This is a genomic window from Propionibacterium acidifaciens DSM 21887, from assembly GCF_000426605.1.
Lineage (GTDB): Bacteria > Actinomycetota > Actinomycetes > Propionibacteriales > Propionibacteriaceae > Propionibacterium > Propionibacterium acidifaciens.
The window spans coordinates 1-57,671 of the sequence record NZ_AUFR01000009.1 but is presented as its reverse complement, the minus strand read 5'-3'; the positions used below and the strand labels follow the sequence as shown (position 1 = coordinate 57,671).

34 protein-coding genes (1 of these 34 running past the window's edge) are annotated in these 57,671 nt (G+C 67.1%); 27 read left to right on the top strand and 7 right to left on the bottom strand.

The genetic code is table 11. From position 1 onward, the window contains the following. The 5 genes from glnA to K336_RS14450 form a co-directional block, all read right to left on the bottom strand. A protein-coding gene (gene glnA / locus K336_RS0104680; RefSeq protein ID WP_021796716.1) for a type I glutamate--ammonia ligase crosses the window boundary here: on the bottom strand, window positions 1-1,264 show its 5' portion. It extends 158 nt beyond the left edge of the window; only the first 1,264 of its 1,422 coding nucleotides appear in the window; it begins with the start codon at window positions 1,262-1,264; its stop codon lies beyond the left edge, outside the window. 198 nt (window positions 1,265-1,462) lie between these two features. Beyond that, on the bottom strand, window positions 1,463-2,878 hold the full coding sequence (locus K336_RS0104675; protein ID WP_043150300.1) for an ABC transporter substrate-binding protein: 1,416 nt from the start codon (window positions 2,876-2,878) through the stop codon (window positions 1,463-1,465). A gap of 9 nt (window positions 2,879-2,887) precedes the next feature. After that, the gene (locus K336_RS0104670) at window positions 2,888-3,832 is read right to left on the bottom strand and encodes a carbohydrate ABC transporter permease (protein WP_021796714.1); all 945 of its coding nucleotides are present in this window, start codon (window positions 3,830-3,832) and stop codon (window positions 2,888-2,890) included. 12 nt (window positions 3,833-3,844) lie between these two features. Then, window positions 3,845-4,750, bottom strand: a complete 906-nt coding sequence (locus K336_RS0104665) for a carbohydrate ABC transporter permease (protein ID WP_021796711.1) — start codon at window positions 4,748-4,750, stop codon at window positions 3,845-3,847. After that, on the bottom strand, window positions 4,747-6,963 hold the full coding sequence (locus K336_RS14450) for an alpha-galactosidase (RefSeq protein ID WP_051245408.1): 2,217 nt from the start codon (window positions 6,961-6,963) through the stop codon (window positions 4,747-4,749). Before K336_RS14450 ends, K336_RS0104665 begins: the two co-directional genes overlap by 4 nt. Window positions 6,964-7,360: 397 nt before the next feature. Here K336_RS14450 and K336_RS0104655 point away from each other — a divergent pair, with 397 nt between their 5' ends. The 19 genes from K336_RS0104655 to K336_RS14420 all read left to right on the top strand — a co-directional run bounded on the left by K336_RS0104655 (window position 7,361) and on the right by K336_RS14420 (window position 36,519). Further along, entirely contained in the window at window positions 7,361-7,993 is a 633-nt protein-coding gene (locus tag K336_RS0104655; RefSeq protein WP_081660586.1) for a DUF1819 family protein, read from the top strand. Next, window positions 7,990-8,598 carry a DUF1788 domain-containing protein gene (locus tag K336_RS0104650; protein WP_028706417.1) on the top strand — a complete coding sequence of 203 codons (609 nt, stop codon included), beginning with the start codon at window positions 7,990-7,992 and terminating at the stop codon, window positions 8,596-8,598. The genes K336_RS0104655 and K336_RS0104650 overlap by 4 nt, the downstream gene beginning before the upstream one ends. Next, entirely contained in the window at window positions 8,595-12,110 is a 3,516-nt protein-coding gene (brxC, locus tag K336_RS0104645) for a BREX system P-loop protein BrxC (protein WP_028706416.1), read from the top strand. The genes K336_RS0104650 and brxC overlap by 4 nt, the downstream gene beginning before the upstream one ends. Next, a complete protein-coding gene (gene pglX, locus K336_RS0104640; protein ID WP_211223444.1) occupies window positions 12,107-15,688 on the top strand; it encodes a BREX-1 system adenine-specific DNA-methyltransferase PglX in 3,582 nt (1,193 codons plus the stop codon). Before brxC ends, pglX begins: the two co-directional genes overlap by 4 nt. Continuing rightward, window positions 15,685-17,037, top strand: coding sequence for an SIR2 family protein (locus K336_RS17505; RefSeq protein WP_081660585.1), 1,353 nt, complete (start codon window positions 15,685-15,687; stop codon window positions 17,035-17,037). Before pglX ends, K336_RS17505 begins: the two co-directional genes overlap by 4 nt. Further along, window positions 17,034-19,217, top strand: a complete 2,184-nt coding sequence (locus K336_RS14445; RefSeq protein WP_043150298.1) for an ATP-binding protein — start codon at window positions 17,034-17,036, stop codon at window positions 19,215-19,217. The genes K336_RS17505 and K336_RS14445 overlap by 4 nt, the downstream gene beginning before the upstream one ends. A 118-nt stretch (window positions 19,218-19,335) precedes the next feature. Further along, window positions 19,336-19,746 (top strand): hypothetical protein, encoded by a 411-nt coding sequence (locus K336_RS16820; RefSeq protein WP_051245407.1) that lies wholly within the window; start codon window positions 19,336-19,338, stop codon window positions 19,744-19,746. A gap of 18 nt (window positions 19,747-19,764) precedes the next feature. Beyond that, window positions 19,765-20,103, top strand: a complete 339-nt coding sequence (locus tag K336_RS0104620; protein ID WP_028706414.1) for a Fic family protein — start codon at window positions 19,765-19,767, stop codon at window positions 20,101-20,103. Further along, window positions 20,100-22,610, top strand: a complete 2,511-nt coding sequence (pglZ, locus tag K336_RS0104615; RefSeq protein ID WP_028706413.1) for a BREX-1 system phosphatase PglZ type A — start codon at window positions 20,100-20,102, stop codon at window positions 22,608-22,610. The genes K336_RS0104620 and pglZ overlap by 4 nt, the downstream gene beginning before the upstream one ends. A gap of 15 nt (window positions 22,611-22,625) precedes the next feature. Then, window positions 22,626-24,854 (top strand): BREX system Lon protease-like protein BrxL, encoded by a 2,229-nt coding sequence (gene brxL / locus K336_RS0104610; RefSeq protein WP_028706412.1) that lies wholly within the window; start codon window positions 22,626-22,628, stop codon window positions 24,852-24,854. 543 nt (window positions 24,855-25,397) lie between these two features. Continuing rightward, window positions 25,398-27,200, top strand: a complete 1,803-nt coding sequence (locus K336_RS19675) for a DEAD/DEAH box helicase (RefSeq protein WP_162142557.1) — start codon at window positions 25,398-25,400, stop codon at window positions 27,198-27,200. After that, window positions 27,082-28,452: a sigma-70 family RNA polymerase sigma factor gene (locus K336_RS17500; RefSeq protein ID WP_233418722.1), complete on the top strand. Its 1,371-nt coding sequence runs from the start codon at window positions 27,082-27,084 to the stop codon at window positions 28,450-28,452. The genes K336_RS19675 and K336_RS17500 overlap by 119 nt, the downstream gene beginning before the upstream one ends. A gap of 152 nt (window positions 28,453-28,604) precedes the next feature. Continuing rightward, complete coding sequence (locus K336_RS14425; RefSeq protein WP_211223443.1) at window positions 28,605-30,458, top strand: ABC transporter ATP-binding protein; 1,854 nt, start codon at window positions 28,605-28,607, stop codon at window positions 30,456-30,458. Then, complete coding sequence (locus K336_RS0104590) at window positions 30,455-32,185, top strand: ABC transporter ATP-binding protein (protein WP_028706411.1); 1,731 nt, start codon at window positions 30,455-30,457, stop codon at window positions 32,183-32,185. The genes K336_RS14425 and K336_RS0104590 overlap by 4 nt, the downstream gene beginning before the upstream one ends. Before the next feature lie 195 nt (window positions 32,186-32,380). Then, a complete protein-coding gene (locus K336_RS0104585; protein WP_028706410.1) occupies window positions 32,381-32,611 on the top strand; it encodes a hypothetical protein in 231 nt (76 codons plus the stop codon). 169 nt (window positions 32,612-32,780) lie between these two features. Further along, on the top strand, window positions 32,781-33,776 hold the full coding sequence (locus K336_RS0104580; protein WP_021797261.1) for an ABC transporter ATP-binding protein: 996 nt from the start codon (window positions 32,781-32,783) through the stop codon (window positions 33,774-33,776). 3 nt (window positions 33,777-33,779) lie between these two features. Next, window positions 33,780-34,568, top strand: coding sequence for an ABC transporter permease (locus K336_RS0104575; RefSeq protein ID WP_043150296.1), 789 nt, complete (start codon window positions 33,780-33,782; stop codon window positions 34,566-34,568). Then, window positions 34,565-35,356 carry an ABC transporter permease gene (locus K336_RS0104570; RefSeq protein WP_028706408.1) on the top strand — a complete coding sequence of 264 codons (792 nt, stop codon included), beginning with the start codon at window positions 34,565-34,567 and terminating at the stop codon, window positions 35,354-35,356. Before K336_RS0104575 ends, K336_RS0104570 begins: the two co-directional genes overlap by 4 nt. Beyond that, window positions 35,356-36,519, top strand: coding sequence for an isochorismate synthase (locus tag K336_RS14420; protein ID WP_051245404.1), 1,164 nt, complete (start codon window positions 35,356-35,358; stop codon window positions 36,517-36,519). Before K336_RS0104570 ends, K336_RS14420 begins: the two co-directional genes overlap by 1 nt. A 1,128-nt stretch (window positions 36,520-37,647) precedes the next feature. Here K336_RS14420 and K336_RS0104560 read toward each other — a convergent pair. Continuing rightward, the gene (locus tag K336_RS0104560) at window positions 37,648-37,932 is read right to left on the bottom strand and encodes a hypothetical protein (RefSeq protein ID WP_155944985.1); all 285 of its coding nucleotides are present in this window, start codon (window positions 37,930-37,932) and stop codon (window positions 37,648-37,650) included. 246 nt (window positions 37,933-38,178) lie between these two features. Between K336_RS0104560 and K336_RS0104555 the strand changes: the two genes are divergently transcribed. The 8 genes from K336_RS0104555 (at window position 38,179) to K336_RS0104520 (ending at window position 57,368) form a co-directional block, all read left to right on the top strand. Beyond that, entirely contained in the window at window positions 38,179-39,360 is a 1,182-nt protein-coding gene (locus K336_RS0104555; protein ID WP_211223442.1) for an NAD-dependent epimerase/dehydratase family protein, read from the top strand. 94 nt (window positions 39,361-39,454) lie between these two features. Then, window positions 39,455-40,537, top strand: a complete 1,083-nt coding sequence (locus K336_RS0104550; protein WP_028706405.1) for a Gfo/Idh/MocA family oxidoreductase — start codon at window positions 39,455-39,457, stop codon at window positions 40,535-40,537. 52 nt (window positions 40,538-40,589) lie between these two features. Further along, window positions 40,590-46,145, top strand: a complete 5,556-nt coding sequence (locus K336_RS0104545) for a non-ribosomal peptide synthetase (protein ID WP_028706404.1) — start codon at window positions 40,590-40,592, stop codon at window positions 46,143-46,145. Between the two features lie 5 nt (window positions 46,146-46,150). Then, window positions 46,151-46,759, top strand: a complete 609-nt coding sequence (locus tag K336_RS0104540) for a VOC family protein (protein ID WP_021797253.1) — start codon at window positions 46,151-46,153, stop codon at window positions 46,757-46,759. Beyond that, window positions 46,756-48,396 (top strand): AMP-binding protein, encoded by a 1,641-nt coding sequence (locus K336_RS0104535; protein ID WP_211223441.1) that lies wholly within the window; start codon window positions 46,756-46,758, stop codon window positions 48,394-48,396. Before K336_RS0104540 ends, K336_RS0104535 begins: the two co-directional genes overlap by 4 nt. Window positions 48,397-48,408: 12 nt before the next feature. Further along, entirely contained in the window at window positions 48,409-56,184 is a 7,776-nt protein-coding gene (locus K336_RS0104530) for a non-ribosomal peptide synthetase (protein WP_028706402.1), read from the top strand. Next, window positions 56,184-56,999, top strand: coding sequence for a thioesterase II family protein (locus K336_RS14415; RefSeq protein ID WP_051245403.1), 816 nt, complete (start codon window positions 56,184-56,186; stop codon window positions 56,997-56,999). Before K336_RS0104530 ends, K336_RS14415 begins: the two co-directional genes overlap by 1 nt. Window positions 57,000-57,083: 84 nt before the next feature. Beyond that, window positions 57,084-57,368: an MptD family putative ECF transporter S component gene (locus K336_RS0104520; protein WP_028706401.1), complete on the top strand. Its 285-nt coding sequence runs from the start codon at window positions 57,084-57,086 to the stop codon at window positions 57,366-57,368. Here the strand turns inward: K336_RS0104520 and K336_RS0104515 are convergent. Further along, window positions 57,352-57,606: a transposase family protein gene (locus tag K336_RS0104515; RefSeq protein ID WP_051245695.1), complete on the bottom strand. Its 255-nt coding sequence runs from the start codon at window positions 57,604-57,606 to the stop codon at window positions 57,352-57,354. The genes K336_RS0104520 and K336_RS0104515 overlap by 17 nt on opposite strands. Window positions 57,607-57,671 lie beyond the last annotated feature (65 nt).

Genomic DNA, 57,671 nt, shown 5'->3' with positions numbered 1-57,671 from the left:
CCTCGGACAGCGAACCGGGCACCTGGTCGACCTCGTCGTACTCCTCGGGGGGCAGCTCGTAGAGGTCCTTGTCGATCGGGGCCGGCGGCTCGATCCGGTTCTGGATGCCGTCGATGCCGGCCATGAGCTGGGCCGCGAAGGCGAGGTACGGGTTGGAGCTCGGGTCGGGGCAGCGGAACTCGATGCGCTTGGCCTTCGGGTTCGGGCCGGTGATCGGGATGCGGATGCAGGCCGAGCGGTTGCCGTTCGAGTAGACCAGGTTGACCGGCGCCTCGAAGCCCGGCACGAGACGGTGGTAGCTGTTGACGGTCGGGTTGGTGAAGGCCAGCAGGCTGGGGGCGTGCCTGAGCAGGCCGCCGATGTAGTGGCGGGCCATGTCGGACAGCTGCGCGTAGCCGTTCTCGTCGAAGAACAGCGGCTCGCCCCTGTTCCAGATGGACTGGTGGCAGTGCATGCCCGAGCCGTTGTCGCCGAAGACCGGCTTGGGCATGAAGGTGGCGGTCTTGCCGTGCAGGTAGGCGGTGTTCTTCACGATGTACTTGAACTTCATCGTGTTGTCGGCGCTGGTGAGCAGCTCGTCGAAGCGCCAGTTGATCTCGGCCTGGCCGGCGGAGCCGACCTCGTGGTGGGCGCGCTCGATGTCGAGGCCGGCGGCCAGGCAGCGCTTCACCATCTCGTCGCGCAGGTCCCCGTAGTGGTCGGTGGGGGCGACGGGGAAGTAGCCTCCCTTGACCCGCACCTTGTAGCCCTGGTTGCCGCGGTCCTCGGTGCGGCCGGTGTTCCAGGCCGCCGCCTCGGCGTCGACCGAGTAGAAGGACCTGTGGCCGTTGGTCTCGTAGCGCACGTCGTCGAAGACGTAGAACTCCGCCTCGGGGGCGAAGTAGGCGGTGTCGCCGATGCCGGTGGTGCCGAGGTAGGCCTGGGCCTTGCGGGCGATGTTGCGGGGGTCCCGGCTGTAGGGCTCCTTCGTGATCGGGTTGTGCACGAAGAAGTCGATGATGAGGGTCTTGTGCTCGCGGAAGGGGTCGAGCCAGGCGCTGGACGGGTCGGGCATGAGCGCCATGTCGGACTCGTTGATCGTGGCGAAGCCCTCGACGGAGGAGCCGTCGAAGGCGAGGCCCTCGGTGAAGACCTCGGGGCCGAAGCCGCTGGACGGGACGACGAAGTGCTGCATGACACCTGGCAGATCGCAGAAGCGCACGTCGATGAACTCGACGTGCTCGTCCTCGATGAACTTCAGCAGGTCATCGGCGCCTTTGAACATGTTTTCCCCCCGGGAGAGTCGAGCGGGGCCCGGTGCCCTGCTCGTACGGTGACGGGCATCACGCTACTAGGTGCGGGGCCCCCGGTGTTGCACGCGGGTTTCAGCGAGGTTACGGGGCCGGACCGCGCGGCAGGGATCGGACCGCGCCCGGCGGGCCCGCCGGATGTTCATCGCGGCCCGCGCCCGGCCGGCCCGTCCTCAGGATCCCCCTCTGCCGTGCGAGGAGGTCTCGAACAGCAGGTTGATCTGCTCGTTGGCCTCGTCGAGGGAGGACGCGGGGAGGCGCTCCGACCAGACGGCCTCCATCGCCGGGCTCATGATGGCCAGGATGTCGGCGCCGAAGTAGGACAGCGGGAAGTAGAAGCCGGTGCCGTTCTCGACGTGCTGGGTGAAGGAATCCACGGGCAGGCCCGTCCGCTCGAAGACCTCGATGGCCTTCTCGGTCGACGAGGCGATCGCCGGGAAGACGACGCCGTACGAGGCGACGATGTCCTGCGCCTCGGCCGTGCCGAGGAAGGCCACCCACTGGCAGGCCTCGGCGATCCTCGGCGACTGCTTGACGACCGAGTCGCCGACGCCGTTGAGCATCGACGCGTTGCGCCCCGACGGGCCCACCGGGGTGGCGGCGATGCCGACGTCGATGTCCAGCTTCGCGAAGGTGTTGAACATCCAGGCGCCGTGGACGACCATGGCCACGGCGCCCGAGCCGAGCTGGATGTCCTGCCCCGTCACGTCGGAGAAGGTGCCGTAACTGTTCAGACAGCCCTTGTCCACCAGCCCGAAGTACCAGTCGATGGTCCGCTGGAACCGGTCGGCGTCGTCGTACCGGTAACGGGTGCCCCAGGTCGGCCTGTCCATGTACGACCAGTCGCCCACCGAGCCGGTGAAGGGGCTCCAGGACGTCTGCCCGTCGCCGTCCCCGGCGTCCTTGGTGCCGAGGCCGTAGACGGCGACGTGGTCCTTGTCGAAGCCCTCCTCGTCGCCGCGCACCCCGTTGCGGTCGACGGTGAGGTGGGCGATCATCGCCTCGAAGCTGCCGCCGTCGTCGGGGTTCCAGTCCCAGTGCGCGACGTCCTCCTCGGTGTAGCCGGCATCGGCGAGCATGCTCCGGTTGTAGAAGACCGCCTCGGTGTCCCAGTCCTTGGGGCAGCCGTACTGGTGGCCGTCCTCGCCCTTCCACAGGTCGATGAGGCCCGCCTGGAAGGACGACTCGTCGACGCCCGCCCAGGCCTCCTGCTCGTCCAGGGGCACGAGCACGTCGAGGTCGACGAACTGGGCGAACTTCGAGACGTGGTCGATGAAGGCGTCCGGCCCGGTGCCGGCGATGAAGGCGGCGGTCAGCTTGGTCCAGTAGTCGTCCCAGCCGGTCTGGGTGATGTTGACCGTGATGCCGGTCTTCTCCTTGAAGCGTTCGGCGCAGGCCTCGTAGGCGGGCTTCTGGAGCGAGTCCCACAGCCAGTACTCGACCGTGCTGCCGCCCTGTGAGCCGGTGCCGTCGGAGGAGCAGGCGCCCAGACCCAGGGCGGCGGTGCCCGCCGCGAGGGAGGCGAGCGCGGTGCGGCGCGTGATCATGGGCGAGGAGGGCCTGCCGGTGCGGGGGATTCTCTCGTTCATCGTGGTGCCTCACTTGATCCCGGTGAAACCGATGGAGTTGACGATGCGCTTGGCCGAGGCCATGAAGAGCAGGAGCATCGGCAGGGCCGCCACGAGGGTGGCGGCCATGAGACCGGCCCAGTCGGTGCCGCTGGAGGGCGCCTGGGACTTGAAGACCGCGACGGCCACCGTGAGCACCCGTGAGGAGTCCGAGTAGGAGACCAGCAGGGGCCAGAAGTAGTCGTTCCACGCCGTGATGTAGGTGAGGATCGCGAGCGTCGTGATCGGGGCCTTGGCCATCGGCAGGACGAGTTGGAAGAACACGCGGATCTTCGAGGCGCCGTCCAGGAGGGCGGCCTCCTCCAGCTCGTACGGGATGTTCATGAAGAACTGCCGCAGGAAGAACACCGCGAAGGGCGTCATGAACATCGTCGGCAGGGCCATGCCCAGCAGGCTGTCGATGAGGTGGAGCTGCCTGATCAGCACGAAGTTCGGCAGCAGCGTGAAGATCGACGGCACCATGAGGGCCGCGAGGAAGACGCCGAAGACGACGTCCCGGCCCCGCCAGCGCAGTCGGGCGAAGGAGTAGGCGGCCATCGAGGAGAAGAAGACCTGGCCCGCCGTCACGAGTGTCGCGACGACGAAGGAGTTGCGCAGGTAGATCCAGAAGTTCATCGAGGCGCCGGAACCGCCGTCGGCGATCGCCTCCTCGGTGGACTGCATGCCGAAGACGCGCTCGAAGCCGCGCAGATTGGCATCGACCGGCAGGATCGAGGTCGGGCCGCTGGTCAGCCCGGCGTTCGAGGACAGCGCGGTGCGCAGCACCCAGTAGAAGGGCAGGATCGTGATGATCATGATGAGGATCATCACGATCCAGGCGAGGGCGTGCCCGACGGAACGGCGCCCGCCGGCCGGCTCGGCGGCCGGTGCGGTGGCGGCCTCAGAGGCCGGGCCGGTGGTGGAGATGGTGCTCATGGTCGTTCCTCCTCAGGCCAGGTCCGTCTCGCCGGCGCGCGTCATCCGGTACTGGAGGATCGTGATGGCGGCCAGCACGATGAGCAGTCCGACGGCCATCGCCGAGGCGTAGCCGAACTGGAAGCGCCCGAAGGCCATGTCGTAGATGTAGTACTGGAGCACGCGGGTGGCGTTGACCGGGCCGCCCTGGGTCGTCACGGAGACCGTGTCGAAGACCTGGAAGGAGCCGATCATCGTCATGATGAGGACGAGCGCGAGGATGGGGCGCAGCAGCGGCATCGTGATCCGCCAGAACATCGTCCACTCGCTGGCGCCGTCCACCTTGCCGGCCTCGTAGACCGAGTTCGGGATGGACTGCAGGCCGGCGAAGATGAGCAGGGCCGTGTAGCCCATGTGGCGCCACACGTTGATGAGCGCGATGGTCGGGATCGCGAGCGCCGAGGAGAAGAAGTTGACGCTCTCGCCGGTGATGGCCTCGATGATCTGGTTGGAGATGCCGAGGGTGTTGTCGAGGATCCACAGCCAGAGCATGGCCACGACGACGTTCGAGACGAGGTAGGGCGTGAGGACGACCGAGCGGACGAGGGTCGACTGGGTGAGGCGCTGCATGAGCACGGCGATGAGCAGCGCGAGGAGCGTCTGGAGGCCGATGTTGATGACGACGTACTCGAGCGTGACCTTGACCGCGTTCCAGAAGATCGAGTCGCCGAGCATGCGCTCGTAGTTCGCGAGACCGGTGAACTGCTCGGGCGTGAGCAGGTTGTACTCGGTGAGGGACAACCAGATGCCGCGGACCAGCGGCCACAGGTAGAAGGCGACGAGCCCGATGCCGGCGGGGATGATGAAGGCGATGCCGAGCACGCGGTCGTCCTTCGTCCTCCTGCCGGGTCTCGGAACCGCCCCGGTGAGGGCGCTCATGAGGATCCTCCGTTCGCCGTGGAGTGTGCTCGGATCGCCGGCGCGCGGTCCGGGCCGAGGGCGGTCGCGCGCACGAGCAGAAGGTGGTCCGGGTGGATGGAGGGCAGGGACAGGCCCGTCGCCGACAGATAGGCGCCGGGCAGGACGACGCCCTCGGGGCGGGTCCAGGGGGCCCCATAGCGCAGCTCCTCGCCGAGCGGCGTCTCGAGCCGCACGTGATAGGTGCGCGCCGGGTCGAGGCCCGGCAGCGGGCGGGGCGCGGCGGGCCACGAGAGCGGCTGGCCGAGGGCCGCGATCTCGTAGAGGGCGTCGGAGCCGTCGGCCGCGACGACGCCCTGGATGCGCAGGGGCTCGTCCTCGTCGAGGTCGGCGTGGACGAGGACGCCGGAGTGCAGCAGGGGGCGGAGCCGCTTGTGCAGGGCGATGAAGGAGGCGAGGGCGCGCCGCTCGGGCTCGGGGGCCGACAGCAGGTCGAACTCCACGCCCATGTGGCCCCACAGGGCCGTGCCGGCCCGGAAGGAGATGTCCAGTTCGCGGCGGGTCGTGTGGTCCCGGCGGTTCCCCACGTGGGTGCCGACGAGCTCGGGCGGCAGCAGCAGCATCGTGCCGCGGTTGATGTCGTGGCGGTCGTGGGCGTCGTTGCAGTCGCTGGCCCACACGCGCTGGACCCGCTCCGTGACGCCGAGGTCGATGCGCCCGCCCCCACCGGCGCACGACTCGATCTCCAGCCCGGGGAAGCGCCCGTGCAGGGCGTCCAGGAGCCGGTAGTAGGCGAGGGTCTGGTCGTGGACGGCGGGGGCGCCGCAGCGGGTGCCGGCCGCCTGGTGCCCGGCGGTGAGCAGGGGCGAGTTGTGGTCCCACTTGATGTAGGCGATGCCCAGTCGCTCGACGAGCCCGCTCATCGTGTCGCGGAGGTGGTCCCAGGCGCCGGGGGCGGTGAGGTCGAGGACCCGCTGGTTGCGGTGCTCGGGGGCGCCGCCCGCGCCGTCGGAGAGGATCCAGTCGGGGTGGGCCCGGGCGAGGTCGGAGTCGGCGTTGACCATCTCGGGCTCGAACCACAGGCCGAACTCCATGCCGAGGCCCCGCACGTGCTCGGCCAGCGGCTCCAGCCCCTGCGGCCAGGCGTCGGGGGAGACCCACCAGTCGCCCAGGCCGGAGCGGTCGTCGCGGCGGGAACCGAACCAGCCGTCGTCGACGACGAAGCGCTCGACCCCGAGGGCGGCGGCCTCGTCGGCCAGGGCCGTGAGGGTGCCCAGGTCGTGGTCGAAGTAGACGGCCTCCCAGGTGTTGAGCAGCACGGGGCGGGGCCGGGCGGGGTGCGAGGGCAGGGAGCGCAGCCAGGCGTGGGCGCGGCCGGCGAGCTCGTCCAGGCCCTCCCCCCAGGAGAAGACCGCCCAGGGGCACGTGTAGGACTCGCCCGGGTCGAGCACGACCTCGCCCGGGTGGAGCAGCTCGCCCGCCCCGAGCAGGCGCAGGCCCTGGGAGGTGTTGAGGGCGACCGAGCGGGTGTTCCCGGACCAGGCCGGGTGCACGCCGTGGACGGTGCCGGAGCGCCAGCCGAAACCGGTGCGTCCGGCGGCCAGCCAGGTGGCGGCGTCGTGGCCCGGGCGGCCCTCCCAGCTCTCGCGCAGTCTGGTGCCGGCGGTGAAGGGCGTGCGCACGAGACGACGCTCCCGGCCGTGGTGCCCGGCCATGTCGAGCAGCTCGGACGCATCGGCGGGGACCGGCAGGACGGGGGTGACCTCGCCCACGACGAGGGGTGAGCCCTGGGGGCCCCGCCCGTCGGTCGCCCGGTTCGTGACGGTGACGCGGACGCGGACGAGCCCGCAGGCCTCGAGGCGCAGTTCGGTGGCCACGCCGATGGCATGGACGGGGTCGGCGCCGACCGAGCGCACGACGTCGGCGCCGGCCTCGGCGGCCACCGCATGGGCGATCCCGGTCACGTGGGCGGAGAAGGCCGAGCCGTCCTGGCGGTGGAGGAGCAGTGCGGGGCGCCCCGCCCAGCCCAGGTGGGGCAGCGGCAGGACGGGCAGGTCGTTGGTGATCCAGGTGCTGTTGTCGCCGGTCGACGTCGCCTGCGCCGTCGCGAGGTCGGTGAACGCCGCGCCGTCGAACGGCCCCAGGTCCGTGCCCCAGTGGCGGACGACGGGGAAGCGGTCCGTCGGCAGGTCCAGGACCAGCGAGGTGCCGGCTCGGCGCAGATGCACGGTCATGACAACGATGTCCTCGTCTCAGGACCCCTTGTGAGGGGTGCGGAGCGCGGTGCCCGGCGGCGGGAGCCGCGTGGGCACCATGATAACCGGTGGGCCGATGGTGGGTGCGCGTCTCACCACGTGGCGGTTCACCCCGCCGGTTCACTGTGCGGAGCCGGTGGAATGACGAGCGATCTCCGCACAGTGAACGGGCCGGGACGGCGTTCCGCTGCGCGCGGGCGTGGACTTTCGGGGCCGATGACCGACATCGGGAAGAAACGGCGCTCCGCTGCGCGCGGGCGTGGGGGGCGGCAACATGTCAGTGGGCCGCCGTACCCTGTTCGTGAAGTGAAGCGCGGGCCGGGCGAGCACTGACACGGCAGGGCGGCCGCCTGCGCCCACGACGCCCCGCACGAGCATGAAAGCGAGCAGAGTGCACGAGACGATTCCGCAGCCGTACCGCCTGTCCTTCCTCGTCGGCGGCCTGTTCGCCGAGGAGTCCAGGGTCGCCGCCCGGCTCCACGGGGAGCTGGGCGACTGGGCGGCTGCCCGCCGGGCCCTCGACGAGGGCAATCTGCTCCACGCCCGCACGCACGCCACGGCGGTGCGGCTCGCCCGGGAGCTCGTCCAGCGCATGGCGACCCTGAGCGACGAGGAGACGGCGCACGTGGCCACGGCGCCCGGGCCCGACCACAGGCACCTCATGTGGGTCGCGTTCTGCCGCCGGTACGCCTTCGTCGGCGAGTTCGCGCAGGAGGTGCTGCGCGACGGCTTCCTCCTCGGCGCTCCCGCGTTGGGGGCCGAGGACTTCGAACGCTTCTGGGCCGCGAAGGCGTTGTGGCACCACGAGCTCGATGCGGTCAAGCCGTCCACCCGGTCCAAGCTGCGCGTGAACCTGTTCCTTGCCATGCGCCAGGCGGAGCTCCTCGACGACGGCCGGATCCTGTCTCCGCTGCTGTCGTGCGAGGTCGCCTCCTTCCTCCGCGCCCGCACGCCGAGCGATCTCCGGTTCTTCCCGGTGGAGGACGCGCTGGTGGGGAGCCCGGCATGAGCGAGCGCAACCTGGCCGAGGAGGAGCAGCGTGTTCTGGCGGTGCTCTCGTCCCGGCGCTTCCAGCGGATGAAGGGCTTGGGCCGTGAGGTGCCCTTCTTCATCTGGGCCTATCCACCCGAGTGGGAGCTCGAGGTGGCGGCCGCCGCCGGCAGAATCCGGACCGCGCTGCAGACCGAGCAGGGCCTGACCGTCATCACCATCGACCTGTTCGAGCTCGCGATCGGCATGCTGGGGGAGCGCGGCGTCCTCGATCGGCTCGACGAGCTGGAATCCCGCCGTTGCAAGAGCGACTTCCAGCATGATCTCCAGCGGATGCTCGACCCCGAGAAGCACATCGCCCCGGCCATCAGGAAGCGTCTCGACGCCCAGCCGGACTACGACATCCTCTTCCTCACCGGCATCGGCAAGGTCTTCCCCGTCATCCGCACCCACACCGTGCTGAACAATCTTCAGACGGTGGCCTCGAGCCGGCCGATGCTGGTGCTCTTCCCCGGCGAGTACCGTCAGTCGGCCACCCTCGGCTCGGCCCTCGTGCTGTTCGGCAGACTCTCCGACGACCAGTACTACCGGGCCAAGAACATCCTGGAACAGGAGCCAGCATGAGCGACGTCACGATCGGCAGCATCTTCGCCAAGGACATCGCCCGTCCGATCGAGGGCGTCATCAAGGCCGACGACGCCGAGCATCTGGCGACCGAGATCGACGAGTACGTGCTCACCGGCGAGACCGCCGCCGCCCTGTCCGATCTGCTGGAGGCCTACACCGCCCCGGTCTACGGCGGCGGCAACGGCGTGTGGATCTCCGGTTTCTTCGGCTCCGGAAAATCGCACCTGCTCAAGATGCTCGCCCACCTGCTGGGCGATGTGCCGGGCCAGGATCATCCTCGTGGGTCGGTCGTCGACGCCTTCACCGCCAAGGCCGAGGGCGATTCCATGCTCGCCGCCTCGCTGGCGAGGGTGGCGCGCATTCCCGCCACCTGCCTGCTGTTCAACATCGACCAGAAGGCGCCGCTCATCGACAAGAACCAGACCGACGCCCTGCTGCAGGTCTTCGTCAAGGTGTTCAACGAGGCCCGCGGCTACTACTCTGGCGAGCCGTCGGTGGCCCGCTTCGAACGCGACCTCGACCGCCGCGGCCTGCTGGGGCGCTTCCGCGAGGCCTTCGCCGAGATCGCCTCGGTGCCCTGGGAGCAGGGCCGCGAGGAGGGCATCCTGCAGGAGCGCAATGTCACGCAGGCCTGGGCGAAGGTGACCGGGGAGCCGCCCACCGAGAACATCCTCGCCCGCTACGAGGAGCGGTTCACCCTGTCCATCGAGGACTTCGCCGACGAGGTCGCCCAGTGGCTGGCCGAGCGCCCCGCGGATCGTCGGCTGCTGTTCCTGGCCGACGAGGTGGGCCAGTTCATCGGCTCCGACACGAAACTCATGCTCAACCTCCAGACCATCGTCGAATCCCTCAACACGAAGTGCGGCGGCAGGGCGTGGGTGTGCGTCACCAGCCAGGAGGACATGGACGGGGTCATCGGCGACCGCACCACATGGCAGGCCAACGACTTCTCCAAGATCCAGGCCCGCTTCGCCACCCGCATGAAACTGACCAGCCGCGATGTCGAGGAGGTCATCGAGAAGCGCCTGCTCGGCAAGAACGCCGACGGCGAGGCCGAGCTCGACGCGCTGTACGACGCCCAGCGCGCGAACTTCCGCACCCTGTTCGACTTCGCGGACGGGGCCAAGACCTACCGCAACTATCAGGGCCGGGAGCACTTCACCGGCAGCTATCCCTTCGTGCCCTACCAGTTCCCGCTCTTCCAGGCGGCGCTGGTCGGCCTGTCGGGGCACAACGTGTTCGAGGGCCGCCACGCCTCGGTCGGCGAGCGCTCCATGCTGGGCGTCATCCAGGACGTGGCGAAGGAGCTCGCGGACGAGCCCGTCGGCGCCGTGGCGCCCTTCGACCTCATGTTCTCGGGCATCGGTCAGACCGTGAAGGCCGCCGCGATCCGCAACATCCTGGAGGCCGAGAAGCAGCTGCCCTCCGGCTCCGAGACCTCCACGATCGCGATCCGCCTGCTCAAGGCCCTGTTCCTCGTCAAATACGTCGACGGCTTCACCGCAACGGCCCGCAACCTCACCGTGCTGCTCTACGACCGCTTCGACCAGGACATCGCCGGGCTCACCAGCAGGATCACCGGGGCCCTCGACCTGCTGGAGGGGCGGAGTTATGTGCAGCGCGCCGGTACCGCGTACGAATACCTGACCGACGAGGAGCAGGAGATCGAGCAGGAGATCAAGAACACCGACATCGGCCCGGCGGAGGTCTCCAAGCTCCTGTCCACGATCATCAGTGACGACGTGGTGAAGTCCACGACCTTCCGCCACACGCCGACCGGACGCGACTTCAAGTACGAGCTGCGGCTTGACGACGTCCTCTACAGCCGCGCCCATCCGCTCGCCGTCCACTACGTCTCCCCGGCGCTGGGGCAGCCGCGCGAGGTCGTCATGGCGCAGTCCATGGGGCGCGACGAGGTACGGGTGCTGCTGCCCGACGACCCGCGGCTGTACGCCGACCTGCGCCTGCACGTGCAGACGGACAAATATGCGCGGCGCCGGCGCTCCTCGTCGCTGACCGAGACCCAGCGCCACATCCTCGACGCCAAGAGCCGACTCAACCAGGAACGCCGCCGAGAGCTGGTCGGACGGGTCAGGGAGGCCATCGAACGGGCCGAATTCATCATCAACGGAGCCCAGATCAATGTGCGGGCGGTCGGCCCGAAGGACCGCATCGACGAGGCCATGGCCCAGCTCGTCGACCGCACCTACACCCAGCTCTCGCTCCTGGACGGGATCAACTACGCCGAGCCGGACATCACCCGGTTCGCCGAGGAGGATCCCGCCATGATCGACCGCGGCGAGGACAGGCTCCAGCCGGCGGCCGACGAGGTGGTGGCCTTCATCACCGCCCAGCACCGGCTCAATGCCACCGTCACCGTCAGGGGAATCGTGGAGAGCTTCGAGGACAAGCCCTACGGCTGGCCGCTGGCGGCGATCCTGTGCGCCGTCACCAGGCTGTGCACCACATCGCAGGTCGCGCTCTCCCTGGACGGGCGCAGGCTCAAGCGCACCGAGCTTCCCGAGGCCCTGTGCAACGGTCACAAGCACGCAGGCATCGTCGTGACCCGGCAGCGCCGGTTCGACCCGGCCGCGGTGCAGCGCGTTCGCGCCTTCGCCCAGGAGTTCTTCTCCCGGGGCGAGCTGCCGGCCGATCCCTCGGAGCTGGCATCCCAAGTCAAGAGTGCCCTTGCCGAGGAGCGCCGCGATCTGCGGACGACGCACGACGCCTACGCCGGCACGTACCCGTTCATGAGGCTGCTCGACGAGCCCCTCGCTCTGCTCGACCGGACCCTCGAGAAGCCCACCGAGTGGTACCTCGAGGAACTACCCGCCCATGCGGACGATCTGCTGGACGCCAAGGAGAACGCCATCGACCCGGTGCGCCACTTCCTGGCCAGCCCCCAGAAGGGCATCTACGACGACGCGATGCGGCTGGTGGGCGCCAACCGCGACAATCTCGCCTATCTCCATGACGGGCAGGCCGAGAGGGTCCAGGCCCTGCTGGACGATCCGCGGATCCTGCGCGGGCAGGGCATCAACCGGCTCAAGGAGACCGCAGCGGCGCTGCGGAGGGGTCTCGGCCGGGTGCTCGACGACGAGCGCGAGAAGGCCGCCGCCGTGGTCAACGCACGGGTGGCGGCCATCCGCGGCAGCGCCGCCTGGGCCGAGACCACCGACGAGGCCCGCGCCGGGGTCGAAGATGCGGGCAGCAGCGTCCAGGTCAGGATCGCCGATGCCGCCTCGGTGCCGCTCATCCGCCAGATCGCGAACGACTTCGACGAGGACGGCTACACCGAACTGCTCTCACTCGTCGAGACGGCCCGCCCGCACCGGGAGCAGGGCTCTGACGAGCCGGCCGCCCCGCCCCGGCCCATCGTCCCGATCCGTCGCCTGCCGAGGCCCCGGGCCAGGCTGCTGCGCACCACCGCCGACGCCGACGCCTACCTCGAGGAGCTGCGCGCCATCCTGCACGAGGCCATCGACTCCGGGAAGCAGGTCTCGCTGTGATCGACACGAAGAAACTCGAAGCCTTCGCGGCCTCGGCCCGCAGCGGGCTCATCGCAGAGGTCGAGGCCCGGCTCATGGCCGCGCTCGCCCCGGCCTCGACCGCACGGGTCGAGGCCCCCGGTGCGGTCGGAGAACTCGAGGACGCCATCGCCCGCCACGGCGGGGGCCGGGAGGGGCGACGGCGCATCGTCGAGGAGCAGGCCTACGCATGGTTCAACCGGATCGTCGCCCTGCGCTTCATGGACGCCAACCGGTGCACGCCCACGCCCGTCGTCTCGCCCGAGGCGGGCCGAGCGAGCGGCCAACCGGCAGTGCTGGCGGCGGCCAAACGCGGCGAGTTCGACCCCGATGTCTTCACCCGCCCGGCGCAGGTGGAACGCATCACCGGCCTGCTCGACGGAACCCTGACCAGCCACGACGCGCAGGGCGAGGCCTACGGGCTGATCCTGGCCGCCCACTGCGCCTTCTGGCACCGGGCCATGCCCTTCATGTTCGCCGCCGACGGCAGCTTCACGAGCCTGCTCATGCCCGGCAACCTGCTGGCCGACGGCTCGGTGCGGGCCACGGCGGTCGAGACCCTCACGGTCGAGGACTGCCAGGACGTCGAGGTGATCGGCTGGCTCTACCAGTTCTACATCTCCGAACGCAAGAACGAGGTCTTCGCCGGCTTCAAGAGGAACAAGAAGGCCGGCCCCGACGAGATCCCCGCCGCGACCCAGCTCTTCACCCCGGACTGGATCGTCCGCTATCTGGTGCAGAACTCTGTTGGCCGTCTGTGGCTGCTCAACCACCCCGAGTCGGCCCTGGGCGGTCGGATGGAGTACTACATCGAGCCGACCGGCGAGGAGGACTTCCTGCGGATCGAGCGGCCCGAGGAGCTGACGGTGATGGACCCGGCCTGCGGTTCGGGGCACATGCTCACCTACGCCTTCGACCTGCTCTACGAGATCTACGAGGAGGAGGGCTACGCGCCCTCCGAGATCCCCGAGCTGATCCTCACCCACAATCTGCGCGGCACCGAGATCGACGGCCGCGCCGGGGCGCTCGCGGCGTTCGCGCTCATGATGAAGGCCCGGGCCCGGCAGCGCCGCTTCCTGCGCACGCACGTCCAGCCCCGGATCCGTGTCATCGAGTCGGCCGAGTTCACCCCGGACGAGCTGGACCGCCTCGTCAGCGCCGGCGGCGACCGCCGGGCCGAGGAGGACTTCTGGCAGTGCTTCCGCCATGCTGACATGCTGGGCTCACTGATCAGCCCCGACTCCGAGACACTGGCAGTTGCCAAGGCGCAGGCGGAAGATCTCGACTCTGACACTCTGGTCGGTGCGAACCTGAGAGAACGCGCCGAACAGGTGCTGTGCCAGGCCGAGTACCTCGCCCGCGAGTACGCCGTCGTGGTGACCAATCCGCCGTACATGGGCAGCAAGAACATGGATGCGGTCCTGTCGGACTGGGGGAAGACGCACCACCCGGCGGCCAAGGCCGATCTCTTCGCCGCCTTCATCGAACGGTGCCTCGCGCTGGCCGAGGGCGGCCACGGGCTGGTCGCGATGATCACGATGCAGGGCTGGATGTTCCTCGGATCCTTCGAGGAGCTGCGACGCCGCATCCTGAGCTCGGCCCCGCCGGTGACGATGGCGCACCTGGGGGAGAGGGCCTTCGACTCCATCGGGGGCGAGGTGGTCTCCACCACTGCCTTCATCCTCGAGCAGGGGCGCTCTCCTGAGAGACAGTCCTGCTACCTCAGGCTGGTCGAGGGGAGTTCCGAAGCGGAGAAAGAGGAACTGCTCGCAGAGGCGGTGAGGGGGAGCGCTCCCCGCTTCATCTTGACAGCCCGGGAACTCGCCAGTGTCCCAGGCGCTCGCATCGCCTACTGGCTCTCGCCCGCCATGCTGAGGGTCTTCGCCGAGGGCAGCCCATTGGGCGAGATCGCCGCCCCGAGGGTTGGTCTCCAGACTGGAGACAACTTGCGTTTCCTGCGCCACTGGTTCGAGGTCTCCCGGGACAAGTCGTGCTTCACCGCCGCATCCCGCGAGGAGGCCGCCGCCAGCGGTGCGAAGTGGTTCCCCCACCTCAAGGGCGGCGCCTTCCGCAAGTGGTGGGGCAACCAGGAGTACGTGGTGAACTGGGAGCATGACGGCGCCGAGATTCAAGAGTTCCGTGACGCGGGAGGGAAGCAGAAGTCTCGCCCGCAGAACATCGACTCCTACTTCAAGCCGGCGATCTCGTGGTCTCGAGTGTCGAGCGGTGAGCCTTCTTTCCGTTTTACGAGTGAAGGATTCATTCCGAACGATGTGGCGCCAGTCATTTTAGGCTCGGATCTTGAGAGGCTTGCGCTGTTGAATTCGACTGCTACTCAGAGGATTCTCGAGTCGCTTGCGGCAACCATGCACTTCGAAGTCGGTCAACTTGCGGAACTTCCCATCATTGACTTCGGCGTGCCCGATGATAATTCCAAAAGTGCGTCAATTGCTGATGGTCTTATTGAGTTGTCTCGTGGGGACTGGAATTCATATGAGCTCTCTTGGGGCTTCGTCGGTTCGCCGCTGATGGAGTGCACTCAGCCCAATGAATCTCTCGAGGGTGCTCTTGAGTGTTGGTGGAATGACTCGACTCGTGCTGGCCGTGAGGCCCAAGAGCTGGAGGAAGAGAACAACCGTTACTGGACCTGCGTCTACGGCTTGGAGGATGAGGTGCCGACCGAGGTTCCGCTCAACCGCGTCTCCCTGACCTCGAACCCCTGGTTCCGTTATGCCCCCGCCAAAGGCGAAGAACGTAGCGAGGCTGAATACCGCGAGCTGTTCGCGGCCGATGCGGTCCGCGATCTCATCTCCTACGCCGTGGGCTGCATGTTCGGCCGCTACAGCCTCGATGAACCCGGGCTCATCCTGGCCAGTCAGGGCGAGACGATCCAAGACTACGTGGCACGGGTACCAGAGCCCACCTTCGCGCCGGACGACGACAACGTCATCCCCGTGACACAGGACGACTGGTTCGAGGATGACATCGTCGCCCGCTTCCGAACCTTCCTCAAGGCCTCCTTCGGGGAGGCGAATCTCGAGGAGAACGTCCGATGCATCGAATCCGTTCTCGGGAAACCCCTGCGACGGTACTTCCTGAGGGACTTCTACAAGGACCACTGCAAGCGCTACTCGAACCGCCCGATCTACTGGATGTTCTCCTCGCGCCCCGATGGCAAGGGCGTCTTCAACGCGCTGATCTACCTGCACCGCTACACCCCGGCGACACTGAACACCGTGCTCAACGAGTACCTTCGCGAATTCCAGACCAAGCTCCGTGCAGAGATCGACCAACTGGAACGATCCGATAGGAGTGCGAACCTCAAGAGGGCCGACAAGTACCGCAAGGACCTGCTCGAATGCGAGGACTACGAGCGCGACATCCTCTACCCGCTGGCCACCCGGAACCTCGATCTTGACCTGGACGACGGCGTCCTGGTCAACTACCTCCGCTTCGGCAAAGCCCTCGTCAGAATCAAGGCCATCGAGGAGAAACGTCACGACGTCGAGACGTGGACATGGCCCGTCAACCCGCTCCAGCCCGAGGAGAGCAAGAAATGACTGCTGAGAACATTCTCAAGGTTCGTGAGGACTCCAAGCCGATCCGGTTCAAGCAGAATGGAGAAGATGGCTTTCGGGTGACCAGCGATAATCGGTCATCCTGGTTCGGTGAGAACCTTGGCGTTCCAGACCTTCGCAAGAGGATCGAACCATGGCTCTCCTCACTGTTCCAGTCCGAGCATCTGTCACTCCTCGCCGGGTCTGGCCTCACTCACGCTGTCCATCACCTTGCAGTAGGTAAGTCTGCAACGGGGATGAACACGCCGAAGTTCAAGACTTGTGGAGACAAGATCAGCAAAGCCGCAAAAGAATCTGCTGAGCGCATGTCGAGGAACGGGGAGAACCTCGAGGATGCGTTGCGCGTGGCCAATGAACTGCTACGAGGTCTTGAAATACTGGATCATGACCGAACCGATGATCTCCGCTCAGAGATCGACATGACCATCAATGAGTTCGCGCAAAGCATACTGACTAGCGAACGTGGGATAGCTACCGCGGTGAGCGAGAAGAGGGAACAGGCATTCAATGTTCTCGTGTCCTTCCTGATGAGCTTTGCCGGCAGAGGCGGACCTCGTGAGCGTCTTCACATCTTCACCACGAACTACGATCGCCTGATTGAGGCCGGAGCTGAACTCGCCGGCATGCATCTGCTGGACCGTTTCGTCGGAACGCTGGCACCCGTGTTCCGGTCATCACGACTGAATCTTGACATGCACTACAATCCTCCCGGCATCAAAGGAGAACCACGATTCCTCGAAGGCGTTGCTCATTTCACCAAGCTGCATGGATCGGTGGACTGGGTGACGACAGGGGAAGACATCAGACGGGTTGGTCTGCCGTTCGGAGCAGAATCACTGGAACCATATCTCGAAGCTCCCGGGCTGAACGGCGCCTCGGCCTTCCAGCTCATGATCTATCCGAACTCGAGCAAGGACAGGGAGACCGCCGGGTACCCCTACGTGGAAATGTTCCGCGATCTCGCAGGAGCTCTGTGCCGTCCAAACAGCACCCTTGTCACTTACGGGTACAGTTTCGGCGACGACCACATCAACAGAGTCCTCCGGGACATGCTCACCATCCCATCGACGCATGTGGTCATCATCTCGCATGATGATGCATCGAACAGAATCATCAAATTCTATGAAAATATTGGTCGAAGCGCGCAGATGAGCCTACTGGTTGGCCCGGATCTGGCTGACCTCGCGAAGCTTACACAGAATTATCTTCCCAAACCTGCGATAGACCGCACCACCTTCCGGATGGCAGAGCTCCTCCGCCAGAGATTCGGGACCGAAGAGCCTTCTGCGGAGAAAGGCCGGGAGGGGGCCGGGCCGGGTGATGAGTCATGAGTGCAACACCGATTGCTTATGCTGGTGCCCTGCGCATCGGAACGGTTGACTTCGTCTCCTCGGATGAGATCAGAGTCTCGTTGGACATCGAAGCGCCAGAGGACATCGCTCTCAACACGGGCATCCCCAGACCCTTCCCCCGTCTCAACGGTTACGTCTTGGTCGGCACGAGTGATGGCTACATGGTGGGCCAGATCCAATGGATCACGGTTCAGCCCTCCCAGTTCCCCAAACGCAGGGGAATGCAGGATTTCGGTCTCGTTGATCTCCCGTACCCGGTGCGCAAACTGAGTCTCAACCCGCTGGGTACACTGCAACGAGGCTTATTCGCAGCGTCTGCAGACGACGTTGTGCCTGGGGATGGCGATCGTGATCCAACCCCGATGAATAGGCCTCAACAAGCCAGTGAACCAGAAAATGAAAATTCCTATAGCTTCACCCGAGGGATGAGCACCTACCCTGCAGTCGGTGATGAGGTCCTGCTTCCCACTCAACGTCAGCTGCGAGCGATCGTTGAGTCCGGGGTGAATCGACGGGTGCGTATCGGCACCAGCCCTCTCGCTGCGAACGCTGAGGTCAGAATCGACCCGGATCGTCTGTTCGGTCGTCATCTCGCCGTCTTGGGGAACACGGGAAGCGGAAAATCCTGTTCGGTCGCCGGTCTCATCCGCTGGTCTCTTGAGGCGGCTCAACGCGAGTGCGGGGATGAGAGGAATCCGAATGCGAGGTTCATCATCCTCGACCCCAACGGAGAGTACTCGCATGCGTTCGATGACATACAAGGGGTGCGTCGATTCGCCGTTGAGACTGGGGAAGGAGCCGATCAACTCCGTGTGCCGCTCTGGCTCTGGAACAGTGCGGAATGGAGCGCATTCGCCCAGGCGACAGCGAAGACCCAACGTCCCACCTTGGTGCAAGCGCTGAGGACGGTCAAGGATGGATCTGTTGATGAAAACACTTCTTCTCGGCAGGAGATGAGAAGATACCTGCGGACGATCGTGAGTCTGATCCAAATGGCCAAAAATGCTGGAACGCCGTGGTCGGGTTTCCCCAAGGCAAAAGGCTTCTTTGAGATGATTGAGAAGTGGAAAGAAGGTCTCACCGTCCAGAGCTCTTTCTCGGAGTGGGAAGTCAAAATGATCGAATCACTTTCCAACAATATGAACACCTTGTTAACTTCTCGTCAGCCTGCTCACCCTAATTGTAACCTGAGTAAGGAAGAGGTTGATATTCTTCTTTGCACTGCGAAGATGGCTTACGAAGCATTCGGTGGTAGCGATTCCGATGCTCTCCCGATTGATGCTGATCTTCCCTTGCCCTTCACGGGTGACCAATTGCTGCGCAGCGTGGAGGCCAATGCCGAGCTCATGGGTGTTTCAGACTATGTCGAGACGATGCTCATACGAATCAAGGCCCTGCTCTCGGATGCCCGGATGAAGCAGATCGCGGGCTCTGGCGGAAATATTTCAGAGGAGTCCCTTTCAGACTGGCTCGCGTCATACATCGGGGACGATGGAAGTGCAGCTGTCCCTGTTTCCATCATCGATCTTTCCCTCGTCCCCGCAGAAATAGTGCACTTGGTGACAGCCGTCATCGCCCGAGTGACGCTCGAAGCGCTCCAGCGCTACAGGAGACTCAACGGTGGGAAGACCCTGCCGACGGTTCTTGTGATGGAAGAGGCGCACACCTTCGTCAGGCGTTATCGTGATGACCCCGACAATCAATCCGTTGCCGCAGTCTGCTGCAAGGTCTTCGAGAAGATCGCCCGAGAGGGCAGAAAATTCGGTTTGGGGATGGTTCTCTCGTCCCAGCGGCCAAGCGAGCTCTCTCCAACGGTGCTGTCCCAGTGTAACTCTTTCCTGCTCCATCGAATCAGCAATGACAAGGATCAAGAACTGGTGAGTAGGCTGCTTCCTGACAGTCTGAGTGGCTTGCTGCACGATCTCCCCTCCCTGCCCTCTCGGCAGGCCGTACTGCTCGGATGGGCCTCCGAACTGCCAGTGCTGGTCGAAATCGATGAAATTCCGGAGGAGTACCGTCCGAAATCTGACGATCCTGATTATTGGGGTGTCTGGTCAGGGGAGAAGAGGCGAGACGTTGACTGGAAGAGCGTTGCGGATGACTGGCAGCAGGACATCGCCGGATTGACGTCCGATAATAATGACCAAGCCGATCTGTAAGGCGATGGGGAGGCAAGAGAGGCTGAGGGCAATCGATGAGCAGGAAAGACGTTCCAGCAGTCAAGCGGAATGAGAGCCACTGGTGTGCCGGTCCGGATGAGCACGAGCATGAGGGGGAATGGTGAACGGCGGGGAGATCATCCTCTACCAGGCCGATGACGGCAGTCACGTCCAGCTTCGGGCCTCGGGTGGCACGGTGTGGCTCACCCAGGCGGAGATGGCCGGGCTCTACGGCACATCGGTGCCGAACATTGCCCAGATCGTCAGGCGAGTCCTCGCGGACGGCGAGGTCGCGGCGGAGACTGTTAACTCAGAGTTAATGGTTCGTGTAGAGGGCGCTCATACCGTGCGCAGAACGCTCCTCGCCGAGGACCGCTACGAGCACTACGACCGGACGCGACGGGCGCTCGACGCCCAAGAAGCGGACGAGGCGGACCTACGGAGCTTGCGGGAGCTCGAGCACAGGGCCGGCCCGACGAAGGATGATGGAGGTGGCGGGCATGAGCGCCCTGCCCGCCACCGCTCGTGAGGATGAGGAGGTGCAGCCGTGGACGGACTGCTGATCCTCGACCCGGACGGCCGGGTCGCCGATGTCGAGGGCAAGACCCTCGAGTTCAAGCGTGATCTGTCCTCGCCCGAGCGGCCCCTGCGCACGATCGTCGCCTTCGTCAATTCCGCCGCCGGGCCCTGTTCCCGCGCCGACCTGTTGACGACGATCGGTCTTAGTGATGCCTATGGGAACTACCGTCGGCACCTGCTGCCGCTCGTCGAACAGGGCTATCTGGCCAGGACCATCCCGGACAAACCGAACAGCCGCTTCCAGCGCTACCGACTCACCGATGCGGGGCGTGCCCACCTCGATGCCGTGGCGGGAGACGCCGAATGAGCGCCCTGTCCATCATCCAGCGCCAGCTCGGCGAACGCTTCGAGGCCCCGGGGGAGGCCGGCCGGATCGTCATCTGGAACGACCCGGACGGCGACTACGACAACGGCTGCATCGAGGATCTTGATCTGCCGGGCGTGACCGTGCTCCGCGTGGACGGCAACGAATTCGCGATCAAGCGGCGCGTACTGGCCGCCGAGCCGACGCGCAAATTCCTCATCCACCGCCCCTCGCCCGTTCCGGACGATCCCGTGGCGAACTGGCTGCTCGACCTCGAGCTGGCATACGGAACCTTCACCGCCGACCCCGCCTCGCTCGTCGTCCAGGAACTCGGCGGCGGTCCGGCACTGCGCGAGATCGCCGAGCAGTACCCGGCCTTCTTCAGGCAGGAATCACGCGTCGCCGCCCTCAAGGCCCGGTTGGAGGACGGTGACGACGCCACCGACATCGCTGCCAAGATGGTCGCCACCGTCATCGGCTGCCAAGGGAACTCCTTGGATGTCATCTGGCGCAATCTGCTGACGGAGAACGCCTCGGGCGAGTCGACATGGATCGACGAGATCACCGGGCTCGGCCTGGCCGGTTTCCACTGGGCCGGCACCCGTGACATCTACGGCTACGGCGCCGAGACGCCATCCGTCGACGACTTCGTCCGGTGGCTCTTCGCGCGGGCCTGGGAGAAGTTCGCCTCGCCCACGCCCGGCGAGTACCGCAACATCGGCCGGGACTTCAGCATGTGGAGCAACGACGTCCGCTTCGCGGACACCCACCGGGCCCTGGCCCGCCGGGCCGCCGACGAACTCGCCATCGAAGACCGCGTCGCTGAACTGAACCTGCCCGCCCTCGCCGAGCGCTTCACCTTCGAGGAAGTGGACCAGCGGATCATCGCGCTCCTGGCCACGGGCGTCGAACAGCGAACCATGACGGACCAGGACGTGCGCAGAACGGTGGGGCGGCGCGCCACGGGCATCTGGTACCAGCAGTACGAGCAGGACTATCAAGCCATCGCCGCAGCCTCCACGCTGTCGACCCGCATCGAGGCGCTGCCCCCCTCGATCGGCTCGCCCGCAGAGGGATTCCGCCGTTACGTCGAGGAATGGTTCGCCATCGACCAGTCCTACCGCCAGTTCATCGTGCACGCGGGCAGGGCCGTCCTCGACGAGCCACTGGGATCCCTCAGGCAGAGGGTCGAGGCGCTGTACACCGGCTCCTACCTGGGGCCCCTCGGGAACGCCTGGCAGGAGCAGGTCGACACCATGGACCGCTGGACGGTCGATGAGGCGCCCGCGGCCACCTCGTTCTACAACAAGCGGGTCCGTCCGGTTCTGCACCGGGGCAACAAGATCGTCGTCATCGTCTCCGACGCCCTGCGCTACGACGTGGCCGAGGAACTCGCCCGCCGCATCCGCGAGGAGGACCGCTTCAGCGCGGAACTGACCGCGATGCTGGGCGCACTGCCCTCGTACACCCAACTGGGCATGGCAGCGCTCCTGCCGCACAAGACCCTGGCTCTCGCAGAGGGGAGCAAGGGGCTCGTCGAGGTCGACGGCGGCCCCTCCGACGGGACGAAGAACCGCGCCCGCATCCTTCAGGCCGTGGGCGGCACCGCCGTCCAGGCCTCCGACTTCACCCGCCTGCGGCCCGGTGAGGCCCGCGAGCTCGTCAAGGCGCACCGGGTGCTGTACCTCTACCACAACCAGATCGACGCAACGGGGGACGACCCGACCACCGAATCGAGGGTGTTCCAGGCCTGCGAGGACACCATCGAGGAGCTGATCAGGCTGGTGAAGAAACTCGCCAACGCGAACGTCAACAACGTCCTCATCACCGCCGACCATGGTTTCCTCCACCAGGACACGCCCCTGGACGAATCGCAGTACCTCACCGAGAAGCCGCACGCCGATGCCCTGCTGTACGCGAATCATCGTTTCGTGCTGGGCCGCGGTCTCAAGCGCAGCCCGGCCTTCACCACCTTCACCCCCGCTCAGCTCGGACTGGCGGGCCGGGTCGAGGCCCAGGTGCCCAAGTCGATCCACCGGCTGCGCATGGCCGGCTCGGGGGCGCGCTACGTGCACGGCGGGGCAGCATTGCAGGAGATCGTCGTGCCGGTGCTCGCCATCAACAAGCGCCGCACCTCGGACACCCGGCAGGTCGCCGTCAGGATCATGGCTCAGACCGATCGCATCACCACCGGGCAGATCACGGTGGTGCTCCACCAGGAGGAGCCGGTCAGCGAGAAGGTGAAGGGGCGCACCCTCATCGCCGGTCTCTACGCCGATGACGTCCTCATCTCGAACGAGGTGCGGGTTTCCTGCTCGCAGACCTCGCCCGAGGAGCGGGACCGCCTCTTCCCGGTCACCTTGATGCTCAGCAAGGAGGCCGACGACGCCAACGGCCGGACGGTCGAGCTGCGCCTGTCCGAGCAGGTCGGCGCATCGGAACGACGGCCATACCCGGACAAGGCCAGATTCACTCTGGTGCGCACCTTCACCAGCGACTTCGACTTCTGAGCTCAGGGGGCATGCATGAACGACGAGATGGACGACACGGCGGGGCAGGGCTACCGGGCGCCGGACGCGGCGGGCCCGGCTCCCCGCCCCGGTGGCATGACGCCGCTCGACCGTAGGATCAATGAGGCCTTCCCCGGCGTGGTCGTGAGGAAGGACCTCGTCAAGGCGGTCAAGGGCAACGCCATCGTCCCCACCTACGTGCTGGAGTACCTGCTCGGCCAGTACGCCGCCACCGACGACGAGGCGAGCATCCGCTCCGGCATCGAGCAGGTGCGCAACGTGCTGCGCGACCACTACGTGCACCGCGGCGAGAACCGCCTGGTGCAGTCGCGCATCAGGGAGAAGGGGCGGCACCGGGTCATCGACAAGGTGTCCGTCGCGCTCAACGAGCGGGACGACGTCTACGAGGCGGAGTTCTCCAATCTCGGCATCTCCCGGGTGGAGATCAGCTCCGAGGTGGTGCGCAAGCACCCCAAGCTGCTCACCGGCGGGGTGTGGTGCATCTGCGACATCGTGTACGCCCACTCCGGCGATCCGAAGGAGGCGCCGTGGCGGCTGCACTCCCTCAAACCCATCCAGCTGTCCAACCTCGACCTCGACGGCTACCAGGCGACTCGCGCCAGATTCACCACTGACGAGTGGATCGACCTGCTCGTCCAGTCCATCGGATTCAACCCAGAGCTGCTCGGAGCCCGAGCAAAACTGCTGCACCTGGTGCGGCTCATCCCCTTCGTGGAGCGCAACTACAATCTCATCGAGCTCGGCCCCAAGGGCACCGGGAAGTCCCACATCTACTCGGAGTTCTCACCCCACGGCATGCTGATCTCCGGCGGGGAGGTCACCGCGGCCAAGCTGTTCGTCAACAACTCCACCGGGAGGATCGGCCTGGTCGGCTACTGGGACACCGTGGCCTTCGACGAGTTCGCCGGACGCAAGAAGCGGGCCGACCGGGGGCTCGTGGACATCATGAAGAACTACATGGCCAACAAGTCCTTCTCCCGCGGCGTGGAGACGCTCGGCGCCGAGGCCTCCATGGTCTTCATCGGCAACACCACCCACACGGTGCCCTACATGCTGAAGAACTCGGACCTGTTCGACGAGCTGCCCGAGCAGTACCACGACCCGGCCTTCCTCGACCGCATCCACGCCTACATTCCCGGCTGGGAGTTCGAGCAGATCCGCGGCGAGATGTTCGCCACCGGCTACGGGTTCGTCGTCGACTACCTCGCCGAGGTGCTCAAGTCGATGCGCGACCTCGACTACTCCGACCGCTACCGAGAGCATTTCCAGCTCTCCGCCGACATCTCCACCCGCGACCGCGACGGCATCCACAAGACCTTCTCCGGCCTCATGAAACTGGTCCACCCGACGGGGCGGGCGAGCTGCGACGAGATCGAGGCGCTGCTGCGCGCCGCCATCGAGGGGCGCAAACGCGTCAAGGACCAGCTCGTGCGCATCGACACGACGATGACCCCGGTGCGTTTCGGCTACCGGGGCGCCGACGGGGAGTGGTCCTCCGTCCCGGTGCTCGAGGAGAACGAGTACCCCGAGCTGTACCGCCGTGGCACGCCGAGTGCGGACGTCGCGGACGAGGGGGAGGCTGAGGCCTCGGGCCGAGGGCGAAACGGAGTCGGCGCGTCGGCCGGCAACGAGGAGGGAGCCCGCAGCGGCGCCGCCGGGGATGCTGCCGGCTCGACAGCGGACGGGGCCGTGCCTGCGCCCACGGACTCGTCACCGGCGGTGTCGGAACTGGAGGAGCAGCATCTTTCCTTCCGCGACGGTCAGCGCGGATTCAGCTTCGATCGCTTCTTCGGCCCCTACCTGCGGGGTGCCACGAAGGTCACCGTCGCTGACCCGTTCATCCGGCAGCCCCATCAGGCGAGGAACCTCATGGAGCTCATCGAGACCATCGCCAAGGTCACCGATGACGCCACTGAGACCGAGGTCCATCTGGTCACCAAGGTCGACGAGAACCCCGAGCACGCCAGGAAGCAGCTCGCCAACCTGGAGATGATCCGCACCAGCTCCGCCGTCGCCGGCATCGGCTTCGACTACGAGTTCAGCGACACCATCCACGACCGTTCGATCAGCGCCGACACGGGCTGGCTCATCGTCCTGGGCCGCGGTCTCGACGTCTTCCAGCCCTTCGACACGGACTGGCTCGATCTGCGCCTGCGCCAGCAGCGCTACCGGCAGGTCAAGGAGTTCACCGTCACGTACATGCGACGGGACCAGTCGCGGTGACGCCGTTCCCCGGCGACTCATCCAGAGGCTTATTCACAAGAGTTGTTCGCAGGAGTGCTTCCCCCTGTCAGACCTCCGTCCTGTCGTGCTGTGAATAAGCTTCCCAGAACGTCACCCCCTGTGCCCCTCTGGCCGGGGGCTCCGCTCGACATGCTCCGTTTTGCACGCCTCGGATTCGGGGATCCTCACCGGCGCACTGGATCTTGACGGGGGCGCTTCATGCCGGCCCCCACGGGCGGGGCTCCCTTCGTGCACGAGTTCGGCCATCTCCGGGTCGAGATGCCGGCCCCTCACGGGCGGGACTCCCGTCGCACCAGCCGCTCCGCCGGCTGATCGCCTGGCCCTACGTACCGACCGCGGGCGAGATTCCCTCCCCGCCAGCCACTCCGCAGGGCGCGGGCTCCCGCGTGCCCTGCCGCCGGCGCCCCGTCCTGGTCGCCGGGTTCTGGCCCGTCCGGCGATCGTGTCGGTGGGCACCTCTACACTGTTGCGCGGAACATCACTGGACGGTGGGGCGGGGGCATGAGCGCTGAGGACGGTCGCGTGAGCGATCTCGTGGTGCCGAGTGCCGGCGTGCCGCGGACCACCGACCTGGTTCTTGTGCGCCCCGCTCCGGAGGCCTGCCCCGGCTCGGGAACTCCTGACGCCGACGCCCGCGTCCCCCTCCGCGCCTGGCAGGCCGAGGCGCTCGCCGCATGGCGCGACGCAGACCGCACGGGCGTCGTCGAGGCGGTGACGGGAGCGGGCAAGACCCGCGTCGGCATCGCCGCGGTGAGCGAGGCGGCCACCGCGGGGATGCGGGCGGTGGTGCTCGTGCCGACCAGGACGCTCGTCGCCCAGTGGGCGGATTCGTTGCACGAACTGCTGCCCGGCATGGCGGTGAGCGCCGACCTGAGGGCATCGCAGCCCTGGCGGGTCATGGTGACCACGGTCCAGGCGGCCCACCACCGTCCGGCCCTGCGGCAGGGGGAGAGCGGTCTGCTCGTCGCCGACGAGTGTCACCGCTACGGGGCCGAGTCGTTCTCACGGGCGCTGCGCCCCGAGTACGCGTGGCGGCTGGGCCTGACGGCGACGCTGGCCCGCGGAGACGCCGGTGACAGCATCCTGCGCGACTACTTCGGCCCTGTCCGCTTCGGGATGGGCTATCAGCGGGCCGCCGCCGACCAGCTCATCGCCCCCTTCAAGATCGCTTTCGCCGCCGTGCCCCTCGGCCGTGACGAACGGGAGACCTACGACGAGCTGGAGGAGACCCTGTTCAACGTCCGTAAGAAGCTGGTCCAACACCATGGCCTCGAGCCCGAACCGGTGGGCGAATTCCTGAAGCAGGTGAGCCGGCTGGCCGAGCAGGGGGAGTCCTCCGCGGGCCGTCGTCTCGCCCGCTGCTACCTGGCCAGGTTCGCCGACCGCCGCGCCCTGCTGTCGGGGACGCGCATGAAGGCGCTGGCGCTCGAGGGCCTCGCCCCCGCCGTGCGGGCCAGCGCGGGGGCCATCGTCTTCACGCAGACGAAGGAGGGCAGCCGCGAGGCCGCGGAAGTCCTGGGCTCCGCCGGCTGCCGGGCGGCCGCCATGCACTCGAGCATGGCCGACCAGGAGCGCGAGGAACGGCTCGAACTGCTCCGCGACGGCTCGGTCGATGCGGTCTCGGCGCCGCGCATCCTCGACGAGGGCGTCGACGTGCCGGACGCCGATCTCGGCGTCGTCATGGCCGCGACCAGGAGCCGCCGCCAGATGATCCAGCGCCTCGGCCGCGTCCTGAGGCGCAGGCGGGGCAAGATCGCCCGCTTCGTCGTGCTCTACGCGCAGGACACGGTCGAGGATCCCCTCGCCCGGAGGCCGGTGTCGAGCGGGCAGCAGGACTTCTACGCGGAGTGCACCCCCGCTGCGTGCGAGATGGGGGAGTTCGACCTCGGCACCGAGGATGGCCTGCCGCATCTGCTCGAGTTCCTCGCCGCCGATCCCCGGGCGGGCCGGGCGGTGCAGGAACGGATGATCCGGGCGGCGGGCCCTGACACGGGCCGGAACGCCTCGCAGCGCACCGGGGGCCGTGCAGCCGATGCCCGGGCACGGGCCCGGCCGCCCGCGGAGCACCGGCGCAGTGGCGAGCGATGCCGGGGGCCGGGACGGCTCCGCCTCCGACCGCACGCCCGTCGGCCTCCGGAGCAACGGCAGGGGCCGGAAGAGCGGCCGTCCGAGACGCCCCGGCGGGGGCGAGCCGTCGGCGGACGCGCTGCGCGACTACCGGGAGGCCATCAGGAGGTATCCGCTGCTCGACGCCGAGGACGAGCGCCGCCTCGGCGCCCTCATCGAGGCCGGCCTCTACGCCCAGCACCTCCTCGAGGCCGCTGATGAGCGCTTCGACGAGGAGGACCTGCGGCGCATCGCGGCGGAGGGCCGGGCCGCCCGCCACCAGTTCATCACCTCGAACCTGAGGCTCGTGGTGTCCATCGCCGCGCGCCACCGGAGCCGGGGCATGGAACCCATCGACCTCGTGCAGGAGGGCAACCTGGGCCTCATCCGGGCCGTCGAGAAGTTCGACCACCGGCGCGGGAACAAGTTCTCCACTTACGCAACCTGGTGGATCAGGCAGTCCGTCACGAGGGCCCTCGCCGACCGGGGCGCCCTCATCCGCGTGCCGGTGCACTTCGAGGAGAAGCGCCGGGCGGCCGACCGCATCCGCCGGGGCGAGGGTCTTGGCTGGGGCGGGTTCGTCCGCGCGCACCCCGACGGGCTGCCCGACAGGGCGATCAGCGCCGACGAACTGGGGCGCGCCGCCAGGCTCTCGCGCCCGGTGCTCGACGTGGACCTGCTGGACGAGGATGCCCGCATCATCGCTGTCCCCGGGGCCGGGCAGCCCCCGCCCGATCCCGAGGAGCTCGTCGAACGGTTCGACCCGGACCGGGAAACGACGGAGATCCTCGAATGCCTCGGCGCGGAGGATCCCCGGGCGATGAGGATTCTGCGTTACCGGTACGGCCTGGTGACCGGGGAGCCCGAGACCCTGGACGTCATCGGGACGCGCTTCGGCCTCACCCGCGAACGCATCCGCCAGATCGAGAAGAAGGCGCTCGAGCGGTGCCGTGGCATCGCCGCCGAGCTCGCCGCCGGGCCGCCGGCCTCACCGGAGACCGTGGCGACAAGGACGGCGCCGAGGGGAGGGGCGCGCACGGCGCCCAGGGCGCCCGCGGAGCCGGGGCCCGCGATGGCCGCCTCGAGGGCAGGCGCTCCGAGGGCAGTCGGACGCGCGGCGAGGACGGCCTCCCGAGCCGGTTCCGGGGCCCTCGGGCGGAGGGGGCCCTCGGTCGGCGCGATCCCGCCGGGGCCTTCCGGAACCGCGGGTCGGAAGACGACTGCGGGTGGCGCAGCGGGCGGGCCGGCGCGGAGCGTGCTCCGGCGCCGCGAAGCGGCTCCCGGGATCGAGGAGCCGGGACGGGAGCAGGCGCCGAGGCGCGCCCTGCCGGACTCCGTCGTGGCGTTGTACCGGCCGCGGCGGGCCCTGCCCGGCGACGTGCCGCCGGAATCCGGCCACCGTCCCAGACGGGTCCTCGACGAGGACTCGGAGCAGGAGCGCTACCGCCCCCGGCGGGGGCGCGACGCCTGAGGGACGCCAGAGACGCTGCGCTGCGGGCCCGGCCGTCGCGTTCTCGCATGAATTAGGCTAGCCTTTCCAAAATACGATCTTGCGGCTCGGCCATCGGCCGTCCGCCGCGGGGCCGTTCGTGATGGCCGGGGGCGGCCAGAGGGGAGGGCGCGATGAGCAGCGGTTCCGGACCGATGGACGAGCCGGTCGACGGCGGCCCCGAGCCGAAGACGTCGCGGGAGCCGGGTGCGGGGGCGGAACCCGGCCAGCAAGCCAGCGCGAGCGCCGTGCTGAGGCGCTTCACGAGGCCGGTGGCGCGCACCATCATCGTGGGCGCGGTGCTGACCGCCGTCTCCTCCGTGTGCACCTTCATCCCCTACCTCGTCATCACCCGCATCGCCCAGCAGGCGCTCACCGGGCGGATCGACTCGTCCCGCGAGCTCGCCGTCCCGCTCGCCGTCGCCGCCGTCGCCGCACTGGCGGGCCGGGCGCTCTTCGGCCTGGGAACGGGCATCTGCCACCACGCCGACGCGGACTTCCGCGTCAGGGTACGCGAGGAACTCATCCGGCACCTGTCCCGGGTGCCCCTCGGGTGGTTCCTCGACAACCCGTCCGGTGAGGTGAAACAGGCCGCCTCCGACGACGTGCTGTCCATGCACCAGGCGGTCGGGCACGCCCCGGCTGACATCACCGCGGTACTCCTGTCCCCACTGATCCCGCTGGTCTACCTGTTCACCGTCGACTGGCGGTTCGCGCTCGTCCTGCTGCTGTACGTCGTCGTGGGCCTGGGTGTCTCGCTCATCCTCATGAGCAAGGACCACGATCGCCTGAACCGCGAGTACAACAACGCCATCGTCGAGCTGTCCGCCGCGTCGGTCGAGATGATCGACGGCGTCGAGGTGGTGAAGACCTACGGCACCTCGGCCCGCGCCAACCGGCGCTTCTCGCAGGCCGTCGACCGGCTGTCCGCCATCGCCTACCTCTGGGCCATCAGAACAGCGGCGCCGTTCAGCACCGTCATGGCTCTCTTCTCGCCGGCCGTCATGCTCATCCTGCTTTCCGCCCTGACCATGTTGTTCGTCTCGCGGGACTGGCTGGGGCTCGTCGACTGCGTCCCCTTCCTCATCCTCGGCGTCGGCATTCCCAGCGCCCTGCTCCACATGGCAACCTCCCTCGGTTTCCTGCGTCTGGCCCTGCAGAGCAGCGGACACTTGGGCGCCGTCCTGGCCGCCGAGCCCCTGACCGAGCCCGACGAACCCGGCGAGTTCCCCGACGGCGAGCTGGGCGTGCAGATGGATGGGGTGAGCTTCGCCTACGGCACGGACTCGGCGCCGGTGCTCACCGACGTCGACATCACGCTGAGCCCGGGCACGGTGACGGCGCTGGTCGGGGACTCGGGCAGCGGCAAGACGACCCTCGCCCGCCTCATCCCGCGCTTCTGGGACCCGGCGTCGGGAGCGGTGAGGATCGGGGGCCTGGACCTCCGCGACGTGACGACCACGCAGGTGCTGTCGAGGACGGCCATGGTGCTGCAGGACAGCATGCTGCTGCGCCAGAGCATCCGCGACAACATCCGCCTTGCGCGCCCCGACGCGGACGACGACGAGGTCATCGCGGCGGCCAGGAGCGCCCAGATCCACGACCGCATCATGGAACTGCCCCACGGCTACGACACCGTCATCGGCTCCGACGACGGCGAGTTCTCCGGCGGCGAGGCCCAGCGCGTGGCCATCGCCCGCGCCATCATGCAGGACGCGCCGATCCTCATCCTCGACGAGGCCACCGCCCACGCCGACCCCGAGAACGAGGTGGCCATCCAGGACGCGCTCGCGCACCTGGCCCGGGGCCGCACGACCGTCGTCATCGCGCACCGGCTCAACACCATCACCCACGCCGACCAGATCCTCGTCGTGGAGCGCGGGCGCATCGTCGAACGCGGTACCCACGACGAGCTGCTGGCCAGGGACGGGCGATATACGGCGCTCTGGCGCAAACAGACGGTCAAGGAGGGGAGCGACGCGCGATGATCATCGACCAGATGGACCGGCTCGCCGCCGGCAGGACCGGCGTGCTGCCGCAGGCCGGGGCCTACGTCGTCACGGGCCTGCTGGAGGCCGCCATCTTCGCGCTGCTGCTGCCGCTGCTGCGCAGCCTCGTGGGCGGTGACCTCGGCCGGGCCCTCGTCCTGCTCGCCATCGGGGCGGTGGTGGCCGTCGCCTACGGCATCGTGCTGTACTGGGTGGACAACCGCGGCTATTTCATCGGCATCAAGCACGTGCTGCGGCCCATCCAGCACCGGCTGGGCGACCACATGGTTCAGCTGCCCCTCGGCTGGTTCACCAAGGAACGCAGCGGCCAGATGTCGACCCTGCTCACCCACGACCTGCAGATGATCATGAACATGCCCAGCAACTTCATGCGGCAGCTCATCTTCTCGATGCTGACCCCGGCGACGGTCGCCGTCCTGTTCTTCGTCGTGGACTGGCGGGTGGGGCTTTCGTTCCTCGTCCTCACACCCGCGTTGTACGCCAGCTCCCGCTGGATGGCCAGGGCCGCGGGCGACGGGCATCTCGAGGAGGAACGGGCCGGCGCGGAGCTCTCGTCCCGCATCCTGGAGTTCGCTCAGGCGCAGCCGGCCCTGCGTTCGGCGAACCGCAACGAGTCGGCCTGGGGCGCCCTGCAGGAGGCCATCACAGCAGACCGCAAAGCGACAGTGCGCACCCTGCGCATGACGAGCATGCCCATATGGCTGCACACCCTGCTCGTTCAGGCCATCTACGCGCTACTGCTCGTCGTCTCGGCGCTCGTCCTGGCTTCCGGGGGCATCGGCGTCGCCGACTTCATCTTCGTCGCCGTCCTGGGGCTGCGGGCCGTCGACTCGCTCAACGCGGTCGGCCAGCAGGGCATGAACCTGCGCGTCTCGCAGAACGCCCTCGACGCCGCACAGCGCGTCCTCGACGAGGAACCCCTTCCCCAGCCGAGGACACCCGCGGTGCCAGGAGGATCGGGCATCGAGTTCGCACATGTGAGTTTCTCGTACGACGGTCAGCGCCCCGTACTGGACGACGTGACATTCACTGTCCCCGAACGCACCCTCACCGCGCTGGTCGGCCCCAGCGGTTCCGGCAAGACGACACTCACCCGGCTCGTCGCGCGGTTCTGGGACGTCACCGATGGCAGCGTGCGCATCGGCGGAACCGACATCCGCGACATGAGCACCGAGGATCTCATGGCGCGCATCGCCCTGGTGTTCCAGGACGTCTACCTGTTCGACGGCACCATCGAGGACAACATCCGGCTCGGCGGCCCGGACGCCGACAACGAGCAGGTGCGCCGCGCCGCCCGCCTCGCCGGCCTGGACGAGGTCGCAGACCGGCTGGACGACGGCTGGGACACCCGGGTCGGCGAGGGCGGCAACCGCCTGTCCGGCGGTGAGCGGCAGCGGGTGTCCATCGCCCGCGCACTCCTCAAGGACGCACCCATTCTGCTGTTCGACGAGGCCACCGCCGCGCTCGACGCCGAGAACGAGGCGGCGATCGTCGCGGCCATGCACGAGCTGGCCCGCGACCGCACCGTCATGGTCATCGCGCACCGCATGTCCACCATCGCCGCAGCCGACCAGATCGCCGTCCTCGAGGACGGCCGCATCACCCAGCTCGGCACCCATGAGGAACTCGTCGGCCGGCCAGGGCGCTACGCCACGTTTTGGAACGAGCGGGTGAAGGCGCAGGGCTGGCGCATCACCAACGAGTGACCCCTGTCGCGTCGGCAGTCGTTCATCGTGCGCCCGGGGGAGAGCAGACTCCGTCAGGCCGTACGAAGAGCAGGCCACAGCACACCAGACCCCGAGGCCATCCCGCGACGCGGGGTCGTCGACGGGACGCCCCGGGGCCGTGCGCGGTCAGTCGGTGAAGGCGCCGGCTAAGCCACGATGTCGGCGCAGGAGTCGATGCTCCTGATGAGGGACGCCAGATTGCTCGCCGTGGTGACGCCCTCGAAGCAGCTGCCGACCGACGCGTTGAGGTCGCCTCGCGCGTTCGGCTCCAGGCCCTCCCGGCCGATCCGGTGCGGCGTCGTCCGCGTCCTCGACCTGCCATTGCTCCTGGAACTCCTCGGGTGCGATGCTGCCGACCGAGACGAGCACCTGGCCGACCCCGGGGTCGACAACTACTGCTGCTGATTGTCTCGGTCATCATGTGGCTCCTCCTGCCCTGTCGGGCGATGGAACCACCTACACCGTTTCGTGGACAGTCCTCAGTGACATCAATGGTTAGGTAAAGCTATGCTAACCACTGTCATGCTGACAGGCTGTATGGAACGGCGACGCGTACCCCATGGGAGGAATGCTCATGCTCGAGTCCCGGACGACCGGACGCGACGACGAGGTAGTGCTGTGCGTGAGCGAGCTCTGCAAAACCTTCGGACGGGGTGACAAAGCCACCGAGGTGCTCAAGGGGCTCTCCTTCGAGGTCCTGAGAGGCTCGGTAGTCTCCCTGCTCGGCGCCAACGGTGCCGGCAAGACGACGCTGGTGAACATCGCCTCGACCCTCATGCTGCCCAGTGCGGGCACAGTGCGGGTGTGCGGAGCCGATGTCGTCGATGAACCAGCCGCGGTGCGCCGCACGATCTCCCTCACAGGTCAGTTCGCGGCCGTCGACGGTGAACTGACCGGCCGCGAGAACCTCGTCTTTTTCGCCCGACTCCACGGTTTCGGCGCGTCCGCGGCCAGGGCCCGCGCCGATGAACTGTTGCGGACCTTTCGCCTGACCGATGCCTCCGGTAGGCGTGCGGCGAACTATTCAGGGGGCATGCGCCGTCGGCTCGACATCGCGGCCTCCCTCGTCGTCGAGCCCTCACTGCTCTTCCTCGATGAGCCAACCACCGGTCTGGACCCGTTGTCGCGGCGTGAATTGTGGAAGACCGTCGACGAGTTGCGCGACCGCGGGGTCTCGGTGCTGCTCACCACCCAGTACCTGGACGAGGCCGAACGGCTCTCCGACGGCATCGTGCTGTTGCGCGGGGGACGGGCCGTGGCCCAGGGCGCCCCAGGCGAACTGCGCCGCCGCTTCGGCGCCCCGATCTGCCGACTCGGTTTCGACGAGGCCGAGACGGCCGAACGGTGCGCCATCGAGTTGCTGCCGGGCGTGCTTTCGCGTCCGGCCGAGGATTTCCGGGCCGAGGCTCTCGAGGTCCTGTTCATCACGCACAACGGGGCCCGAGATCTGTCCCGGTGCGTGGCTGCACTGGCGGATGCGCAACTGGAGCCTGTCTCGGCCTCGCTCAACCCGCCCTCCTTGGACGAGGTTTTCCTCGGCACAGCCTTCGCCGACACGCAGGAGGACTGAGGGATGGCGCTCTCCAACTCCTCGTCTGCCCAGCTGCGGTCGAGTGCTCTCACCGCTGTACGCGGAGCCACTTGGCGCAACAATCTGCGCCTGATGCGCAATTCCGCCTCGTTGGTCTCGGCGCTGGTGATCCCCGGCATGTCGATGCTCGCTTTCTGGGTGGTCTTCGGTCACGCTGCTAGTGGCTCCGGTTTCGACTACGCCCTTTTCCTCATGGCGGCTGCCATGTTCCAAGCTGTCATGTTTACCGCCGGGGGATCGGCGATGGCCTTGGCCGTCGACGTCGAGTCGGGGCTTCTGGCCCGGGTTCGCGCGATGCCGGTCCACGTCCTGAGCGTGATCATGGGGCGCATGATCTGCGATCTGATCCGCTCGATCCTCTCCCTGTGTACCGTGATCGCCCTGGGGCTGCTGTGCGGGGCTGAACCAGCGAGTTGGTCCGGGCTGGCCTTGGCATTCCTCGTCGCCTTAGCGATGGGTGAGGTACTGGTGCTGGTCTTCTCCGGGCTAGCCCTGCGCTCGAGACAGCCGGTCCAGATGGCTGGACTCATCCAAGGCGTGGAACTTCCCCTGCTCATGGTCTCGACGGCCTTCATCCCGTTGAGCACGCTGCCTGATCGTCTGGAACCGCTCATCGCCCACATGCCCTTCTCCCCGATGATCGATACGAACCGGGCCTTGCTCAACGGTGAGACGCCCGGCGACTCGGGCTGGGAGGCGCTGGTATGGCTGACCGGCGGGCTCGTTCTCGGCGCCTGGTGGGTCTCGCGAACCTTCAGGAGGTCGGTATGAGTAGCGGCGAGCAGAACCACATTGGATGGGCGGGCGCGGTCGCTGTGCACGCCGGGCGTCTGCTGAGGCGCTGGCGCAGATCGCCCGTGACGATAGGCGCCGCGCTCGGTGTGCCCGTGGTCATGATCGTGATCATCAGGGTGATGTTCGCTGGCATGGTCGAGCAGTTCAGCGGCGCTGAGATGGACATGACCGGTGTGGCCGTCATGGTCGGCGTCTCCCAGGCGTTCACTGGGGGCCTGCTCGGTGCAGGGGCGATCGTCCAGGAGCGTCACGAGGGGCTGCCGCAGCGCCTCGCCAGCATGCCGGGACCGCGCAGTGCGGCGATCGTCGGGCGTATCCTCGCCGAGGCAGCGCGTGCCTTCGCTACAACACTGGCGGCCGTGGCCCTCGGTCTTGTCCTCGGCGCGGAGTTCGGTGGTGCGGTGCATCTGCTGGGCGTGCTCGTCGTCTTGGCGTTCGTCGCGGTCTCGGCCGGTGCTGTGGGCGTCATGCTCGGTCATCTCGTGGAGACCCCGCAAGGCGCCTTCAGCTTCGCGCCGCTGGTGATGGCCGCCATGTTCTTCAACACCGCCATGATGCCCCGCGAGATGTACGCGGCTGTGCTGCGCCCCCTCGTCGACGGTTCACCGATCACCGCTGTCATCGAACTCGTCGATGCGATCATCGGCGGGGGCCTTGAAGGCCAGCAGTTGCTCGTCTTCGTCCTCTGGTTCGGCGGTCTCGTGGCGCTCAGCCTCTTGGCGCTGCGGCGCCGGGCAAGCGGTCTGCGGCGTTGGGTCCTGTGATGAGCAGTTCGTCCGCGGCGCGGGAGCCCCGCTTCGAGTTCGCCTCCTCAGGGCGTCATCTGGTCGCCACCGGAGTCGTGCGGCACGTCGAGCCGCGCTCATGGGTCGGTACCGGGGTTGCCAGGGCCGTCGAGGAGGTGCTGGCTGCTCCCCTTGAGGCCCCCCAGCTCGTGGTGGGGGTGCTTCCCTTCGACAGTGCAAGGCCGGGGATGCTCTACCGTCCTGCGGAGGCCTGCTGGAGGAGTTGCGCTTTTCCCGGTCGGCCCGAGCCCTTCGCTCCCTCTGCGTCCACGACCGCCGTCACCGATCGGCGGCCCAGTCACGAGGGCTATCGGTGCCTTGTCGCCAAGGCCGTCGAGACGATCCGCTCAGGGGAGCTGGACAAGGTGGTTCTGGGGCGCTGCGCGACGGTGTGCGCAGCGGCCCCCTGGGATCCTCAGTCGGTCTTCGTCCGACTCGGGATACAGAATCCAGACGCCTTCGTCTACCTGATTGACGTGCCCGGAGGCTATGACGGCGAGTTCGCCCAGGAAGGGGTCTTCCTGGGCGCCAGCCCCGAACTTGTGCTGTCCTGCTCGGGTTCACGGGTGCGCACTGTGCCTTTGGCCGGCACCACCGCCCGCTGGAGTGAGCCCGAGCGGGACGAGCGGGCCTCCGAGGCCCTCCTTGAGTCTGGGAAGGACCTGGCTGAGCACTCATATGTCGTACGGGCGATCGCCAGGGTCTTTCGCGCGCGCACCGATGATCCGAGGATCCCCTCGCGTCCACGACTGGTGCCCACCCCGGCCGTGTGGCACCTTGGCACCGAGATTACGGGAACGCTCAGGGGCGGAGCCAGCCCCTTCGAGTTGCTCTATGAATTGCATCCCACGCCGGCCGTGTGCGGCTGGCCCCATGAACGTGCGCGCGATTTCATCGTCGACCACGAGGGGTTCGACAGAGGCCTCTTCGCGGGGCTGATCGGATGGATCGACGCTGATCGGAACTGCGAGTGGGCGCTGGCCCTGCGCGGAGGTGTGCTCCGCGGGGACCGGGCGACGATGTTCGCAGGAGCCGGCGTCATCGCCACCTCCGAACCAGAGGCAGAGCTGCGCGAGACCGCAGCCAAGATGCGGACCTTCCTGACGGCCCTCGGCGGGCAGGAGGGCAGAACCGATCCCTGAGCGGCCGTGCTCGTGCCAACGGCGGGGCCATGGCCGTGAGCGATCGTCGTCTGATTCCTCGCGCGGGCCATTGCGAGGCAAACCAGTCGTCGCCCGATCCCATCCACCATCCGATTCAATGCACAATCGAGGAGTGAACATGGACTCTCGAGAAGAGTCGCAGCGAGAAGAGTCGCAGACTGGCCAGAACGGGCCGGATGCCTTGGTGGGGGCCGAGTCGCCGTGAACCGGCCGGCGGCAGGTCGCCATTGACCGCCGCGTGGATTCTCCGGTACAGGTCTTGCATCCGGGCCCGGGGCAGTCGTGTGATAGCATGCGGTCCACGGCCTGTTCCTTGATTGTTTCTGGTCACGCATTAATTATCTCGGGGCAGGCCGCCCTTCGTCTTCTGCGACACGCCTCCGCGAAATCACCGACAACAACTTGGATCAACCCTATGAATAAGCCTCCCTGTCGGGTGATCCGCGGGCTCGGCCCCCAGGACAGGCTGCTGACCGCCTCCGGGCAGGGTGAGGACGGCACGTCATGAGGGCGCTTGCCGCCGTTCTGGGTTCTGAGGGCGACGTCATTCCCTTTGTGGGCTCCGTGGGCCTTCCGGTTCGCGGCCCGCAGGGTGAGCGGGGTCTGCGTCGTGGCCGTGTCCCGGGCCGCGCGGGCCGATGACGGTCCGCCGTTTCTTCGCGGCGTGGTGGCTGCTCGGAGGCGCCTGCGGGTGTCTGCGGATGACCTTGATGGGTCATTTCGAGGGCGGTCGGGTTCCGCCGCGGAGAGGGCCGGGGCCCGTTTCAGTGGATCGTTGGCCCGGCGAAGCCCGTGGTTCTCCTGCTCCGGCTCCTTGGTGCGTTTTGCCTCAGTCGTCCTCGGGCCGGGCTCGATGCCCTTGTCGGTGTCGGCCTGCTCGACCCGGGCGCGCAGTGGCTCCACCCCTGCAGCCGGTCTGGTCGGTCCACCTGCTGGGCCGTCCCGTGCGTCGTGCCGAGCTCCTTGCGCCCGTCGTACCAGTCGGGCAGCCCGTGCCTTCTCCTCGGGCGGGTACCGCCGCCGTGTCGGCCTCCCCGACGTGCTCTTGCCTCCCATGACCCCGTCCTCGTCTCCAAGATCAGGAGCCCCCAAGCAACCCAAGACGACTCAGACGGGCCAGGACGAGCTGGAAGAAGGCCCCGTCACGGGTCTGATCGAATCCCAACGCCGACCACGCCACCTGCACAACACCGACCAGTACGGCCGAGCCGCCGCGGTCACCACCGCCGGGTGCGTCACCGCGGCAGCGTCGAACTCCACCATCTGCTGGTCCGGCGCGGTCAGTCCGGCTCTCCCGGCGGCCATCAACGAGACCGGTCCGGCCTCGTCATGGGCCGAGCCGAGATGCTCCACGACCCGGTTGGTGCGGCCGTCCCTGGCCACGATCTGCACGGCCGTCGCCCCCGACGCGGTCCTCACCCTCCGCAAGAGCGGACCCACCCACCGGATCCCACCCCGCCATCAGTGACCCACACCACCCACCCAAAACGTCCTGACAAGCAACAAAGCACACCAGAAACACCCAAGCCGCCTCAAGAGGCCCAATTCAGGTCTGAGACATCGTTGACTGCAGTGTTGAGCTTAGGTAAGCTTTACCTAACTTACATCCAGACTGCCTCTTCGTTTCAGGGGAAGCGGATGACGGGGCTTGAGTTCGCCGCATCCGATGCGTCCGTGGCCCAGTTGCTGATGTGTGAAGGAGTCAATGTGGGGAGCAGTGCTCGAGGACGTCGAATCGGTGTCATCGGTTCGCACGGAGCCGTCGGTAGGGCCCTGCTCGAACTCCTGTGCGCCGAGGGGTGTGAGGTCATCTGCGGCAACAGGACCAGGAGAACGCCCGATGAGGACACCCTCTTCGTCGACGCTCACAAGGCAGACAGCGTGCGCGAGTTCGCCCGAGGCTGCGCGGTGGTGGTGAACTGCGCCGGGCCTTCGTGCCTAATCAAGGACCGTGTCGCCGCTGCGCTGCCTGCAGATGCGATCTACGTCGACCCCTTCGGAGGGAATTGCTTCGAGCACTACGCAGGGGTCTGCCCCAGCATCATCAATGCGGGCTGCACTCCCGGACTGGCGGGCCTCCTGACGAGGCATCTGGCGGGGTCCTTCGACGAGTGCACCACAGCGGTCGTTTGCTGCGGCGGAAGGGAACAGGGCGGCCTCGCCGGTTTCGCTGACGTCATCCTCAGCACCCGCGACGGATACGGTCATCCTGGTCAGATGCTGGTGGAGGGGCGTGTCTGCCCCCATGTCGAGAGCGACTGGCAGATGCAGGACACCGCCTCCTTCCCGCAGGAACCGGAGAACCTGCGTTCTCCCTTCGTCACCGACGAGCTGTACAGGGTGGTTCGTGACTGCGCCATCGCGCAGCTAGCCGGATTCCTGGTGATCCCCGATCAAGCTTCACTGCAGCTGCTCCTGAAGGCCATGAGCCTCAGCGAGAGTGGTGAGCCTGAAGAGCTGATGAGATTCTTCGCACAGATCGACGCCGCCAAGTCGGGGCTAGACGAGGACAGGAAGAACTGGTCCGCCATGCAGGTGAGCGCGCGCGGACACACGGCGGGCGTGCTCGAGCGGAGTTCTGTCGCCGTGTGCTCCGATGACAGCAGCGAGCTGACGGCAGTCGTGCTCGCGCAGACCGTGCTCCGTGCACTCGAGACCGGCTGCCCCCCGGGAGCCCACTGGGCCTACCGCTTCCTGGAGGTCGAACCGGTGATGGGCGCGCTGCGGCAGGCTGGCATGCGGCTGAGCGAGAGCGGGCCGGACGAGCTGATGACAGAACGCCATCAGCATGCCGGGGCGGTCGAGTCCGGGTTCCTGTGAGCCCCTCCCCGCCGGACCTCGTCCCTCACCGAACCGTCGCGCCCCGGCCCGGGTGCCGCGGTGATCGTGCTCTGCCCGAGAAGGAAGGCGCATTATGAACAGAACACGCGTGGTCGTGTGCGGAACCACCTTCGGCCGCGTCTACGTGGCGGGTGTCCGCCGACTTCCCGAGCACTACGAACTGGTCGGCATACTCTCGCGCGGGAGCGAGCAGTCCCGCGCCTTCGCCAGCCGGCAGCGGTTGCCGCTGTTTACCACGATTGAGGAGCTGCCCGAGTTCGATATGGCTTGCGTGGTGGTCCGCTCGGGCATCGTGGGCGGCAAGGGTTCCCAGCTGGCCAGGCGTTTTCTTGCGGACGGTCGGCACGTCGTTCTCGAGCACCCGATCCACCGTGACGACGCGGTGGAGTGTTATCGCGAGGCAGCCAGGAGCGGCGGCGCCTTCTTCATCAACCCCTTCTACCGTCACAGCCCCACCATTGCGAGCTATCTGGAGATGGCGCGGGTCCTGCGCGAGGACCACGGGATCCTTGGCGTCGAGGCCGAGTGCAGCATCCACTTCCTCTTCTCGATGATTGACCTCGTAGGTCGGATCACCGGTGGTTTCACGCCTTGGGAGATCCAGGCGCAGGGCACCGTCGCCGGCGTGCTTACGCAGCTGGGCGGATCCTTCAGGGGTGTCCCCGTGAGCCTGCGCGTCGTCAATCGGATGAATCCTCTCAACCCCGATGACTTCGCCCATGTGGGCCATCGGATCACCGTTTTCACGGTGACGGGCAATCTTGTGCTGACCGAGACCGATGGGCAGATCATCTGGCACCCCAATGTCACAACCCCCCGCACTACGGAGGGTCTCTTGGAGATCGAGGCCGACGAGGCCCTGAGCACCGTCCGGTTGCATGAGAGCCTCGCCGTCGAGACCGAGGTGACCAGGCGCTGCCAGTTCGAGCGCATCTGGCCCTCAGCCGTTGCCGGATTCCTCGATGCGCTCCGCCAGGAGACGGGTAGCCCGGCGGCTCGGGCCCGCGAGGCCGAGTACATGCTGACCCTCTGCGCGGTGTGGGCCCATGCAGGCCAGCTCATGGGCCCGGCCGAACCGTTGGGTGCTGAGACACCTCCCCGGTTCCTTTCCCTCGCGCACCTCACGGAGCGGATGCCAGATGGCGCACCCAGATGACGGTGCCCAGAGCGACTCGCTCGTGATTTCGAGAATGTCAGGAGAGCTTTCAGTGAACATCGCAATACTGGTTGAAGAATTCCAGCAGCGGGGCATCGTCCTGTGGGCCAACGGGGACAGACTGGGCTACCGGTCACCCAAGGGCGCGCTGGGCCCAGCAGACCTGGCGAGCCTGAGGAGTCACAAGGCCGAGATCCTTGAGTACCTGAGGGCCGAGAAAGCTATCGAGCATGATAGCGCCGCGCGCTTCATGCCCTTCGGGATGACGGACATTCAGCGGGCCTACGCCACCGGCCAGCACGCCGGCTACGAACTCGGTGGGACCGGCTGCCACAGCTATGCGGAGTTGCGCACACAGCCAGTGGGGCGCGAGAGGCTGGAGAGGGCTTGGCACGAACTGATCCGCCGCCACGACATGCTCTCGGCATTCGTGCTGCCCCCGGACTCGCTGCGGGTTGTCCCTCCTGAGGAACTGCCCGTCGAGAGGATGCCGCGGCTGGAGGAAATCGATCTGCGTGGCCATGATCCGCAGTCGCCTGACGAGGAGCATTTGCGCCACCGCCGCGAGATGGAGGAGCGGAGCTATCCGCTGGGAGCTTGGCCCCTTCACTGCTTCCGGATCCTCCAGTTCGAAGAGTGCAGCATCTTGCAGTTCTCGATCGACATGATCATCGCCGATTTCATCAGCGTCTCGGTCATGGTCGAGGAACTGATGGACCTCTACGAGGGCAAGCCGCTGGAGCCCCTGCCTCGGGCTACCTTCAGGGACGTCCTGGTTGCGCGGGCTATCCGCGAGGAGACCCCGGCCGGGCGCGCCGAGTACGAGAGCGCGAAGGAGTACTGGCTCGGGCGTATCGGGTCCATGCCGGAGAGGCCCTCATTGCCGATTCTCACCGCCCCGCAGAGATGCGAGGGGGAGACGGTCCGCTTCACCCGTCATAGCTGGCGGTGCGGCCCTGCCGAGTGGGCCTTGCTGGTGGAACGGGCCGCTGCCTTCGGCGTGACACCGTCGAATGTGCTGCTGACCGCCTACATCGATGTCATCCGGCGCTGGTCCTCCCAGCCGGAGTTCTGCGTGAACATCACCTCGATGAACCGCGGTGATGAGCTCCCGGGCGTCGAGCGCATCATAGGGGACTTCACCGAGGTGAGCGTTCACGCCAGCCGCCGGGAGACCGGTAGCTTCCTTGAGCGGGTGTGCAAGACCCAGGAGCAGCTCGTCGACGAGCTTTCTCACTCGGCGTTCGGCGGCCTCGACGTACTGCGCGAGCTCGGCCGGGCCAGAGGCGGAAGTGCCGTCGTGCCGATCGTCTTCACCGGGGCGCTGGGTGCCGGTCTGCGACGCAGGGAAGGACGAGCCCTTGAACTCGTCCATGGCGTCAGTCGCACACCGCAGGTCTGGATCGACTGCCAGGCCTTCGAGGAGGCCGGCGGTTGCAACATCAACTGGGACGTCCGCGAGGGCATCCTCGCGCCCGCGGTCCTCGAGGCTATGTGGGAGGCCTTCACCGAGGCGCTCGAGCGGCTGCTCGGCGCCGAGGAGGAGCCCTGGCATGCCGAGGACATCGTGCAGCTGGGCGAGCGGCAGCAGCAGGTGCGTGAGCGGATCCACCGGAGAGACGCGCCGCTGGCGCCCCGGACACTCCAGACTGGTTTCTGGGGAAGGGCCCAGAGCCAGCCCGAGGCGTGCGCACTGGTGTGCGGCGGCGAGAGCTTCAGCTATAGCGAGCTCGCCGGCCACGTCCAAGCCGTGGACGCGCAGCTGTCCGGGGTTGGCAGAGGGGACCGGGTCGCGATCGTCCTGGGTAAGGGCGTCTGGCAGGTGGCGGCGGTTCTCGCCGTCGTCTCCAGAGGAGCGGCCTATGTCCCCGTCGACCACGACCAGCCGTCGGCGCGCCAGCGCCGGATGATCTCGCTGTGCCGCCCCCGGGCGATCATCGCCGATGCGAACTATCGCGCGACGGACGGGCAGCTGGCCGTCGTCGACGTCGACGCATTGGGCCCACTGTCCTGGGACGGGACGGTTCCGGTGGCCGGTCCGGCGGAGGACACGGCCTACATCATCTTCACCTCCGGCAGTACGGGAACGCCCAAGGGCGTCGTAATGACACACACCGCCGCCATGAACACGATCGAGGACGTCAACCAGCGCCTCGCGGGAGCAACTCCGCGGACGGTGCTCGGCCTGTCCAAGCTGTCCTTCGATCTGTCCGTCTACGACGTCTTCGGGACCTTCGCGAGCGGGGGATGCCTCGTCTTGCCCCTCGAGTCCGAGGCGAAGGACCCGAGCAGCTGGATCGAACTGATGCGCACTTGGCGGGTGGACACCTGGAACTCGGTGCCCGCCCTGTTCCAGATGCTCCTGGCCGAGCGCGTGGCTGCTGGCCTGGCACCCGATGAGATTCTTGGGCTCGTCCTGCTCTCGGGTGATCTCATTGCCCGCACCCTGCCCGCCCAGGCCGCTTCGCACTTCCCCCGCGCCGAACTCGTGAGCCTCGGCGGGGCCACGGAGGGAGGGATCTGGTCGATCCACCATCGGATGAACGGCCACACCGGCGAGGAGAACATCCCCTACGGCAGCGCCCTGTCCCGTCAGGGCATGTACGTACTCGACGCATTCATGAACGAGTGCCCCGACGGGGTCAGGGGTAGGATCCACATCAGCGGCGAGAGCCTCGCGAGCGGCTACTTCAACGATCCCGAGACCACGGAACGCAAATTCTTCTTCTCGGCCAAGCAGGGCCGCCGTCTCTACGACACCGGCGACATCGGCAGCTACCGCCCGGACGGGGTGATCGACTTCCACGGCCGGGCGGACACCCAAGTCAAGATCAACGGCTACCGGGTCGAGATCGGTGAGATCGAGGCCGTCCTTGAAGAGCACCAGGACATCGGCCGTGCCGTCGTAGTCGTGGAAGAGACAGACGGCCGTAAGAAGCTGAGGGCCTTCGTGACGCCCGCCCAGCAGCAGGGCTCTTCTGCGGCAGATGAAGAGCGGGCGGACACACCCGAGGCGCTGGGCGCGGCGCTGCGTGAGCGCTGGTCCTCGGGTGACGCCGGCGGTCCCGACGCCGCATGCTATGCGGCATGGACGAAGGCCGGCAACGAGGCCGCCCTGGCCGCTCTGCTGGCGGCCTTCGTCGAGGCTGGGCTTTTCACCGAGCCAGGGGCGGTTCATTCCCAGGAGCAGATCGTCGCCAGGCTCAGGCCCGATCCCGAGTACCGGGAGCTGGTGGGTCGCTGGCTCGGCATGCTCACGGCTGAGGGCGTCCTGCAGGCCGACGAGGGGGGCTTCACCCTCACGTCCGAGAGCCTCGAGCACTACCGCATGGCCGAACGTTGGGACCACTTCGCGGCCATGGAGGCCCGGGTGCTCAACAGCTCCGCTCTGTTCGAGTACCAGCATTACGCGGCGGGCACACTGCTGCGCCAGATCCGTGGCGAGGTGAATCCTCTTGAGCTGTTCTTCCCCGGCGGCAGGACCGACAACGCCCACGCCATCTACGCGGAGAACAGGATCAGCGAGGCCACCAATGCGGCCGTCGCGGAGGCGGTGGCGAGAGTCGCCGAGTCACGCGGGGACCGCCCGATCCGTGTCCTGGAGATCGGGGCGGGCGTGGGCGCCAGCACCACGTACATCCTGCCTAAGCTCCCCGAGAACATCGCGGAGTACCGGTTCACCGATTTGTCCACCTTCTTCCTGCGCAATGCGAGGGAGAGCTATCGCGACTACGGCTTCATGAGCTACGGGCTCTTCGACATCAACGCCGAGTGTGCCGGGCAGGACGTCGAGCTGGGCGCCTACGACGTGATCGTCTGTGCGAACGTCCTGCACAATGCGGTGAACATCGACCAGACCTTCGCCCGGCTGAACCAGCTGCGGCGGCCCGACGGCGTGATCGTCATGATCGAACCGGTCACCGAGCTTTACGCCGCGCTCATCTCGATATCGATCAAGATGAGCCTGGTCGAGTTCACCGATGTGCGCGCCGACGGCCATCGGGTCTTCCTCGACGAGGAGCAGTGGGAGGGAGTCTTCACCAGGGCGGGACTGCGCAGGATCGCCGAGTACCCCGGCCGGTTCGACCCGCTGCGCGAGTGCGGCCAGCGCCTGTTCGTCCTCACCGAGCCTGGTGCGCGCAGGATCGACGAGGAGGAGCTGACGGGCTTTCTGCGCGAGATGCTTCCCGGCTACATGGTGCCCGCATCCCTCACCGTGATGGACGCGATGCCGTTGAGTGCGAACGGGAAGATCGATAGGAAGGCTCTCCTGAGCTCGTTCACGTCCCGTCAGGAATCCGAGGAGCAGCCGCTCGCCGCGCCCCAGGGGGGGTTGGAGGAGCGGATCGCGGCCCTGTGGCGCGATGTCCTCGAGAACGAGCGGATCGGCCGCGACGAGGACTTCTACGCAGCCGGTGGCGACTCGCTGCTCATGGCCAAGGCCGTCACAAGGATGCGCCAGGAGATCGACGCGCTGAAGGACCAGAGCTGGGATCTCATCATGCGTGAGATGCTCAAGAAGCCCACGGTCGCCGGGATCGCCGAGGCCCTCGGTGGTGGGGCGGTTGAGGTCTCCGACCCCCAGACGACCGCCGATACCGTGGTCGCCACAGATGGAGCGCGGGTGGCTCCGAGCGGCCCTGCCGTCTCGTCGCCTTCTGCGGCTGCTGCTGGTGCACAGCGCCTGCACGTCTACGGGCTCGGGGAGGACCAGGGCTCGTGCCGGGCCTTCTTCCACGCCGGTACCGGGCGCATCAAGGACTACGATCTCCTGGTTCCGGCGCTCATGGAGCGCAGCCCCGCAACGGCCCACGTCGGTTTCACCTCCGGTGACGCCGACGAGTACCTGGCCAGTCCCACTGATGCTCTCATCGCCGAACGGGCGCGCCTCTACGCACAGGACCTGCTGGAACTGGACATGGACAGCTACGAGCTGGTCGGCTACTGCATCGGAGGCTTCTTCGCGTTGGAGACGGCGAAGATCCTCACCGAGCTGGGGCGCCGGGTCTGCAGGGTGGTCGCGGTGAGCACCCATCTGTGCCCGCACCGCATCGCCAACGAGATGCTGTGCGAGTTCGCCTACGGGTGCGTCGTCGAGGCCGACCCACGGGCTCTCGGCGCTGATTTCAGCATCGAGTTGCTCCGTGAGGGCCTCGAACACATCCTCGGTGGCCAGAACAGGGACATCACGGACGAGGAGCTGTGCGCCCTCGACGGCCGCTACGCCTCGCTCGGCTCCTATTTCTCTGCCTGCTCGCGCATGTCGCCGAAGCATCGACGCCGGCGGATCTACGAGACGGTCAAGGGCTACGAGAACGATGCAGGCAGCGCCCGAGCCATGCTCGAGATCCTCTACGACGTCTTCCGGCACTCCCTGCGCGGGACGATCGGATACCGGCCGGATGTCTACTTGGGCACGGTGCTCGCTCTGCAGCCCGAGCGCGGAGTCGATGGCTTCTATCCCTCGCTCGGCGGCGACGTCGACTGGCCCAGCACCGTCCTGGGGCAGCTGCGGACCGGGATCATCAGTGGTTCGCACTCCGACTGCCTGACCGAGGAGAACTATCGCTCGATCCTGACCCACTTCGAGCAGGACCAGGGGGATTGACAAGCATGGCCAGGATCGGACATGTCATCTACAAGGCGGACGATCTGGAACAGGCCGTGGCCGAGTTCCGCGCCGAGGGTTTCGAGGTCGAGTACGGCAAGGCCAAGGACCCGCACAATGCGCTGATCTACTTCTCCACCGGCCCCTATGTGGAGATCATCGCGGGGATCCACATGCCTGCCGTGGTGCGCGGTGCTCTCGCGCTCACAGGGCACCGGCGCATGGTCGAGGACTATGACCGCTTGGCGCAGGCCCCGCAGGGCTACAGCCGGATCGTCTTCGAGGTCGAACGCGAGAAGTTCACGGCCCTGGAACATCTGTGCGCCGTGCACGACCGGTCAACGGTGATCTCGCCGGTCGCCAGGAAGGACCCGCACGGGCGTCGGCTCTCCTGCCGCTGTCTGGTGCCGGACGATTGGAGTGTGCCGATGTTCGTCACCCCGTTCGCGGTGGACACGCACCGCGCATCAGCCCATCCCAATGGTTTCACGCGGATCGAGGAGATCCGCTACGCCGGAAGCGAGACAGCCGTGGGAATCTGCCTGGGCGCGCAGGCCGAGGAACGACTCAGGTGCAGCATCGGGGACGGCACCATCGAGGTGAGTTTCGCATGAGTGCCGGGGCGCGGATGAGGGCACAGGAGATCCTTGACGCCTATGAGGCGAGCGGTCATCTGCGCAGGAGGAGCCTGTGCGAGGAACTGCACGAGGTCTGCCTGCGCCACAGCGAGCGCCGCGCCGTCGTCGCCCCAGACGCAGAGCTGAGCTATCGGCAGCTGGACCTGACGATCGCGCACTGGGCCCGGGCATTCCTTGAGGCGGGGCTGTCGGGAGGAGACCAGGTGCTCGTGCAGCTGCCGAACAGCGCCGCCTATCTGGTGAGCCTGTTCGCGCTCATGAGGATCGGCGCCGTCCCGACGCTCATGCTGCCCTCACACCGTCACAGCGAACTGGTCCGGCTGGCCCGGCAGCTTCGTCCCGTCGCCTACATCGGGGGGCGGGACCAGCTCGGATTCGACTGCGTCGCGATGGTCGAGGAAGCCGATCCGCAGGAGCTGGGCATCCGTCTCCTCTACGCCGACGCTGGCCCTGAGCACGCCGGACCCGCGCCGTGCCACCGACTGCCCCCGCTGCCTGGGACGGCCGATCCCGAGCCCCCGCCGCTGCCGGTGGCCGGGCCTGGACACCGGGACGCGGCCCTGAATCTGCTCTCCGGGGGCACGACGAGCGAACCCAAGATCATCCCGCGGGTGCACGAGGCCTATGCCTGCAATGCGAGGGCGGCCGCTCTGCGCTGCGGCATCGGTCCCGACAGCGTCTACCTTGCGGTGCTCTCGAGCTCCCACGACTTCCCTCTGGCGCAGCCGGGCGTCCTGGGGACGCTGCTGTGCGGCGGGACCGCAGTGATGTGCGCCAGCGCCGCCTTCGACGAGGCCTTCGCCGCGATCGAGGCCAACCGGGTGACAGTGACTGCGATCGTGCCAGCCGTCGCCCAGCTGTGGAACGAGGCCCTGGAGTGGTACCCAGCCCAGCTGTCCAGTCTCCGGCAGATCCTCATCGGGGCAGCCAGGCTCGATGCGAAGCTGGGGCGTTCGCTCATGGCCAGGACAGGTGCGCTGATCCAGCAGGGATACGGGCTGGGCGAGGGAATCACCACGTTCACCCGCCTGGACGATCCGGAGCTGGTGGCCCTCGGCACCCAGGGGACGCCGATCTCGGACGGTGACGTCCTGCGGATCGTCGACCCGCAGGGCAGACAGCTGCCCGCCGGTGTCGTCGGCGAGATCATCGAGAAGGGCCCCTACACCTTCCTTGGCTATCACGGCGCCCACGCCGATGACGACTGCTTCACCGCCGATGGTTTCCTGCGGACCGGCGACCGTGGCTATCTGGATGCCGACGGCAATCTCGTCGTCTGCGGCCGCGTCGTTGAGCAGATCAACCGGCTGGGGGAGAACGTCTCCCCGCACGAGATCGAGCACCTCCTGGGGCTGATCGGTGGCGTCCGCGAGGCTGCGGTCTTCGGCGCACCCGATGAGGAGCTGGGGGAGCGGACGGTGGCGGTCGTCGTCACCGACGGGCCCCTCGGCCGGCGGAGGGTCATGAAGGACTTCGAGGAGCAGGGTATTGCTCGCTACAAAGTGCCCGACGAGGTCATCGTCGTCGATGCGATCCCCCGGACCAACATCGGCAAGGTCGACAAGGAAGCGCTCCGCGCGATGACCCAGCAGCGGACCGAGCGGACAGACTGAGGAAGGACAGAGGTGCTCACCAAGGACGAGATCCGCGAGAGGCTCGCGGCGTCGGTCTCGGCGATTCTTGGCGCCGAGACCGAGATCGCTGGCACGGACAATCTGCTCACACTGGGGCTGGAGTCCCTGCCGACCATGAGGTTGCTTGCCGGATGGATCAAGCAGGGCTACCGCGTCTCCTTCGGCTCGTTCATGCGCCGTCCCACGCTCGCCGAATGGGTGCAGCTGCTCGTCGAGGCCTCCCCGGGCGAGCCTGCCGACGGCTCGGCTGAAGGGATGGCCATGGCGTTCGCGCAGTCGGGGCCCCAAGACCCTGCCGATGCCGGGATCGGTCAGGGCGCGGAGCCGCCCGAGGCCGCGGGGGCGCGCAGTGATGCCGAGCCCTTCGACCTGACGGACGTGCAGTACGCCTATTGGATCGGCCGCAGGCAGGGGCAGTACATGGGCGGTGTCGGCTGTCACGGCTATGTGGAGGTCGAGACCGGCTGGCTGGACCCGGCCCGGCTGGAGGCTTCCTGGGAGACGCTGCTGCGCGCCCATCCCATGCTGAGGGCCTGCTACACCGACGACGGCAGACAGTACGTGCGCGCCGAACCGGCCGACGCCTCCGTGGCCATCCATGATCTGACCGGCCTGGGCGCCGATGAGCAGCAGGCGGCGCTACTGGAGATGCGCGAGGCGTTGTCCCACCGGCTCCTGGCCATCGACGAGGGGCAGGTGTGCTGCCTGCAGCTGAGCCTGCTCGATGAGAACAGGGCACTCCTGCATTTCGACATCGACCTGTTGGTCTGCGATGTGCAGAGCTTCCAAATCATCTTGCGCGATCTCGCGCACCACTACGCGACGGGCGAGGCGCCCCGGACCGACCCAGAGTGGAGTTTCGCGGACTATCTGGAGACCAGGGCGCGTGAGGGCGCCGAGGACGTCGAGCGGGACAGGCAGTACTGGCTCGCGCGCATCGACGAACTCCCCTCAGGCCCGCGGCTGCCCCTGCGCCGGGGCGGGAAACCTGCCGCGGCTCCGCGTTTCGTGCGCCGCTGTCACAGCTTCGACCGGAGCAGCTGGAGGGCCCTGCGCACGGCCTGCGAGCGGCACGGCACGACACCGGCGATGGTGCTCCTGACTGCCTATGCGCGCACGATCGGGCAGTGGAGCGAGGAGAAGCGCTTCCTCATGAGCGTTCCGCTGTTCAACCGTGACAGCGATCCCGCCATCGAGGACGTCGTGGCGGACTTCACCACCCTCACCCTCACCGACGTCGACCTGAGCAGCCGACGGTCCTTCGTCGAGGACCTGCGCGCCATCCAGGAGTCCTTCTACGAGGACGTCGTCCACTGTGGCTACTCGGCGGTCCGGGTCCTGCGCGATCTGCGTGCCCGACGCGGCGAGCAGTTCCTCGCGCCTGTCGTCTTTTCCTGCAATCTCGGTGAGCCGCTGGTGAACGAGGAGTTCGTGGAGACCTTCGGCGAGATCGGCTATATGATCTCGCAGACCCCGCAGGTCTGGATCGATCTGCAGGTCTTCAACACTATTGACGGCTTCACCCTTATCTGCGACGCCGTCGAGCAGATTTTCCCCGAGGGCCTGCTCGACGAGATCGTCGACTGTCTCGTGCGCGAGACCGAGCAGGCGATCGCCTCGCAGCTGGGATCCGCTGGGCCCGTCGAGCCTCGAGGAGTGCTCGCCAGGCGCGCCGAACGCGCCGAGCTGACGAACTGGGCCCTGCCCGAGACCACTCTGGTCCACCAACTGCTCGCAGCGGCTAGCAGATTCCCTGACCGTCCCGCCCTGCGCGCCCACGACGGGCGCACACTGAACCACCGCGAGTTCGTCGAACGCGCGCGGGCCGTTGCTGGCTCACTGGCGGCTGTCGGGTTGCGGCGCGGTGGGCTCTGTGCGGTCATGATGGACAGAGGCCCCGAGCAGGTCATCGCCGCCTTCGGGGTGATGCTCACCGGAGCCGCCTATGTCCCGGTGAATCCTCAGCAGCCGCCGGAGCGGCTCGCGGCCATCCTCTCCTCCCCGCGGATCGGCTTCCTGCTGAGCGATCAGGAGCCCTGGGAACGGTGGTACGAGAACGGTGTGCGCGTCATCGGCTTCGAAGAGGCCCGCCGCGGCAGCGGGGAGCTGTCCCTGCCCAGGCCACGACCGCAGGACCCCGCCTATGTCATCTACACCTCCGGGACCACCGGTGTCCCGAAAGGGGTCGAGATCAGCCACGGAGCCGCCTGGAACACGATCGAGGTGGTGAACCGCCGTCTCGGCATCAGGCCCTATGACCGGGTGCTGGGTGTCTCGGCCTTCGACTTCGATCTGTCGGTCTACGACGCCTTCGGCGTCCTCGCGGCGGGCGGTTGCCTGGTGACCATCGCCGACGAGGCGCGCCGCGACGCCGTCGTCTGGCTGGACCTGGTGGAGTCCTGCCGGATCACCGTGTGGAACTCGGTCCCCACTCTGTTCGAGATGCTTCTGACGAGCGCCGCCGGCGCGCCGGAAAGGCTTGCGAGCTTGCGTCACGTGCTGCTGTCCGGCGACTGGATCGACGTGGGGCTGCCGAGCCGGATGGCCGAGCTCATGCCCGACGGGCACATTCTCGCCATGGGAGGGGCGACTGAGGCCGCCATCTGGTCGAACGCCATCGAACTGACCGGCGCCGTCCCCGAGGACTGGGTCTCGATCCCCTACGGGCGCGCCTTGGAGCACCAGGCCTATCGAGTGGTCGACGCCGAGGGACGGGACTGCCCGGACCACGTGGCGGGGGAGCTGTGGATCGGTGGGCTCGGCGTCGCCACCGGCTATGTCGACGACCCGGAGCTCACTGCGAAGAAGTTCGTGGACGCAGAGGGAAGCCGCTGGTACCGTACCGGTGATCTGGGCTGCTTCTGGCAGGATGGGACCATCGAATTCCTCGGCCGCTCCGACAATCAGATCAAGCTGCGCGGGCACCGGATCGAGCTAGGGGAGGTCGAGGCCGCCTGCGAGGCCCTGTTGCCCGTGACACGGGCCGTGTGCGTCCCCGTGCGGGGCTCGGCCTCGAGCTCGCTGGTCGTCTTTGTCCAACCCGAGCAGCCTCTGGCCCCGGACGGCCCGGAGAGTGGGGGAGCGCTCGAGACGGAGGCTGAGGACGTCGGCCGTATCGATGTCGACGCCGTCCTGGCACCCGTGCTAGCCGACCAGGAGTTGTGCGCCGCGCTCGCGCACGACGAAGCCGTGCAGTGCGGCTACGCCATGGAGACCATGCGCCGATGGACCGCCCAGCTCATCTGCCGGAGGCTCTCCGCCGACGACCGTCTCGTCGCCCTGAAACGCAGCTGGGCGCACTGGCTCGCCGACCGGGACGCCGTGACCGCGGTCCTGCCCAGTGAGGCCGAACGCGCCGAGCTCGATCGCTTCGTGAGGCCCTTCGGCAGGGCCTTCGTCGAGGCGGCGCAAGCCGAGTCACTGGCCGAGTTTGTCCAGAGGCCCGAGGTCGTGCCCGTCGAGGAATTCCTGTCCGGCAGGGCCGTGGGGCGTCTGACGCACGCTGCCATCAGGGAAATCGTGCGCGCGCTCGGGCAGGCGGACGAGGCGGGGATGCGGGTGTTTGAACTGGGCGCCAGACGCCTCCGTGAGTCTCGCGAGTACGCCCAGGCGAGCGGCTCGTCCTCCTATACCATGGCTGACTACTCGCCCTATTATCTCGACCGGATGGACGAGTCCGAGCCCGGCTCCTTCGGGCGGATGCTGTTCACAACTGTCGGGAAGCCGGCCCCGGTGTCGGCCGCCGAGCGCTTCGACCTGGCGATCTGCAATCAGAGCGTCCACCAAAGCACCGACGTCGACGCGAGCCTGCGACGGATCCACGCCCTGCTCGCCGAGCAGGGCCTGCTGCTGCTTGTCGAGCCGATCTCCTCGACGCCCCTGGCCGAGGTGAGCGCCGCCTTCCTCAGCGTGCAGTACAGCGATGCCCGCCAGGGCAGTGGAGAGATGCTGCTCGACGCGCAGGCCTGGCGAGAGGCGCTCGAGGGCGCCGACTTCCGCCTGTTGTCGAGCATCGGGCTGACCGAGTCCCTGATGCTCTTCCTGGCGGTCAGGGCCGGCGGAGCCGAACCGGTGCCTGTGCCGCCCCAGGAATACGAGGAGGCCGTCCGCGTGCTATCGGCCAGACTCCCCGAGTACATGCTCCCCAAGCGGATCATGCGCCTCGGCGAGTTCCCCCTGACCGCGAACGGGAAGGTGGACCAGAGGGCACTTGTGGGGCTCCTCACGCCCGAGAGTTTTCAGGACGAGCCTACGGCGGCCAAGAGTGAGGTCGAGCTGAGCGCCACCGAGGAAGCTCTGATCGGCATCTGGGAAGAGCTGTTGGACGTGGATGCCGGGACGGACAGCGACTACTTCCGGCTGGGCGGGGACTCGCTGGTGGCGACCAGACTCAGGAAGCGGATCGAGGAGCGCTTCGATGTCGACTTCGGGCTGGACATCGTCTTCGACTCGCCCGTGCTGAAGGACATGGCTGCCCGGATCGACTCGCTCGCGGCGCGGACGGGAAGCGGTGACGAACTGCCGGCGATCGTGCACGCCGAGGACCAGTACGCACCCTTCCCCCTCACAGAGGTGCAGCAGTCCTATCTGATCGGCGCCTCGGGAGCCGTGGAGCTTGGTGAGGTGTCGAGCCACTGCTATTTCGAAATGGCCACCGCAAGGCTCGACTTGGCGCGCCTGGAGGACTCCTTCAACGCTCTCGTCGAACGTCACCCGATGCTCCGCGCCGTCGTCTGCGAGGACGGTCTGAGCCAGAGATTCCTGCCGCAGGTGCCGCGCTACAGGATCGCCCATGTCCAAGGGCAGGGTCTACCGGGCACCCAGCGCGTCGAACGAATCCGGCAAGAGATGTCGCGTCAGCGCTTCGACCCGACGCAGTGGCCGTGCTTCGACGTGCGCTACGCGGGCACCGGCGAGGGTGAGGGACGGCTTTTCCTGAGTTTCGACAACGTCTTCATCGATGGCTGGAGTATGTTCCACGTCTTCCGCGAGTGGAAAGAGTTCTACGAGGCTGGGCCCGCTTCGTACGCCGGGCGGACTCCCGCGTACTCCTTCAAGGACTATGTGGAGGCGATGGAACGGCTCCGGGCTAGCGAGGCCTACCAGCAGGACCTCGACTACTGGGAGGACCGCCTGGACCGCATCCACCCGGCGCCGCAGCTGCCGGTCTCGCAGCCCGATGGGGACTTTTCGTCGGCCTTCGTCCGACACAGCGCCCTCGTGGAGCCCGCCGCCTGGCAGGCCGTGAAGGAGGGCCTCCGTCAGGAGGGCCTCACCGAGGCCGCCTTCCTCGCCGAGGTTTACGCGGAGACGCTGGCCCGATACAGTGAGGAGCCGGGGCTCAGCATCAATTTGACACAGTTCGAGCGCACTCCCTTCGCGCCGGAGGTCGACGCGATCGTCGGCGATTTCACGAGCCTGTCGATCCTGAGCGTCGACACTCGCAGCGGCGCCTCCTTCAGCCAGCGGGCCAGAGCCCTGCAACGGCGGATGTGGCGCAATTTGGCCCACAGCCATGTCAGCGGGGTGAGCGTCGAACGCATGCTCAACCGGCAGCGCCGATCGCAGATCACCATGCCGGTGGTTTTCACCTGCGGCCTAGGGGTGGTCGAACGCGATGCGTCCACCAGCCCCTATCTCGGCGTCATCGACTACGGGCTCTCCCAGACGCCCCAGGTGTGGATGGACCTGCAGGTCTACGAGGACGACGGGGGGCTGGTGCTGAACCTCGACGCCGTCGAGGCCCTCTTCCCCGAGCAGATGGTGGACGGGATTTTCCGCTCGCTGGTGCAGGCGGTGGAGTCCCTCGCCAAGGGATTCGCAGCGCAGCCGCTCTCCTGGGGGCAGGAGACAGTCACAGTCTGCCCAAGCCTCAACCGTGACGGGATCGCGGCGCTCAACCGCACCGGCGTCCTCAGCGAGGACTCCGGGCCGGGTGACGGCACGCAGACGCTGCTCGGGCTCTTCGACGAGGGCCTGCGGGACCACGGTGGGCGCACAGCGGTCATTGACTCCGAGCGCGAACTGTCCTACACAGAACTCGACGAGGAATCGGAGCGCTGGGCCCGGCTCATCGCGGCCGAGTCCCCCGAGCCCGGCTCCCTCGTCGCGATCCTGCTGCCGAAGTCCACCCATCAGATCAGCGCGGTCCTCGGCGTCTTCAAGGCAGGCTGCGCCTATCTCCCCCTGGACCCCACCCACCCGGTGGCGCGCAACAGTAGGATCCTCACCGACGCGGGGGTCGGCATCGTCCTGGTAAAGGACCGTCAGGGGTTGCCCGAGCCTATCGGGCGTGGCCGCGCCGTGATCGAACTTGCCGACGTGATGGGCGGGTTCTCTCCTGTCAGTTCCCCTGCGGCGCCCATCGGGAGCGGACCCGCAGCCGACGGATTGGCCTATGTGATCTACACCTCCGGGACGACCGGTGTGCCCAAGGGGGTCGCGATCGCCCATCGGGCGGTGGTCAACACCATCCGGGACGTCAACGCGAGACTCGGGGCGGGCCCGCAGGACCGTGTCCTCGCTCTGTCCGAACTGAATTTCGATCTGTCCGTCTACGATGTCTTCGGCATGCTCGCCTGCGGCGGCGCGATCGTCATGCCCTCTCTGCAGGGTCTGCGTGATCCTGCGCACTGGTGGGAGCTGACGTGCAGTCACCAGGTCAGCCTGTGGAACTCGGTGCCCTCGCTGTTCTCGATGTACGCCGGACACCTGGCCGACCGGGGACTCGTGGACGAGCATCTGCGGGCGGTGCTGCTGAGCGGAGATTGGATTCCGGTCGACGTGGCGCTGCGCATGGCGGACAGTTTCCGGGACTGCCGTGCATACGGCCTGGGCGGCGCGACCGAGGCCTCGATCTGGTCCAACTGGTATCCGATCAGTGTCGCCGACGCACAACGGCCGAGCATCCCCTACGGCAAGCCGCTGGCGAACCAGCGGATGTACGTCCTGGACGACGCGCTGGAGGACCGTCCCGAGCTCGTGCCGGGCGATCTGTACATCGCCGGCCGTGGGCTCGCGCTGGGCTACTGGAAGGACCCGGTGCGGACCGGGCAGTCCTTCCTCCGGCACCCGAGGACGGGCGAGAGGCTCTACCGCACCGGCGACCAGGCCATGTACGGGCGCGACGGGCAGATCGTCTTCCTCGGACGACGTGACGGCCAGGTCAAGGTCGGCGGCTACCGCATTGAGCTCGGGGAAATCGAGTCGGCCGCTTTGACGGTACCCGGATTGCGGGAGTGCGTCGCCGTCGTCACCAGGGCCGGTGTTTCCGAGCGCACTGCATCGACGACGCGTGCGTCCGAACACACCGGCAATATTGAACTGTACGTTGTGGTCGAGTCTGAGGATGTCCTTGGGCTTGTGGAAGGACGACTGGCCCAGAGACTGCCGCAGTACATGCGGCCCCGACGGATCGTTCCACTCGCCGAGCTCCCACGTACCTGGAACGGCAAGGTTGACAGGGACAGCCTTGAAGCGCAGTCCCAGGAGTCTTTCATGGCTCCGACGGGTCCACGTAATGAACGGGACGCTCGACTCGTCGCGATGTGGTCGAGGCTGCTGGACAGCGACGAACCCGGTATCGACGACGACTTCTTCCGGCTCGGCGGCGACTCGCTCGCCGCGGTCCACTTGGTCAACGCGATCCGCAAGGAGATCTCGGTGGAGATTTCCATCCGGGATGTCTTTGCTCTCCCGACGGTGCGTCAGCTTTCCGATCACATCGAGGCCAGCGTGGGGGCTGATGTCGAGGAGGGGGAGATCTGATGGAGCGACTGACGGAATTCCCCTTCGTCGAGGACACAGGCGCGTCCCGGCTCCGCATGATGTTCTGCTTCCACCATGCCGGCGGTTCCGCCGCGGTCTTCCGGCCATGGACCAAGTACCAGGAACGGCTCATGGTCGTGCCGGTCGAACTGCCCGGCAAGGCGACACGGATCAGTGAGAAACCCGCGACTGACGGGGAGCAGCTGGTGGGCTCGCTCGCCGGGGCCATGGCCGAGATGATCAACGACCAAGAGTACTGCGTCTACGGTCATTCGATGGGCGCGATGCTGGGATTCAAAACGGCGGCGCTCCTCGAGTCTGAGTATGGGATGGTGCCGCGGCTCATGGTCGTGGCTGGCCGCCACGAGCCCCTGCGCAGCCCCGTCAGCCATTTCCACAGCTCTCAGGGCGAGGAGGCGCTGATCTCTGAACTCGTCAGGCTCGGCGGTACCCCCGCCGAGCTGCTCGCCGACCGTGAACTGCTGGGCTGGTTACTGCCACAGATCATTGCCGACTACCGCATAGACGAGACCTTGGTCCACCGGGGGGAGATACTCAGCTGCCCGATTCATGCCCATGTCGGGTGTGAGGACACCGAGACGCCTGCTGAACTCGTGGTCGGATGGCAGGCCATGACGAGTGCGCAGTTCGAGTTGCGGAGCTTCGAGGGGGACCATTTTTTCCCCCACCAGCCGGGAACGGCCTACTACCGGGAGCTTGAGGAGGAGATGTGCGCGAACCCGCGAACGTCGGCACGGCAGCGCCACCGACAGTCGAATCACCCAGGAGATGTGGAGGAGAAGGATGAGCGATGAGGACCATGCGAGGCCGGGCCTTCGAAAGACTGCAGATCACCGATTTTATGACGATCAGCATCTTCTTCCAGCATCTTCTTCGTCGTGAACACGCTAGTGGGCCTGGGCGTGGCTTCCGTGGGGATCACTCCGGTGAGCTATGTGATGGTGAGTCCGTTGCAGGTCTTGGTCCTGGGCATTCCCACCATGCTGTTTTACTCGAAGGTGCGCAAGTCGGGCATGCTGCTGATCCTGTCGGATGAAAGCACAGCTTCCATTGAGCATGAGAACGAAACAATGATTCAGAAGGCCATCGGCAGGCTTATTGAGAACAGAACGGTACTGATCATTGCCCATAAACTACGAGGCTTATTCATAGGGTGTAGGTGAATATGATTCCGAGTATTGTTGTGATGGCGTCCGGGAGGGCGTCGATGGGGCGTCTATAACCGGTTTTGAGGGTTTTCCATGTTTTGAGGTGGGCGATGACTTGTTCGATCCTCCACCTGATCCGGTCGATGGCCCGGTTGAAGTTCTTGTCGGCCTCGGACAGGGGAAGACCCGGGAGTTTCTTGACAGGGGTGATCAGGCCCATCCCGACATACCCTTTGTCCGCGATGTGAGGCACGGAGGAAGAACCCGGATCGTGGGTCGTGGTCTCGCCCGGACCCTCGAGAAGGCCTGATTCGGTGA

Excerpts from the sequence above, each read along its gene's own strand:
- pglZ (WP_028706413.1), top strand. The coding sequence starts at position 20,100 with ATGAGCGCCCTGTCCATCATCCAGCGCCAGCTCGGCGAACGCTTCGAG.
- K336_RS0104585 (WP_028706410.1), top strand. The coding sequence starts at position 32,381 with ATGCTCCTGATGAGGGACGCCAGATTGCTCGCCGTGGTGACGCCCTCG.
- K336_RS0104540 (WP_021797253.1), top strand. The coding sequence starts at position 46,151 with ATGGCCAGGATCGGACATGTCATCTACAAGGCGGACGATCTGGAACAG.
- brxL (WP_028706412.1), top strand. The coding sequence starts at position 22,626 with ATGAACGACGAGATGGACGACACGGCGGGGCAGGGCTACCGGGCGCCG.
- K336_RS14445 (WP_043150298.1), top strand. The coding sequence starts at position 17,034 with ATGAGTGCAACACCGATTGCTTATGCTGGTGCCCTGCGCATCGGAACG.
- K336_RS0104575 (WP_043150296.1), top strand. The coding sequence starts at position 33,780 with ATGGCGCTCTCCAACTCCTCGTCTGCCCAGCTGCGGTCGAGTGCTCTC.
- K336_RS0104655 (WP_081660586.1), top strand. The coding sequence starts at position 7,361 with ATGAAAGCGAGCAGAGTGCACGAGACGATTCCGCAGCCGTACCGCCTG.
- K336_RS0104580 (WP_021797261.1), top strand. The coding sequence starts at position 32,781 with ATGCTCGAGTCCCGGACGACCGGACGCGACGACGAGGTAGTGCTGTGC.
- brxC (WP_028706416.1), top strand. The coding sequence starts at position 8,595 with ATGAGCGACGTCACGATCGGCAGCATCTTCGCCAAGGACATCGCCCGT.
- K336_RS14450 (WP_051245408.1), bottom strand. The coding sequence starts at position 6,963 with ATGACCGTGCATCTGCGCCGAGCCGGCACCTCGCTGGTCCTGGACCTG.
- K336_RS0104550 (WP_028706405.1), top strand. The coding sequence starts at position 39,455 with ATGAACAGAACACGCGTGGTCGTGTGCGGAACCACCTTCGGCCGCGTC.
- K336_RS0104590 (WP_028706411.1), top strand. The coding sequence starts at position 30,455 with ATGATCATCGACCAGATGGACCGGCTCGCCGCCGGCAGGACCGGCGTG.
- K336_RS0104570 (WP_028706408.1), top strand. The coding sequence starts at position 34,565 with ATGAGTAGCGGCGAGCAGAACCACATTGGATGGGCGGGCGCGGTCGCT.
- K336_RS0104670 (WP_021796714.1), bottom strand. The coding sequence starts at position 3,832 with ATGAGCACCATCTCCACCACCGGCCCGGCCTCTGAGGCCGCCACCGCA.
- K336_RS0104675 (WP_043150300.1), bottom strand. The coding sequence starts at position 2,878 with ATGAACGAGAGAATCCCCCGCACCGGCAGGCCCTCCTCGCCCATGATC.
- K336_RS0104650 (WP_028706417.1), top strand. The coding sequence starts at position 7,990 with ATGAGCGAGCGCAACCTGGCCGAGGAGGAGCAGCGTGTTCTGGCGGTG.
- K336_RS17505 (WP_081660585.1), top strand. The coding sequence starts at position 15,685 with ATGACTGCTGAGAACATTCTCAAGGTTCGTGAGGACTCCAAGCCGATC.
- K336_RS0104555 (WP_211223442.1), top strand. The coding sequence starts at position 38,179 with ATGACGGGGCTTGAGTTCGCCGCATCCGATGCGTCCGTGGCCCAGTTG.
- K336_RS14420 (WP_051245404.1), top strand. The coding sequence starts at position 35,356 with ATGAGCAGTTCGTCCGCGGCGCGGGAGCCCCGCTTCGAGTTCGCCTCC.
- K336_RS16820 (WP_051245407.1), top strand. The coding sequence starts at position 19,336 with ATGGTGAACGGCGGGGAGATCATCCTCTACCAGGCCGATGACGGCAGT.
- K336_RS14425 (WP_211223443.1), top strand. The coding sequence starts at position 28,605 with ATGAGCAGCGGTTCCGGACCGATGGACGAGCCGGTCGACGGCGGCCCC.
- K336_RS0104665 (WP_021796711.1), bottom strand. The coding sequence starts at position 4,750 with ATGAGCGCCCTCACCGGGGCGGTTCCGAGACCCGGCAGGAGGACGAAG.
- K336_RS14415 (WP_051245403.1), top strand. The coding sequence starts at position 56,184 with ATGGAGCGACTGACGGAATTCCCCTTCGTCGAGGACACAGGCGCGTCC.
- K336_RS0104535 (WP_211223441.1), top strand. The coding sequence starts at position 46,756 with ATGAGTGCCGGGGCGCGGATGAGGGCACAGGAGATCCTTGACGCCTAT.